The organism is Roseobacter weihaiensis (assembly GCF_020622345.1).
Classification (GTDB): Bacteria; Pseudomonadota; Alphaproteobacteria; order Rhodobacterales; family Rhodobacteraceae; genus Roseobacter; species Roseobacter weihaiensis.
Genome location: NZ_JACNMO010000009.1, coordinates 56,475 through 111,508 on the forward strand (window position 1 = coordinate 56,475; position 55,034 = coordinate 111,508).

Annotated in this window: 57 protein-coding genes and 1 tRNA gene (2 of these 58 cut by a window edge); 32 read left to right on the forward strand and 26 right to left on the reverse strand. The window is 61.0% G+C overall.

Annotated elements, in window-relative coordinates:
* The 4 genes in view from H7847_RS12025 to H7847_RS12040 are tightly spaced (each overlapping or abutting the next) and all read left to right on the forward strand, a layout consistent with a single transcriptional unit that may run on beyond the window.
* Positions 1-5: the final stretch of a BMP family ABC transporter substrate-binding protein gene (locus H7847_RS12025; RefSeq protein WP_227269727.1), read on the forward strand. It extends 1,090 nt beyond the left edge of the window; 5 of the gene's 1,095 nt are visible here — the last part of the coding sequence; its start codon lies beyond the left edge, outside the window; its stop codon occupies positions 3-5.
* Entirely contained in the window at positions 2-1,501 is a 1,500-nt protein-coding gene (locus tag H7847_RS12030) for an ABC transporter ATP-binding protein (protein ID WP_227269728.1), read from the forward strand. The genes H7847_RS12025 and H7847_RS12030 overlap by 4 nt, the downstream gene beginning before the upstream one ends.
* A complete protein-coding gene (locus tag H7847_RS12035) occupies positions 1,498-2,568 on the forward strand; it encodes an ABC transporter permease (protein WP_227269729.1) in 1,071 nt (356 codons plus the stop codon). The genes H7847_RS12030 and H7847_RS12035 overlap by 4 nt, the downstream gene beginning before the upstream one ends.
* Positions 2,565-3,449 carry an ABC transporter permease gene (locus H7847_RS12040; protein WP_227269730.1) on the forward strand — a complete coding sequence of 295 codons (885 nt, stop codon included), beginning with the start codon at positions 2,565-2,567 and terminating at the stop codon, positions 3,447-3,449. Before H7847_RS12035 ends, H7847_RS12040 begins: the two co-directional genes overlap by 4 nt.
* Before the next feature lie 297 nt (positions 3,450-3,746).
* Here the strand turns inward: H7847_RS12040 and H7847_RS12045 are convergent, their stop codons facing one another.
* Both H7847_RS12045 and H7847_RS12050 read right to left on the reverse strand, forming a co-directional pair.
* Positions 3,747-4,358: an antibiotic biosynthesis monooxygenase family protein gene (locus H7847_RS12045; protein ID WP_227269731.1), complete on the reverse strand. Its 612-nt coding sequence runs from the start codon at positions 4,356-4,358 to the stop codon at positions 3,747-3,749.
* Positions 4,359-4,696: 338 nt separating this feature from the next.
* The gene (locus tag H7847_RS12050; protein WP_227269732.1) at positions 4,697-5,341 is read right to left on the reverse strand and encodes a hypothetical protein; all 645 of its coding nucleotides are present in this window, start codon (positions 5,339-5,341) and stop codon (positions 4,697-4,699) included.
* A 358-nt stretch (positions 5,342-5,699) separates the two neighbouring features.
* On the opposite strand from H7847_RS12050, the gene H7847_RS12055 reads away from it, so the two are divergent.
* Positions 5,700-6,125 (forward strand): tyrosine-type recombinase/integrase, encoded by a 426-nt coding sequence (locus H7847_RS12055; RefSeq protein WP_227269733.1) that lies wholly within the window; start codon positions 5,700-5,702, stop codon positions 6,123-6,125.
* A 73-nt stretch (positions 6,126-6,198) separates the two neighbouring features.
* Here H7847_RS12055 and H7847_RS12060 read toward each other — a convergent pair.
* Positions 6,199-6,272 (reverse strand) — tRNA-Cys (locus H7847_RS12060).
* A gap of 146 nt (positions 6,273-6,418) precedes the next feature.
* On the opposite strand from H7847_RS12060, the gene H7847_RS12065 reads away from it, so the two are divergent.
* The 4 genes from H7847_RS12065 (at position 6,419) to H7847_RS12080 (ending at position 10,125) form a co-directional block, all read left to right on the forward strand.
* Positions 6,419-7,072: a protein-L-isoaspartate O-methyltransferase family protein gene (locus H7847_RS12065; RefSeq protein WP_227269734.1), complete on the forward strand. Its 654-nt coding sequence runs from the start codon at positions 6,419-6,421 to the stop codon at positions 7,070-7,072.
* A 36-nt stretch (positions 7,073-7,108) separates the two neighbouring features.
* Positions 7,109-8,560 carry a TolC family outer membrane protein gene (locus tag H7847_RS12070; protein ID WP_406675992.1) on the forward strand — a complete coding sequence of 484 codons (1,452 nt, stop codon included), beginning with the start codon at positions 7,109-7,111 and terminating at the stop codon, positions 8,558-8,560.
* 68 nt (positions 8,561-8,628) lie between these two features.
* A complete protein-coding gene (locus tag H7847_RS12075; protein ID WP_227269735.1) occupies positions 8,629-9,372 on the forward strand; it encodes a hypothetical protein in 744 nt (247 codons plus the stop codon).
* Between the two features lie 174 nt (positions 9,373-9,546).
* Positions 9,547-10,125: a cobalamin biosynthesis protein CobQ gene (locus tag H7847_RS12080; protein WP_227269736.1), complete on the forward strand. Its 579-nt coding sequence runs from the start codon at positions 9,547-9,549 to the stop codon at positions 10,123-10,125.
* A 50-nt stretch (positions 10,126-10,175) separates the two neighbouring features.
* Here H7847_RS12080 and H7847_RS12085 read toward each other — a convergent pair whose 3' ends face one another.
* On the reverse strand, positions 10,176-10,496 hold the full coding sequence (locus H7847_RS12085) for a DUF6280 family protein (protein ID WP_011567985.1): 321 nt from the start codon (positions 10,494-10,496) through the stop codon (positions 10,176-10,178).
* A gap of 222 nt (positions 10,497-10,718) precedes the next feature.
* Between H7847_RS12085 and efp the strand changes: the two genes are divergently transcribed.
* Positions 10,719-11,282, forward strand: a complete 564-nt coding sequence (efp, locus tag H7847_RS12090) for an elongation factor P (protein ID WP_227269737.1) — start codon at positions 10,719-10,721, stop codon at positions 11,280-11,282.
* 70 nt (positions 11,283-11,352) lie between these two features.
* Here the strand turns inward: efp and ygfZ are convergent, their stop codons facing one another.
* A complete protein-coding gene (ygfZ, locus tag H7847_RS12095; protein ID WP_227269738.1) occupies positions 11,353-12,090 on the reverse strand; it encodes a CAF17-like 4Fe-4S cluster assembly/insertion protein YgfZ in 738 nt (245 codons plus the stop codon).
* Between the two features lie 66 nt (positions 12,091-12,156).
* On the opposite strand from ygfZ, the gene H7847_RS12100 reads away from it, so the two are divergent.
* Positions 12,157-12,831: a TIGR04283 family arsenosugar biosynthesis glycosyltransferase gene (locus tag H7847_RS12100; RefSeq protein WP_227269739.1), complete on the forward strand. Its 675-nt coding sequence runs from the start codon at positions 12,157-12,159 to the stop codon at positions 12,829-12,831.
* Positions 12,832-13,118: 287 nt separating this feature from the next.
* On the opposite strand, the gene H7847_RS12105 is transcribed toward H7847_RS12100, so the two are convergent.
* From H7847_RS12105 to H7847_RS12110, 3 genes are read right to left on the reverse strand one after another with little or no spacing between them, the layout of a single operon-like run.
* On the reverse strand, positions 13,119-13,577 hold the full coding sequence (locus H7847_RS12105; RefSeq protein WP_319799767.1) for an ATP-binding cassette domain-containing protein: 459 nt from the start codon (positions 13,575-13,577) through the stop codon (positions 13,119-13,121).
* Positions 13,578-13,700 carry a hypothetical protein gene (locus H7847_RS26740; RefSeq protein WP_264479551.1) on the reverse strand — a complete coding sequence of 41 codons (123 nt, stop codon included), beginning with the start codon at positions 13,698-13,700 and terminating at the stop codon, positions 13,578-13,580.
* Positions 13,697-13,846, reverse strand: a complete 150-nt coding sequence (locus H7847_RS12110; protein WP_227269740.1) for a hypothetical protein — start codon at positions 13,844-13,846, stop codon at positions 13,697-13,699. The genes H7847_RS26740 and H7847_RS12110 overlap by 4 nt, the downstream gene beginning before the upstream one ends.
* A 246-nt stretch (positions 13,847-14,092) precedes the next feature.
* Between H7847_RS12110 and H7847_RS12115 the strand changes: the two genes are divergently transcribed.
* Positions 14,093-15,301 carry a pyridoxal-phosphate-dependent aminotransferase family protein gene (locus H7847_RS12115; RefSeq protein ID WP_227269741.1) on the forward strand — a complete coding sequence of 403 codons (1,209 nt, stop codon included), beginning with the start codon at positions 14,093-14,095 and terminating at the stop codon, positions 15,299-15,301.
* On the opposite strand, the gene H7847_RS12120 is transcribed toward H7847_RS12115, so the two are convergent.
* On the reverse strand, positions 15,298-15,513 hold the full coding sequence (locus H7847_RS12120) for a hypothetical protein (protein ID WP_227269742.1): 216 nt from the start codon (positions 15,511-15,513) through the stop codon (positions 15,298-15,300). The two genes, H7847_RS12115 and H7847_RS12120, sit on opposite strands and share 4 nt — an antisense overlap.
* A 56-nt stretch (positions 15,514-15,569) precedes the next feature.
* The gene (locus H7847_RS12125; RefSeq protein ID WP_227269743.1) at positions 15,570-16,673 is read right to left on the reverse strand and encodes a pyridoxal phosphate-dependent aminotransferase; all 1,104 of its coding nucleotides are present in this window, start codon (positions 16,671-16,673) and stop codon (positions 15,570-15,572) included.
* Between the two features lie 114 nt (positions 16,674-16,787).
* On the opposite strand from H7847_RS12125, the gene H7847_RS12130 reads away from it, so the two are divergent.
* Positions 16,788-17,576: a crotonase/enoyl-CoA hydratase family protein gene (locus H7847_RS12130; RefSeq protein ID WP_227269744.1), complete on the forward strand. Its 789-nt coding sequence runs from the start codon at positions 16,788-16,790 to the stop codon at positions 17,574-17,576.
* A gap of 18 nt (positions 17,577-17,594) precedes the next feature.
* Here H7847_RS12130 and H7847_RS12135 read toward each other — a convergent pair whose 3' ends face one another.
* The 3 genes from H7847_RS12135 to H7847_RS12145 all read right to left on the reverse strand — a co-directional run bounded on the left by H7847_RS12135 (position 17,595) and on the right by H7847_RS12145 (position 21,984).
* On the reverse strand, positions 17,595-17,924 hold the full coding sequence (locus H7847_RS12135) for a DnaJ family domain-containing protein (protein ID WP_227269745.1): 330 nt from the start codon (positions 17,922-17,924) through the stop codon (positions 17,595-17,597).
* 9 nt (positions 17,925-17,933) lie between these two features.
* The gene (locus tag H7847_RS12140) at positions 17,934-20,993 is read right to left on the reverse strand and encodes a valine--tRNA ligase (protein ID WP_227269746.1); all 3,060 of its coding nucleotides are present in this window, start codon (positions 20,991-20,993) and stop codon (positions 17,934-17,936) included.
* Positions 20,994-21,105: 112 nt separating this feature from the next.
* Positions 21,106-21,984 (reverse strand): phytanoyl-CoA dioxygenase family protein, encoded by an 879-nt coding sequence (locus H7847_RS12145; RefSeq protein WP_227269747.1) that lies wholly within the window; start codon positions 21,982-21,984, stop codon positions 21,106-21,108.
* A 203-nt stretch (positions 21,985-22,187) separates the two neighbouring features.
* Between H7847_RS12145 and H7847_RS12150 the strand changes: the two genes are divergently transcribed.
* Both H7847_RS12150 and H7847_RS12155 read left to right on the forward strand, forming a co-directional pair.
* Positions 22,188-24,485: a xanthine dehydrogenase family protein molybdopterin-binding subunit gene (locus H7847_RS12150; protein WP_227269748.1), complete on the forward strand. Its 2,298-nt coding sequence runs from the start codon at positions 22,188-22,190 to the stop codon at positions 24,483-24,485.
* Complete coding sequence (locus H7847_RS12155; protein WP_227269749.1) at positions 24,466-25,542, forward strand: DUF2235 domain-containing protein; 1,077 nt, start codon at positions 24,466-24,468, stop codon at positions 25,540-25,542. Before H7847_RS12150 ends, H7847_RS12155 begins: the two co-directional genes overlap by 20 nt.
* Before the next feature lie 57 nt (positions 25,543-25,599).
* Here the strand turns inward: H7847_RS12155 and H7847_RS12160 are convergent, their stop codons facing one another.
* From H7847_RS12160 to metF, 3 genes are all read right to left on the reverse strand, one after another.
* Entirely contained in the window at positions 25,600-26,352 is a 753-nt protein-coding gene (locus H7847_RS12160) for a YrbL family protein (RefSeq protein ID WP_227269750.1), read from the reverse strand.
* 64 nt (positions 26,353-26,416) lie between these two features.
* Positions 26,417-26,908: a PaaI family thioesterase gene (locus H7847_RS12165; protein ID WP_227269751.1), complete on the reverse strand. Its 492-nt coding sequence runs from the start codon at positions 26,906-26,908 to the stop codon at positions 26,417-26,419.
* A 61-nt stretch (positions 26,909-26,969) separates the two neighbouring features.
* A complete protein-coding gene (gene metF / locus H7847_RS12170; RefSeq protein WP_227269752.1) occupies positions 26,970-27,839 on the reverse strand; it encodes a methylenetetrahydrofolate reductase [NAD(P)H] in 870 nt (289 codons plus the stop codon).
* Positions 27,840-27,926: 87 nt separating this feature from the next.
* Between metF and H7847_RS12175 the strand changes: the two genes are divergently transcribed.
* Positions 27,927-28,832 (forward strand): LysR family transcriptional regulator, encoded by a 906-nt coding sequence (locus H7847_RS12175; RefSeq protein ID WP_227269753.1) that lies wholly within the window; start codon positions 27,927-27,929, stop codon positions 28,830-28,832.
* A 53-nt stretch (positions 28,833-28,885) separates the two neighbouring features.
* Here the strand turns inward: H7847_RS12175 and H7847_RS12180 are convergent, their stop codons facing one another.
* The 4 genes from H7847_RS12180 to H7847_RS12195 are packed head-to-tail and all read right to left on the reverse strand — an operon-like array spanning position 28,886 to position 31,074.
* Positions 28,886-29,116 carry a DUF1289 domain-containing protein gene (locus H7847_RS12180; RefSeq protein ID WP_227269754.1) on the reverse strand — a complete coding sequence of 77 codons (231 nt, stop codon included), beginning with the start codon at positions 29,114-29,116 and terminating at the stop codon, positions 28,886-28,888.
* On the reverse strand, positions 29,117-29,605 hold the full coding sequence (gene ruvX, locus H7847_RS12185; protein WP_227269755.1) for a Holliday junction resolvase RuvX: 489 nt from the start codon (positions 29,603-29,605) through the stop codon (positions 29,117-29,119). It lies immediately after the preceding gene.
* On the reverse strand, positions 29,602-30,843 hold the full coding sequence (ccmI, locus tag H7847_RS12190) for a c-type cytochrome biogenesis protein CcmI (RefSeq protein WP_227269756.1): 1,242 nt from the start codon (positions 30,841-30,843) through the stop codon (positions 29,602-29,604). The genes ruvX and ccmI overlap by 4 nt, the downstream gene beginning before the upstream one ends.
* Before the next feature lie 30 nt (positions 30,844-30,873).
* On the reverse strand, positions 30,874-31,074 hold the full coding sequence (locus H7847_RS12195) for a hypothetical protein (RefSeq protein ID WP_227269757.1): 201 nt from the start codon (positions 31,072-31,074) through the stop codon (positions 30,874-30,876).
* Here H7847_RS12195 and H7847_RS12200 point away from each other — a divergent pair.
* The gene (locus tag H7847_RS12200) at positions 31,073-32,317 is read left to right on the forward strand and encodes a sarcosine oxidase subunit beta family protein (protein WP_227269758.1); all 1,245 of its coding nucleotides are present in this window, start codon (positions 31,073-31,075) and stop codon (positions 32,315-32,317) included. The two genes, H7847_RS12195 and H7847_RS12200, sit on opposite strands and share 2 nt — an antisense overlap.
* A 50-nt stretch (positions 32,318-32,367) precedes the next feature.
* Entirely contained in the window at positions 32,368-32,784 is a 417-nt protein-coding gene (locus H7847_RS12205) for a hypothetical protein (protein ID WP_227269759.1), read from the forward strand.
* Here the strand turns inward: H7847_RS12205 and H7847_RS12210 are convergent.
* Entirely contained in the window at positions 32,753-32,989 is a 237-nt protein-coding gene (locus H7847_RS12210) for a hypothetical protein (protein WP_227269760.1), read from the reverse strand. The two genes, H7847_RS12205 and H7847_RS12210, sit on opposite strands and share 32 nt — an antisense overlap.
* Before the next feature lie 142 nt (positions 32,990-33,131).
* On the opposite strand from H7847_RS12210, the gene H7847_RS12215 reads away from it, so the two are divergent.
* The 7 genes from H7847_RS12215 to H7847_RS12245 all read left to right on the forward strand — a co-directional run bounded on the left by H7847_RS12215 (position 33,132) and on the right by H7847_RS12245 (position 39,006).
* Positions 33,132-33,308: a hypothetical protein gene (locus H7847_RS12215; protein WP_227269761.1), complete on the forward strand. Its 177-nt coding sequence runs from the start codon at positions 33,132-33,134 to the stop codon at positions 33,306-33,308.
* Positions 33,309-33,521: 213 nt separating this feature from the next.
* Positions 33,522-33,716 (forward strand): hypothetical protein, encoded by a 195-nt coding sequence (locus tag H7847_RS12220; protein ID WP_227269762.1) that lies wholly within the window; start codon positions 33,522-33,524, stop codon positions 33,714-33,716.
* 87 nt (positions 33,717-33,803) lie between these two features.
* On the forward strand, positions 33,804-34,133 hold the full coding sequence (locus H7847_RS12225) for a sarcosine oxidase subunit delta (protein WP_227269763.1): 330 nt from the start codon (positions 33,804-33,806) through the stop codon (positions 34,131-34,133).
* Between the two features lie 79 nt (positions 34,134-34,212).
* Positions 34,213-37,227, forward strand: a complete 3,015-nt coding sequence (locus tag H7847_RS12230) for a sarcosine oxidase subunit alpha family protein (RefSeq protein ID WP_227269764.1) — start codon at positions 34,213-34,215, stop codon at positions 37,225-37,227.
* Entirely contained in the window at positions 37,220-37,789 is a 570-nt protein-coding gene (locus H7847_RS12235) for a sarcosine oxidase subunit gamma (RefSeq protein ID WP_227269765.1), read from the forward strand. Before H7847_RS12230 ends, H7847_RS12235 begins: the two co-directional genes overlap by 8 nt.
* Before the next feature lie 140 nt (positions 37,790-37,929).
* Positions 37,930-38,301 (forward strand): hypothetical protein, encoded by a 372-nt coding sequence (locus H7847_RS12240; protein ID WP_227269766.1) that lies wholly within the window; start codon positions 37,930-37,932, stop codon positions 38,299-38,301.
* A gap of 105 nt (positions 38,302-38,406) precedes the next feature.
* Positions 38,407-39,006 carry a superoxide dismutase gene (locus H7847_RS12245; protein WP_227269767.1) on the forward strand — a complete coding sequence of 200 codons (600 nt, stop codon included), beginning with the start codon at positions 38,407-38,409 and terminating at the stop codon, positions 39,004-39,006.
* Between the two features lie 126 nt (positions 39,007-39,132).
* On the opposite strand, the gene H7847_RS12250 is transcribed toward H7847_RS12245, so the two are convergent.
* Positions 39,133-39,684, reverse strand: a complete 552-nt coding sequence (locus H7847_RS12250) for an LOG family protein (protein ID WP_227269768.1) — start codon at positions 39,682-39,684, stop codon at positions 39,133-39,135.
* Between the two features lie 128 nt (positions 39,685-39,812).
* On the opposite strand from H7847_RS12250, the gene H7847_RS12255 reads away from it, so the two are divergent.
* The gene (locus H7847_RS12255; protein WP_227269769.1) at positions 39,813-41,180 is read left to right on the forward strand and encodes a LysM peptidoglycan-binding domain-containing protein; all 1,368 of its coding nucleotides are present in this window, start codon (positions 39,813-39,815) and stop codon (positions 41,178-41,180) included.
* 73 nt (positions 41,181-41,253) lie between these two features.
* Positions 41,254-43,089 carry an ABCB family ABC transporter ATP-binding protein/permease gene (locus H7847_RS12260; RefSeq protein ID WP_227269770.1) on the forward strand — a complete coding sequence of 612 codons (1,836 nt, stop codon included), beginning with the start codon at positions 41,254-41,256 and terminating at the stop codon, positions 43,087-43,089.
* A gap of 108 nt (positions 43,090-43,197) precedes the next feature.
* On the opposite strand, the gene H7847_RS12265 is transcribed toward H7847_RS12260, so the two are convergent.
* From H7847_RS12265 to H7847_RS12275, 3 genes are all read right to left on the reverse strand, one after another.
* Positions 43,198-43,653, reverse strand: a complete 456-nt coding sequence (locus H7847_RS12265) for a DUF302 domain-containing protein (protein WP_227269771.1) — start codon at positions 43,651-43,653, stop codon at positions 43,198-43,200.
* A 79-nt stretch (positions 43,654-43,732) separates the two neighbouring features.
* Positions 43,733-47,536: an efflux RND transporter permease subunit gene (locus H7847_RS12270; protein WP_227269772.1), complete on the reverse strand. Its 3,804-nt coding sequence runs from the start codon at positions 47,534-47,536 to the stop codon at positions 43,733-43,735.
* A complete protein-coding gene (locus H7847_RS12275; protein ID WP_227269773.1) occupies positions 47,533-48,771 on the reverse strand; it encodes an efflux RND transporter periplasmic adaptor subunit in 1,239 nt (412 codons plus the stop codon). The genes H7847_RS12270 and H7847_RS12275 overlap by 4 nt, the downstream gene beginning before the upstream one ends.
* A 215-nt stretch (positions 48,772-48,986) precedes the next feature.
* On the opposite strand from H7847_RS12275, the gene H7847_RS12280 reads away from it, so the two are divergent.
* The 3 genes from H7847_RS12280 to der all read left to right on the forward strand — a co-directional run bounded on the left by H7847_RS12280 (position 48,987) and on the right by der (position 52,608).
* A complete protein-coding gene (locus tag H7847_RS12280; protein ID WP_227269774.1) occupies positions 48,987-49,664 on the forward strand; it encodes a hypothetical protein in 678 nt (225 codons plus the stop codon).
* 61 nt (positions 49,665-49,725) lie between these two features.
* Positions 49,726-51,078, forward strand: a complete 1,353-nt coding sequence (locus H7847_RS12285; protein ID WP_227269775.1) for a PQQ-like beta-propeller repeat protein — start codon at positions 49,726-49,728, stop codon at positions 51,076-51,078.
* Between the two features lie 51 nt (positions 51,079-51,129).
* Positions 51,130-52,608, forward strand: coding sequence for a ribosome biogenesis GTPase Der (gene der / locus H7847_RS12290; protein ID WP_227269776.1), 1,479 nt, complete (start codon positions 51,130-51,132; stop codon positions 52,606-52,608).
* Between the two features lie 8 nt (positions 52,609-52,616).
* Here the strand turns inward: der and H7847_RS12295 are convergent, their stop codons facing one another.
* Entirely contained in the window at positions 52,617-53,321 is a 705-nt protein-coding gene (locus H7847_RS12295) for a hypothetical protein (protein ID WP_227269777.1), read from the reverse strand.
* Positions 53,322-53,437: 116 nt separating this feature from the next.
* On the opposite strand from H7847_RS12295, the gene H7847_RS12300 reads away from it, so the two are divergent.
* Together H7847_RS12300 and H7847_RS12305 are read left to right on the forward strand one after the other, a co-directional pair.
* Positions 53,438-54,568, forward strand: a complete 1,131-nt coding sequence (locus tag H7847_RS12300) for a DUF2235 domain-containing protein (protein WP_227269778.1) — start codon at positions 53,438-53,440, stop codon at positions 54,566-54,568.
* A 69-nt stretch (positions 54,569-54,637) separates the two neighbouring features.
* A protein-coding gene (locus tag H7847_RS12305) for a hypothetical protein (RefSeq protein ID WP_227269779.1) crosses the window boundary here: on the forward strand, positions 54,638-55,034 show its 5' portion. 92 nt of this gene lie beyond the right edge of the window; only the first 397 of its 489 coding nucleotides appear in the window; the start codon lies at positions 54,638-54,640; its stop codon lies beyond the right edge, outside the window.

Here is a 55,034-nt window from a genome sequence, read left to right on the forward strand (position 1 = left end):
CATGAGAAAACAGGCCCTTTTGACCCTGTCGGGCGTCTCCAAACGCTACGGCACGGTTCAGGCCAACCAGGCGATCGACCTTGAGGTGAAATCGGGGTCGATCCACGCCATTCTGGGGGAGAATGGCGCCGGGAAATCCACCTTGATGAAGCTGATCTACGGGGTGGAGCATCCCGACGACGGCAGCATCGCGTGGAACGGTGCACCCGTACAATTGTCCCGCCCCTCCGACGCGCAAGCTTTGGGGATCGGCATGGTGTTTCAGCATTTTTCGTTGTTTGAGACGCTCAGCGTGGTTCAGAACGTGTCATTGATGGTGCCCGGCCGACCGGCTGAGATCGCGACAAAGATTGGCGATCTGGGGCGCAAGTTTGGACTGGTGGTGGACCCAGATGCGATGGTGCACACCCTGTCGGTCGGCGAACGGCAGCGGGTCGAAATCATCCGCTGCCTGCTGCTGAACCCCAAGCTTCTGATCCTCGATGAGCCCACATCGGTCCTGCCGCCGCAAAGTGTCAAACTGCTGTTTGAGACGTTGCGCAAGTTGCAGGCCGAGGGCACGGCGATCCTCTTTATCTCGCACAAGCTCGAAGAGATCCGCGCGCTCTGTGACGAGGCGACCGTCTTGCGCGATGGCAAGGTGACGGGCCGCGTGGACCCGCGGGCCCACAGCGCGCGCGACTTGGCGCAAATGATGATTGGTCGCGACATGCCGCATCTGGCGGTGTCAAACAGCGCGCAGCCTGGCGAGGTCCGATTGCGTTTGCACAATCTGAGCCATCCGCGCGCAACGCAGTTTGGTACGACACTCACAGACGTTAACCTGGACCTGCGCGCGGGTCAGGTCATTGGCATTGCGGGGATCTCTGGCAACGGCCAGCAAGAGCTGGCAGCTCTCATCTCGGGCGAGCTGCGCGCGCGTAAGCCTGAGATGGTCCAGATCATGGGGCAAGCGGTTGGCCGTCGCGGCCCGATGCATCGCCGCGCGCTTGGGTTCACCTTTGTGCCCGAAGAGCGGCTGGGGCGCGGGGCCGTGCCCGAGATGTCGTTGGCCGATAACAGCCTTTTGACGGCGCACGGGCAGGGCATGCTGCGGGGAGGGTTCATCAAGCGGCGGGTGGAGCAGAGCTTTACCCGCCGCTGTATGGAAGACTTCGATGTGCGCACCTCCGGCCCGGACGCGGAGGCCGGAGCGCTTTCTGGCGGCAACCTGCAAAAATTCATCCTGGGCCGCGAGATCATGCTGGCCCCCGACGTGATGCTGGTATCGCAGCCCACATGGGGGGTCGATATCGGGGCCGCCACAGCGATCCGGCGCCGTCTGATCGAGATGCGGGACAACGGCGCCGCGATCCTGGTGATTTCCGAAGAACTCGAAGAACTGTTCGAGATTTGCGACATCCTCCATGTCCTTCACGAAGGGCGGCTGTCCACCGGCCTGCCCGCCGCCGACACCACCGCCGAAGAGGTCGGGGCCTATATGATCGGGGCAAGGCTGTGAAGTTGCGCCTGGTCAGACGCGACGCCGCGTCTCGTCTGGCAATGTTCGGCGCGCCGGTGCTGGCGCTGATCCTCACCTGCCTGACCAGCCTGATCCTCTTTGCCCTCTTGGGCATCCCTGCGGGCAAGGCGCTGCATGCGCTTCTGCTCAAACCGTTCCTCAGTTGGTACAGCTTTTCCGAAGTGCTGCTGAAAATGGCCCCGCTGCTGCTGATTGCGCAGGGGCTGGCCATCGGGTTCCGCGCCAATGTGTTCAACATCGGCGCCGAGGGGCAATTCATCATCGGCGCGATTTGCGCCTCTGCCTTCCCGGTCTTTTACCCGGACGGAAATCTGCCCTTCATGCTGCCTGCCATGATTGTCGCAGGCGGGCTCGGCGGCATGGCCTACGCAGGGATCGCGGCGGGGTTGCGGACGCGGTACGGAGCCTCGGAAATCCTCGTGACGCTGATGCTGAGCCTGATCGCGGTCCAAATCCTGAACTACCTGCTACTGGGGCCGTGGAAAGACCCGCGGGGCTTCAATTTTCCGCAAACGGTGATGTTCCCGGGCAACGCGCTCCTGCCGCTCCTGTTCGAGAATGTCCGGCCGAATATCTCCCTGATCTTTGCGCTGCTTGCGAGCCTCTTTGCCTATCTGATGATGGAGCGGCACTTTCGGGGCTACCAGCTGCGCACAGCAGGCCTCGCGCCGAAAGCCGCGCTTTATGCGGGGTTCAGTGCGCCGCGCATGATCTGGCTCAGCCTGGCGCTCAGTGGGCTGGCAGCCGGGATCGCAGGGGCCAGCGAAGTTGCAGGGCCTTTGGGCCAGTTGCAACGATCTGTCGCCACCGGCTACGGTTATGCGGCAATCATCGTGGCCTATGTCGGCGGTTTGCGTCCCTTTGGTATTGTCGCCTCAAGTTTCCTGATCTCGGTGCTGTACATCGGCGGGGACAGTGCGACTGTCTCTGCAGGTCTGCCCGTCGCGGCGGTCGAGGTGTTCCAAGGTATGCTGCTGTCCTTCTATCTTCTCACCTTCACGTTGATCCGGTTCAGGGTACACCTTGACCGAGAGGCAACGGCATGAGCGCCGTTGAATTCCTGCTGGCCGGGACACTTGCTGCGGCCTTGCCTCTCCTGCTGGCGGCGTTGGGGGAAATGGTGGTGGAGAAGACGGGTCTGCTGAACCTCGGGCTGGAAGGGATGATGGCTGTCGGTGCGGCCATTGCCTTTATCTGTGTCTACCACACGGGTGCGCATGTTCTGGGGTTTATGGCCGCGGCCATCGTTAGCGCGATTCTGGCGATGGTCTTTGCCTTCCTCGTTATCTTGGTCAAGGCAAACCAGGTCGCGGCAGGTCTGGCGATTGGGGTTCTTGGGCTGGGGCTGTCCGCGCTTTTCGGCAAGACTTACGAAAGCCTGACCATTTCCGGGCTGCCGGAATACGGCCTGCCGCTCTTGTCGCATATCCCGCTGATTGGGCCGACCTTGTTGACACAGGATATTGTTGTCTGGTTAGCGGTCATCGGGACGATAGCGTTGTGGTATGTGCTCAACAAAACCAAGTTGGGGCTGATCATCACGGCGGTGGGCGAAAATGCCGAAGCGGCCCGCGCGATCGGCTATCCGGTGGCGGTGATACGGTGTGCTGCGGTGGCCTTTGGCGGCACGATGTGCGGATTGGCGGGGGCGTATGCGTCAACCGTTTACACTCCGCTTTGGGCCGATGGGATGATCGCCGGGCGTGGCTGGATTGCGTTGGCGTTGGTCGTGTTTGGCACCTGGCAAACCGGAAGGGTCGCCTTCGGAGCGCTTCTCTTTGGCATCTTGTCATTGGGAGAACTCACGGCACAGGCCATTGGCGTGGCCATCCCATCGCAGGTGCTTTCAAGCTTGCCGTATCTTGTCACGATCTTGATGCTTGTCGTGATTTCCCGCCATCAGTTCCGGGCCAGTAAGAGGCTTTGATTGCTGGATCACCTGTGCAAGAAGCCGGTTGCAGCAGAGGCCATCCATTCCATCAGCAATGGCCGGATCCAAGGCGACAACTGAGTATTTTTATCCAGGTAAGGGATTTGGAATTCTCGAAAGGAAATCCTGGGCTCTGTCGCTTTGGGGAGTGGCCGTCAGGCCAAGAGCCGCGGTGCGACCCCTTCATTCTGTAAACGGAAGGCGGTTTTCGACCGCCTGGTGTGCCCCTAAGAAACATCGCTGAGACCAGCCGTTTCGAGCCTCGAAAGGCCCTGGACAAGAAATGCATTGTTCTCAAGTGGCCGCTGACGGAAAGACCTGTGGCGCCTCGTCTCGCTGGAACATACCGTAGTCCCGAGAGACCAGGATAGACATCGCGTTTGTGACGTTCGGCGTTCGGCTTGCCTTCAAAACCACCGCGCTGCCTTCAGCCCGGCTGTCTGCCACCCTGACGCTGAGATACATATCCTCGAAATTGACGCTGCCAAATGCCTCACCCCCGTCCGGAAACGGGTCGCCTTTGGTTGCGACAATTGTCACGAAGCGATCAGCGCCAGAGGCGGTATCGCCATTCGCTTCGTCTCCGGAAAATGTCGTGATGGCTTCGTTTTCACGATAGTTCTGCAACACGCGAAAAACCCGAATCCGATAGTCCTTGAAATGCGTGTTCCGGCCTGCGACCTGGGATTTATGATGCTGCGCATCGCACCGCCATTTGGCAATCGACGCCTCATCCTGCCAATGTGAATGAGACAGAATGATGTTGGAACGGACCAAGGACTTGTAACGATCAATGAAAAGCAATCCGGTATGTGCGTCCAGCAAAGGGCGCAAACGGGCAGCATGGTCAAAGTAGTGATCCTCGTGACCGGCGCGCGGCTCGACCTCAAAAAGCAGTGCTTGCATGTTGCTTGCCTAGACGTGGCAGGTGGGGACAGTCAAGGCATTGCGATAGCTGCCCACGACTTGCGGCCCTGTCGCAAACGGCGCCGATTTCTGATTTTCTGAAAGGCTGCCTCTTGCGCGAACGGCCACTTGTCGCTGGGGCAGAAGCCGGGGTCCGGGACAGGACGCCTACACCTTTCTGCTCAGGTTTGGCGCTTTGATGCGGCGCAGGAAGGGTCCTGGCCAGTTTGCGGAGGCCCTCCGGTGAGATTGCGCGCAAGCCGCGGCGGGTCACTTGCCGATGACGTCGGGTAAAACCGTCGTTTTCAGGGGGCTCGAAACGTCTGAAAGATCAAATGTCAGACACGCCGGAAAACAAGCAACGCCCAGACAAGTACAATCGCCGCTGTGAACTCGACTGCTTCCTCCAGCAAAGAGACTTTTCTGGACGGCACGAGATCCAGAAGAACGCCGATCGCCAAGAGAATGATGTGCAGCACAAGGGTGAAGTTGAACCTGTGCTGCAGGAAGCGTTCTATGGGATGGCGTGCTTTGTAGACCGCGGTCAGAAAGCAAATGAAAGCAAACAGCAGAGACAGCGCGACGATAAGGGATGTCACATCGCCTTTCTGCATCATCCTGAGCAGGATGATCGCGATATCATGCCCGCCGTCGAATTCCCCGCCACCTTCCATCGGGGGCATCTCGAAGTCAAAAAGGCGCGCGCCAAAACTGACTTCACTCAGAAAGAGCAGAAGCGAAAACAGCGAAATCCCGAGAATCAGCTTAAAATCGAGCTTGCTTGCCAATGCACGGGTTGCCAAGGTCCAGAAGCCGAGCAGGCTGGCATAGAGGAAAAGGGCTGCCGATGCATTCTCCACCGGCCCGTCTTCGACCATAATCGAGGGTCGGATCAGCCCTGCAAGAAAGAGCAGACAAACGAGGGCTGTTGCTGAAAGCACCAATACAGGGAAAGGGAAGGGGCGTTTAAGCCAAGCGGCCATCCCCCCTCGCCATATTGTCATATAGCTGTTTCGTTCGTGTGCTTTCATGAAATCATCCGAAGTAATGACCATTCGGAAATATAGCTATTTCTGCGCCTTCGTAAGGCGCGGGGCATTCTGGGTGTTGTTTGGGCGGTTAACCGCCCTTTATACGCTCGTTTGATCGTGGCTGATATCCAGTATGAAGATCACGGCGACGGGTGCCTGCAGCATCTCATCACTCCCGACCTTTCGCGGTTTGATTGCGATCCTTTGATCCCAGCTATCTCACCCCGATAACGGCGTATCACCTAGTTGTTTGCCGCAGAACGAGGTGTGCTGTAAGCGGTGCGCCACTCCCACAGTTACGACATGACGCGTGATCTGCGATTCAGAGGCTTCTTTGGTTTTGTGGGGAGTTTCTCGATGGGAGCTACAAGCGCGTTTCAGCACACAAATGGCGAAAGTGGTGGATTCCACGCCAGATGACAGGTTTCTTATCCTGACGAATGCCAGCGGCGGGCAATTAACGGAACACCGCGCCTCTGAGGGCGTGCGCCAGTGGCGCGACAAGGTGGGACTGTCACCGGAAAAGATCGGCTATGACTTGCGACTTTACGATGCCCGGGGCACCGCCGCGACACGTCTCCTACGCGCTGGGCTTTCTTTATCACAGATCGCGGGATGCATGGGCTGGTCGCTGCGCACAGCGGCGGCCATGATTGAACGCTATGCGCAGGTTTCACCCAATGAATCCGATGATGTTTTGACCCTTTTGAACACTGCTAAAAGGGGTAAGTCGTGAACAGAATTGTAAAATGGTTTGTAAAATGCGGCCTCGCAGTCACGCAAAAATCAACTAAGTCATTGAAAATAAATGGAGGCGAGTACCGGAATCGAACCGGTGTACACGGATTTGCAATCCGCTGCGTCACCACTCCGCCAACTCGCCTCTGGTGGTGTGCCGAGACTGCTATCCGATATTCAAGGGTGCCGCAAGTGTCACAGGTCGTCAAAATACTGCTCTCAAGCGTTGCTGGCCGCAGTCAGATGTGCCACACGGGTACAAGAGTTTTCTGGACAGATGAGTTTAGCCGAATGCCCGACTTTTCAGCGCGTCGTACAACTATGGTGGACACTCAGGTGCGCCCGGCAGATGTGACCAAATTTCCGATTATCGAGGCTATGCTGACGATCCAGCGGGAGGACTTCGTGCCCGCTGCCCAACGGGAGGCAGCCTATGTTGGCGAAAATCTGGAACTGGAGGAGGGCCGCGTGATCCTCGAACCCAGAACGCTGGCCAAGATGCTGGACAATCTCGATATTTCGGTCGATGAGCTCGTTTTGGATGTCGGGTCCGCGCTGGGCTATTCAGCTGCGGTAATTGCGCGGATGGCCGAGGCGGTTGTTGCGGTTGAAGAAGACGAGGCGCTGGCAAGTGAAGCACAGGATGCCCTTTCGGCGGCAGGCATCGACAACGTGATCCTGCACAATGGCCCCCTGGTTGAGGGGGCGGCGCAGCATGGCCCCTACGATGTGATCGTGGTTCAGGGGGGAATCGTAAAGCTGCCAGATGCGTTGGTCGCGCAGCTGAAAGACGACGGTCGGATTGCATGCCTCTTCATGGACGGTCCTTTGGGGGAAGTTCGTATTGGCAGAAAGCAAAACGGCCTTATTTCCTGGCGCAGTGCCTTTAATGCAGGTGCGCCGGTATTGCCGGGCTTTGAGAGTGCGCCCGCGTTCCATTTCTGAGATGGAACGATCCAGCACACAGGTGATCTTGGAGAGATGACAAAGATGGCAGTCATGATGGAAGTGCAGAAAGTGAAACGCGTCTTGCGCAGCGGTACGCTTGTGCTGGGTCTGTGGGCGGGCCTGATGGCGACGACGGCGCAGGCCGAGACATTGGCTGACGCTCTGGTCGGGGCCTATCAGAACAGTGGCCTGCTGGATCAAAACCGTGCGTTGCTGCGTGCTGCTGACGAAGATGTCGCAGGCGCAGTGGCGGCGCTCAGGCCCATCATCACCTACACGGCTTCGATCTCACAGGAATATGGCGACAGGCGGACAACGACAAGTAGTGTCGGTTCATCATCGTCGGACATTAACAACACCGATGCCGATCTGGGGCTTGCCGCAAGTCTGTTGCTTTTTGATGGTGGGGCATCGGCGTTGTCGGTGGAGGCGGCAAAGGAAACCGTCCTCTCCACACGTCAGGATCTTATCAGCATCGAGCAGCAGGTGCTTTTGCGTGCCGTAAGCGCCTATCTCAGCGTCTATGCAAACCGTGACGTTGTGCAACTGCGACAAAACAACCTGCGACTTCTGCAAGAGGAATTGCGCGCGGCACAGGATCGTTTTGAGGTTGGTGAAGTGACGCGGACAGATGTGGCACAGGCTGAATCGAGCCTCGCAGAGGCACGGAGCGGTCTGGCGACGGCGCAGGGTGATCTGATGCAAGCTGTAGAGGAATACGTCAATGTGGTCGGACGCGAGCCCGGTCAGATTGCCACGCCCCCCAGATTGCCGCAGCTTGAAGCCGACAGTGAAGTGGCCCGCGCACGTGCGCTGCAAACGCATCCTGACTTATTGTCGGCAAAGCACGCCGTTGCGGCATCAGAGTTGAATATTCTGCGCGCCGAAGCCGCCTTGAACCCCACCGTCTCGGCCTTTGGCTCTTTGACAGTGAATGATGATCTGGACGGCAGCGATTACTCCAACGTCGGACGGTTTGGCGTTGAACTGAGCGGTCCGATCTATCAGGGCGGTGCGATCAGCGCCAGCATACGCCGCGCAATTGCGTTGCGCGATCTGGAGCTGGGCAGCCTCTACGAGGTGCAGAAAACCGTGTCTCAGGATGTTGGCAATGCCTATGCGGCCTTGGCGGCACAGCGGGCCAGTCTCGCGGCGAGTGAGGAGCGTATTCGCGCGTCACGGATCGCATTCCAGGGCGTGCGGGAAGAGGCAACGCTGGGGGCGCGAACGACGCTGGACGTGCTTGATGCAGAGCAGGATCTGCTTGATGCGGAAACCGCCCGGATTTCGGATGAGGCCAACCTCTACATCGCGGCCTACACGGTTCTGGAGGCGACGGGCCGGCTGACTGCGCGCGATCTGAACCTGGGCGTGCAAATCTATGACCCCGTTGCCTATTATGATTTGGTGGATGACGCGCCGACGGCCCGGTCACGACAGGGCAGACAGCTTGATCGCGTGATAAAATCGATCCAGCGGAACTGATTTCCCCGGCCATTGAATGATGAAACCCTGCGCGCTAAGATGCCTGTGGGGTTTTAAATGGTGTGGTTATGACAGAACCGGTTATTCGTTCGGAAGCAGAGGATGTTCTGGCATCCGTTCGCCGCTTTGTTGGTGAACAGACCCATCCCGTCAGTTTCAAGGAGCACGCAACGCCGATGGACAGGTTCGTTTTAACACCGAAATTGCGGGTGCCTGATCAGGATGTACTCCGCTTGATGCCCGAAGACGCGGTGCCGCCCGCAGAGCACTGGCATGAATTCGAAGAACCACCGTTGTCAGTACCGGGCGGGACCAAAGAGCCGGCCGATACCGCCCGTGAAAAAGACCCGCAGCAGGCTGTGCCGTCCCATTCTGTGTCGGTTCAGGCAAAGGCCACCGATCTCAAACATGGTGATTTTTCCGACCTCAGCGCAAAGATCGCCGCGCTGGAAACGGCGATTGCCAAGACCGCGGATCAGTGGGAGCCTGATGGCGACGTGCAAGACGCCTATGCCGGTACGCAATCCCCCGCCATGAAATGGCGGGACGATATCGAACTGGATGCTACCGGCAAACCTCTGAACCAGAGCGATGCGCCCTCTGCCTCCCTGGTTGAGACGGCCGCCAACGATTTGGCAATGGAAAAGGCGCGCATCGGGGGGGGCGTCGACGAAGACGCTTTGCGTGCAATTGTTGCTGAAATCGTTCGATCCGAGCTTCAGGGAGAATTGGGGCAGCGGATTACGCGAAACGTCCGTAAACTGGTTCGCCGCGAGATCCACAGGGCCCTTACAGCACAGTCTCTCGAGTAGGCGGCGTGGCAAAGGGCAGGGTCCAAGGGCAGTGAAGCGCGCTTTTTCACCGACATGGGCCACTCGAGTGTCACAAGGTGCCACGTGCCCAGATAGGGATAGTACTGGCTCGTCCCGAAATCTGCAGATAGGGAGTGTTACAGATGTGTCTGCGGTGGACCGGTTGACGGTTTCGTGAACACACCTGCGCATGTGTTGATCGGTGCCGCGGTTCTGGGCCGAGGCCCGGGCCGAGGTGTCTTCGTGGCGGCCCTTATCGGCGCACTACTGCCGGATTTGTCGCTCTATCTGATGGCGGGCACAGCGCTTTTCCTGCTGGACATTCCGCCGCAGGTCGTTTTCGACGAGCTTTATTTTTCGGATACTTGGCAGACGATCTTTGCCATCGATAATTCGTTTTTCGTGTGGGGCGGTCTGCTGGCCGTGGCGCTTTGGCGCAGATCTGGCTGGGGCATTGCGCTGACCGGGGCGGCGCTGTTGCATCTCTGCCTCGATTTTCCGCTGCACCATGATGACGGCCGACCGCATTTCTGGCCGCTTTCGGGATGGGTGTTCGAAAGCCCGGTAAGCTATTGGGACAGAACCCGTGGTGCGATGGTGATCGCCCCCATAGAGGCTGCTGCCGCAACAATCGCCGCCATTTCCTTGTGGGGCCAACGCTTGCGCTGGCCAACGGTCCTGTTGGTCGCCGCCTTGCTGGCGGCAGAAATCTGGGTCATCCGCCAGTGGTTATTCTTCTTTATCGACGGATAAAAAAAACGCGCCCGCAAAGGGGGGCGCGCCTTGATAAACTCAACGTGGTTTTATGCCGCTTCGGCCTGTTGTGCTGCATTGCGACGTTCGGATTCTTCGCGGGAAAGCGCGACAGATGTCCGGACGCCCTTGCCAACGAAATCCATCAGTCCTTCGACCACACGTTCGTTGGGGTCGATCCCGGCACAGCTCAGAACTTCGCGCCCGTCGCGCGACCGTGCCCAGCGGGCGATCTGCTCAGGGCCGTTGCCGTATTTCTTGTCATCCGCAATAGCGTCGTCCAAAGCAGCCAGTACAACGGCTGCAAAAAGTTTACGCGCACGATTGCCTTGTTCGTTATTGAAGGCGGTGCCGTCAACGAAATCTTTCATCTCGTCGTCCTTTCCATTATTCTTGCTCTTGTCTTTTTCGGCGTGAAGTTCCTTATGGAACAGTTTAGTCGATTCGGATACCCTCTATTCGCATAGCTCATATGCAGTATCCGCATGGCTTTCTGCGGGTGCAGCACGATATATCGTTGTCTTGTCACGCCTCATGCACCCAGATATAGGGGCGCGTAACCTATCATCAACCTTTTGCCATGGTTTTGTCATATGCCTAAAGTCAACGGAAACGAGATCCGGCCCGGGAACGTTCTGGAACATAACGGCGGTCTTTGGGCCGCGGTCAAAGTCGATCACGTAAAGCCCGGAAAAGGCGGCGCTTTCGCGCAGGTTGAGCTGCGCAACCTTCGAAACGGGTCCAAGCTGAACGAGCGTTTTCGTTCCGCGGACAAGGTTGAGCGCGTCCGGTTGGAGCAGAAAGACCAGACGTTTCTCTATGAAGATGCGGGCATGCTGGTGGTCATGGACACTGAAACCTACGAGCAAATCCAGCTTCCCGCAGAGCTCCTGGGAGAGCGTCGGCCCTTCCTTCAGGACGGCATGACAATCGTTGTGGAGTTCTATGAAGAGGAAGCGCTTAACGCAACGTTACCCCAGAAGGTGACCTGCAAAATCGTCGAGACCGAGCCGGTGGTCAAAGGTCAGACGGCTGCCAATTCCTTCAAACCGGCGATTCTGGAGAACGGTGTCAAGGTTATGGTGCCGCCGTTCGTGGGGCAGGACGAGGATATCATCGTCAATACAGAGACAATGGAATATGCCGAGCGGGCATAGGCACAGCCGCGGCTGGCAGGGCCCGCGCCCCACGGGCTGAACGGGGAGCCAGACCGCGGCGCTGTTTCTGTCAGGTCAGGCGGGTGATCACCGCATCGCCGGCCTGCATGGGGCCCGTGGCACGGTCAAAGCGCAGATAGGCGAGCGCCTTGTCATCGGCGCGGCTCAGCAGGGTGCCGGCGGGTTTGCCATTTGCCACAATTTCCGCCCCCTGATCCGCCGGACCTTCAACGGAGACCTGAGCCAACCCCTTGCGCAGTTCGGTCTTGTGTTGCATCCGCGCGGTGACTTCCTGGCCGACATAGCAGCCTTTGCGAAAATCGACGCCGGACAGACGCTCAAAGCCGACCTCCAGGATAAAGGTGTCGGGGGTCAGCTCGATCCCTGTTTCGGGGATCTGATGCGCCACCCGCAGGGCTGTCCAATCGGTATCATCGTCCTCCTGTGGCGTTTCGCGATAGGCGCGCCAGCCAAGGGCGGCATGCCGGGGGTCGGGCAGGGCGTCCTCCGGGGCATCTCCCAGACCGCGGTGCAGATGCAGGTCGGCAGGTGCGATGGAGACATCGGCGCGCAGCTTGTACATCGACAGCCGTTGGAAGAGCATATCGCCATGGCTCTCGGCCACGTCGAGCAACATCCCGCCGTCTGTCTTGGCGATGAAAAAATCAGCGATATATTTACCTTGTGGGGTCAACATCGCCGCATAGACCAGACCGTTTTCGATCCGGTTCACGTCGTTCGTCACGAGGCCCTGCAGGAATTCGGTCTTATCGTTGCCCGTAAGCTTCAGAATGCGACGTTTGGTCATGGGGGCTCCTCAACGCTGTTTGGGAGGGATATAACCACGTGGCCGCCAGTTGGAAGGGGTAGCACAATGCGCGCACCGATTTCGGTGATAATTCCGACCCTGAATGCGCAAGAGCATTTGGGGCCCTGTTTGATGTCTCTCATGCCCGGGCTTGAGGTGGGTCTCATTCGTGAGGTGATCGTCAGCGACGGCGGCTCGCGGGATGACACGGTCGAACTTGCCAAGGCCTGGGGAGCGGAGGTTGTCGACGGCACGGCGTCTCGCGGGGCGCAGCTTGCGCGCGGCTGTGCGGTCGCTCAGGGGCGCTGGTTTCTGGTGCTGCATGCGGATACACAACTGCGCGACGGTTGGGTCGGTCCGGTCATCAAGCATCTTGAGCATCACAAGGCGGGCTGGTTCAACCTGGCCTTTGATGATGGCGGTCTGGCCGGACGGGTCGTTGCGTGCTGGGCCAACCTGCGCAGCCATTGTGGTCTGCCTTACGGCGATCAGGGGCTTTTGCTGCCTGCTGCGCTTTATGACCGGGTTGGCGGATACCCATCCCAGCCCCTGATGGAAGATGTGGCCATCGCGCGGGCGCTGAGGGGCCAGCTGACCTGCATCGATGCGGTCGCGGTGACAAGTGCGGTGCGCTACAAGAAACAAGGCTGGCTGCGCCGTGGGACGCGCAATCTCTGGACCCTTGCACGCTATTTCGGCGGGGTCTGTCCGAAACAACTGGCTGACACCTACCGCAGCTAACCGGTGAAAAGCGCACTGATCTGCTGCAGAGAGCCACGCGTTGCCTCTCGGGACGGGATCGGGCTTTTGCCTTGGGCTGATGGTGGGGGTATCGGCTACTATCTTGCCATCCTGAAACCGCAGCCTGTAGAGATCCACGGAAACCCCATCACGTGCCCACGGTCCTGACGACGATCCTGTCGACCCCGGCATACGGTTGAGAGGCGGGGCGCGATCACCAATGCGGTCCTGCCCGCAGAGAGCGTGTCGAGCGCCTGCCGCACCACATGCCGAAGGCTGGTTTTGCCTCATTCATTAGCAGGATCGGCGTGCTGCGCAAAAAGCGCCCGCGCGATCACCGCGCGCTGGCGCTGCCCGCCGGAGAGCCCGGAGCCACGGGGCCCGACCTTTGTGTCCAGCCCCTCTGGCAACTTGTCGAGAAAATCGCTGACATTTGCGGCATCAGGCGCAGCCGTCAGCTCTGCCTTGGTGACATCGGTGCGCCCCGTCAGCGTCTGCTCCCGCAAGGTCCCGTCAAAGAGCAGCGCTTCTTGCGTCACCACAGAGCACAGGCTGCGCAGGTCTTGCAGCGCCATCTCATTGGTTGCCACACCGCCGATGCGCACCGGACCCTTTGCGGGATCAATCAGACCGGTCAGCGGATTGAAGATTATGGATTTACCGGCCCCGGACGCTTCGGCCCCGGTGATGATCGCCCGCCAGACGTTATTGATTTGCGTGACGTCTGTCTGGACCCGCTGGATCAGCTAGCCCGGCGATTGGGTCTGGTGAAACGCCCCGTCCTGCTGCATCATCCGGGCCAGCAGGTCATTGCGCACCTCGGCCGTTGTTCGCTCTGAGATCCGCGTCAGCACCACCTTCTGGATCACCCGGAAAAGGCCCGCACGACAAAAACGCCAAAGAGCATGAGGCTGACCACAAACAGGATGGATTTCTCGCCTGTGATAAATACCTGATCGAACACCGGCTGCATGAGATAAGCCAGCGCTCTCAGCACGGAGCTTTCGAGGATCATGAACACGATCGCGATCGAGAGCAGGCCAATGTGCTTGCGCAGATCGCCGAGCTAGAGCCATCGGAGCAGAGTTGCAGAGGGTTGACCGTTGTCGCGCATCGGGAGGCTTTGTCAGGGCGGGCGTGGCGCCGGTTCGCGGACAGGGTCTCTGATCTCTGCTGTGGGGCGGTGTGATGCCAAGCGTCGCGGCAATTGACCGTGGGTATCAAAACGCTACTGTTGCCGAGAAACAAAAGGACAGCCCCTATGACCCAAAAGCCCAACCTGTCGGCGGGACGTGATTATCTCGCGATCCCCGGGCCTTCCGTGATGCCGGATGCGGTGTTGCAAGCGATGCATCGGGCTGCACCGAACATCTACGCGGGTGAGCTGCCCGACATGATGCCCGACCTGATCGCTGATCTGAAACGGGTCGCTCGCACCAAGCACGATGTGGCGATCTACATTGGCAACGGTCATGCCACCTGGGAGGCGGCACTGGCCAACACGGTCGCCCCCGGCGAGACGGTTCTGGTCCCGGCCACTGGCCGCTTTGCCCATGGGTGGGCCGATATGGCAACCGGGCTGGGTATCAAGACGGAGATGCTGGATTTTGGTCAATCCGCGCCGATGGACATGGCGCGCATCGGCGACCGGCTCAGAGCGGATACGGACCACAAGATCAAGGCGGTTTTGGCCGTGCATGTCGATACCTCCACCTCGGTGCGCAACGATATCGCGGCCCTGCGGGCGGTGATGGACGAGGCCGGTCACCCTGCCTTGCTGATGGCTGACTGTATCGCCTCGCTGGGGTGTGACGTCTTTGAAATGGATGGCTGGGGTGTCGACGTCATGATCACCGGCTGCCAGAAGGGGCTGATGGTGCCGCCGGGTGTGGGATTTGTCTTTTTCAACGACAAGGCTGCCGGGGCGCGCGCGAGGATGTCCCGGGTGAGCCGCTATTGGGATTGGGTGCCGCGCGCCGCACCGGAGGAGTTCTTTCAATACTGGAACGGAACAGCGCCCACGCATCACGTCTATGGATTGCGCAAGGCGCTTGACCTGATCCACGCGGAAGGGATGGAGGCCGTCTGGCAGCGCCATGGCGTTCTGGCGCGGGCAATCTGGGCGGCCTGCGAGGCCTGGGGCGGGCAGGGCAAGCTTGCTCTGAACGTGGCGGACCCGGCGCACCGCAGTCATGCGGTGACCTCCCTTCGATTGGAGAGCCCGCAAGCCACGGCCCTGCGCGACTGGACCCAAAAGGAGTTGGGGCTCACGCTCGGGATCGGGCTTGGCATGGCGCCGCCCGGCGACCCGGCCTGGCACGGGTTTTTCCGGCTTGGCCACATGGGACATGTCAACGGCCATATGATTATGGGGTTGCTCGGCGGGATAGAGGCGGGGCTGACGGCGCTTGACATAGACCACGGCAAGGGAGCGCTGGAGGCCGCAGCACAGGCGATTGCCGGTCGCTAGCCGGCGGGCGGTCGGGCATGGGCCTGCTCGGCCATCCGGCGGCGATGCTCCACCCAGGTGACCCAGTGATTGACCACAAGGCCCAGAAAGACAGCCGCCACCAGCCCGTAAACGGCAAACAGGAACAGTAAAACCCAGGCCAGATTGACCCCGAACATCACGATACAGGCCCCGGTGAAATTCGGTGCGCGTCCAAGTTTGTGATTTTCCATATCACACCTCGCCGATCCATCACTGCGAAAGGAGTATAGACCGGCGTGCCGCAACGTCAGCTGTTTTCTGCCTGCCGCAGCGCCGCCGGCAGGGCTTCGGCCAGAATGTCGAGGTCCGCGGGCGTGCCGCAGCTGACCCGGATGCAGCGGTTTTGCGGTGCCGCGAAGGGCATGCGGACAAAAACGCCGTAGGAGATCAGCTCTTCGAGAACCCTGGCTGCAAAGCCGCCACCGCCACCGCAATCAATGGCCACGAAGTTCGTCGCGGAGGGAAGGGGGGTCAACCCGCAGTCGCGCGATATTTTCCCGATCCGCAGCCGCGAGGAGGCGATCCGCGCCAGCACCGACCGGAGCCACGTCTGGTCGGCAAGCGCTGCCAGCGCGCCTTCCTGCGCGGATCGGTTCATGCCGAAGTGGTTGCGTACCTTGTTGAAGGCAGCGATCAGCTCCGGGGCCCCGATGGCATATCCGATACGCGCGCCTGCCAGCCCGTAGGCCTTTGAAAAGGTGCGCAACCGGATCACTCTGGGATCGTCAAACGCCAGATCCGGCGATGTCCCCTTCGGGGCGCATTCGATATAGGCCTCATCCAGCACCAGAAGGGAGCCCAGCGGCAGATCGTCCAGGGCGCTGCACAGATCTTCGCCCTTGTGGGCACTGCCCATCGGATTGTCCGGATTGGCCAGATACACAAGCTTTGCGTCGACCTCTCCGGCCTTGGCGAACAGCGCCTGCGGGTCTTCGAAGTCGTTGTTGTAGGGCACCTTGTGCACGATGCCGCCAAAGCCTGTCGCGTGGTAATTGAAGGTGGGATAGGCCCCGTCCGAGGTCACAACCGGATCGCCTGGGGCCACAAAAAGGCGCACCAGGTAAGACAGCAACCCGTCGATACCTTCCCCGACCATGATACACTCCGGGCGGGTTTTCAGGTGCCGGGCAATGGCGTGCCGCAAATCATGATTCTCAGGATCGCCGTACATCCACTGCGGCGTCTCCGCCATGGCGCGAATCGCACTGGGTGAGGGGCCAAAGACGTTTTCATTAGCGCCCAAACGTGCGTCAAACCTCTGTTGGCGCTCTCTTTCCTGCGTTTCCGGGCCGACAAAAGGTACGTTCGCGGGAAGGGCATCTGCAATATGAGTAAGTCTGAAATGAGTCATGCCGCGTAATAAATCAACGCCCGGGTTCTCGGCAAGACCCCCGTGCCGCGACGTTTCTGTGGTAATTCGATCTGTGTCAGGTTTCCTACACCCGGCCCAAAAGGAGAATGTCAAATGCCGCGCGTCGATTTCAGTGAACAAGACCACATCGCCCATGTCATCCTGAATCGGCCTGAAAAGAAAAACGCCATGGATGATGAGATGATCGACGCGTTGATTGATGCGGGTCGCGCGGTCTCGGAAAGCAGCGCTCGTGTGGTGGTTCTCTCTGCTGCGGGCGATGATTTCTGCGCCGGGATCGATATCTCGGGCCTGACAAAGATGATCGGACAGGACATGCAGGCGTTGATTTGCCCGCGCACCCATGGTGCCGGCACAACCAACCGCTGGCAGGAGGTCGCAATGGTCTGGCACCGGCTGGATCTGCCCGTCATCGCCGCGTTGCAGGGGGCGGTCTATGGCGCAGGCCTGCAACTGGCGCTAGGGGCCGACATCCGCATCGCCGCGCCGCAGGCCAAGCTCGCTGTGATGGAGATGAAATGGGGGCTGATCCCGGATATGGGCGGCATGGTGCTTTTGCCGCGTCTGGTGCGCGATGACGTCATGAAACGTCTGATCTACACCGCTGAACCGGTGGAGGCGGCGCAGGCCGAACGTTGGGGGCTGGTCACCGAGGTTGCGGCGGACCCGCTGGCTGCCGCGCAAGCGCTGGCGCAAACCATTGCGGCCAAGGGGCCCAATGCGATCCGCGCGGCCAAGCGGCTCTGCGCGCAGGCGCACCTGGCCTCACCGCATGAGGTGCTCGTGGCGGAGGCCGAGGCGCAAGCCGCCCTCTTGGGCCAGCCCGAGCAGATGGAGGTGATCGCCGCGCAATTCGGCAAACGGGCCGCCGTCTTCAAATAGCCTGCCGGTCGCCGCGGCTCAGCTGATGAACTTTTTGCGCGCTTCCCGCGCGATCTCGTAGCGCAGTTCCAGGTCGGCGATCCGGGCCATCAGAGCCTTGCGCTCAGCCTCTGACGTGCAGTCCGTGTAAGCCTTTCGCGTTTCATCAAGTTGCTTTTTGAGGGTGAACTCCTCTGGCACCACACCCGCCTCGGCCATGATGCGCATGCCGGCAGAGAGGGCCGCCGCCTCACTGGTCTCAATCGGACGCTCGGGCAGCGGCTTGCCTTCGCCCGTCAAGCCGCTGAGTTTTCCGCTGGCCCGTGCCTTGGCAATCTGGCGTTCCACAAGGGTCCTGAAGCTGCGCATGGCCGCAGTCTACCCCAGTTCGGCCAGCCGCGCGAGCGCCTCTTGCAGCTTGGCCTCTTCCTCTTCGCGCAGGGCCAGATTGGCGCGGGTTTCCTCGACCACCTCCGGCGGGGCGGAGGCTGCGAATTTCGGGTTATTCAACCGCCCCCGCAGCCCGCCCAGTTCCTTGGCGAGCTTGCCCAGCGATTTTTCCAGCCGCGCTTTCTCCTCGCCGATGTCGATGATGTCGGCGAGCGGCAGGCCGAAGCTGGCCCCGGGCACGGCCAGCGAAACGGTCCCCTTTGGAAAGCTCTCCGCCCGGTCCAGCGCCTCGACGCGGGCCAGCCGCTTTATCATCACCTCATTGCGGGTCCAGGCGGTCTCTCCCTTGGGGCTGATGTCGGTGACCAGCAGCGGCACGTAAAGCCCTGCGGGGACATGCATCTGCGCGCGGGCGGAGCGGATCGCCTCGATGAGCGTGATGACCCAGTTGAGCTCCATATCCGCGTCGGTGTCCACCAGATCGGCCGCGCTGTAGGTTGGCCAATCGGCATGGACGAGCATCTTGGCGCGCGTGCCCGTGGCAGCCCAGAGCTCTTCGGTGATAAAGGGCATGATCGGGTGCAGCAGGATCATGCATTGATCCAGCACCCAGGCCATGGTGGCGCGGGTCTCGGGGGCAAAGGCGGTGTTGGCCTCATCCTGCAAGAGCGGTTTGGAAAGCTCCACATACCAGTCGCAGACCTTGCCCCAGACGAAACCGTAGGCGGCACTAGCGGCATCGTTGAAGCGGTAGTTCGCCAGACTTGCATCGATTTCTTCGCGCACCTTGGCGGTCTCGCCGATGATCCACTTGTTGACCGCCGCCTCGGGTGCCGGGATGCCGTCGCTGCGGGCGGCAAAGACGTCATTCATCTCCGCAAAGCGGCAGGCGTTCCAGAGTTTGGTGCCAAAATTACGATAGCCCGCAATACGTTGTGTGGAGAGTTTAAGGTCGCGCCCCATCGCAGCCATAGCGGTGAGCGTAAAGCGCACCGCATCCGCGCCGTACTCATCGATCAGCTCCAGCGGGTCGAGCACGTTGCCCAGGGATTTCGACATCTTCTTGCCGGTCTCGTCACGCACCAGCGCGTGGACATAGACGGTGTCGAAGGGTTTCTGGCCGACAACGGCGTATTGCATCATCATCATCCGTGCGACCCAGAAGAAGATGATGTCAAACCCGGTGATCAGCACGGAGGTGGGGAAGTATTTTTGCAGCGCTTCGTTCTGGGCATCTGTCTCGGCGTCGCCCGTCCAGCCCAGCGTCCCGATGGGCCAGAGGCCGGAGGAGAACCAGGTGTCGAGCACGTCGGGGTCGCGCCACAACGCGATCCCGCCAGCGCGATTTGATGTATGTTCAAAAGCAGCGCTCTCATTTTCAACGACTACAAATCTCAGATCGCCAAGTTCATCTTTGAGTTTGGTAATCGCATCAACCTCAGTTGCTGCGCAGATTGAAACAATAGCTGTCAAGTCCTGCTCGAACTCTAAGCCATATCTATCTGTTCTGGCTTTAGTTTTGTAAAAATACCACACCGGAATCTGATGCCCCCACCAGAGCTGGCGCGAGATGCACCAGGGTTCGATGTTTTCCAGCCAGTTGAAATAGACCTTTTTGTCCTGCTCGGGGAAAATCTCCACCTCGCCCGAGCGCACCGCGTCAATGGCGGGCCGAACGATCTTCTCCGCATCGACGAACCACTGATCCGTTAGCATCGGCTCAATAACCACCTTGGAGCGGTCGCCGAAGGGTTGCATGATCTTTTTCGCTTCGACCAGCGGCTCAAGAAAAGGCTCGTCGACCGGCAAAAACGCGTCTTCGGGGTCCGGGTCCGTGACAGGCACCATGACCGCCAGCCCTTCGGCGGTGATCTGTTTGACGACCGCCTTGCGTGCCACGAAACGGTCAAGCCCGCGTAGATCATCCGGCACGAGGTTGACCGCATCGGCCTCGGCCTCGGTCAAGGTCCGCTCCCCCTTTGCCACGGCCATGGCGATGGCGGCGGCCTCCGCATAGGGGGCACCGTCCTCCCGCATGGAGGCCTTGGTGTCCATCAGCCGGTAGAGCGGGATGCCGCCGCGCTTGGCAACGGCATAGTCGTTGAAATCATGCGCGCCGGTGATCTTGACCGCGCCAGAGCCAAACTCCGGGTCCGGGTATTCATCGGTGATGATCGGGATCAGGCGGCGATGCTCTTTGGGGCCAACAGGAATTTCACATAGCTTTCCGATAATTGGCGCATAGCGTTCATCCGATGGGTGAACAGCAACAGCCCCGTCGCCCAGCATGGTCTCGGGCCGCGTGGTCGCAATGGAGATGTAATCGCGGGTCTCGCGTAGCACCTCGTTGCCGTCCGCGTCCTTCTCCACGTACTCGTAGGTCTGACCCTCCGCCAGCGGGTACTTGAAGTGCCACATATGGCCATCGACTTCGATGTTCTCGACCTCCAGATCGGAGATCGCGGTCTCGAAATGCGGGTCCCAGTTCACCAGCCGCTTACCACGGTAGATCAGGCCCTTGTTGTACATGTCCACGAAGACCTTGATGACCGCATCGTGGAAGTTCGGCCCCTGGCCCGCGTCCGGATCGCCCGGCGCGCCGCCCATGGTAAAGGCCTCGCGGGACCAGTCACAGGACGCGCCGAGACGCTTCAATTGCCCGATGATCGTGCCGCGCGAGGCGACCTTCTGCTGCCAGACGCGTTCCACGAACTTCTCGCGGCCCATGGTTTGGCGGTTGGGTTCCTGGTTCAGCATCATCTCGCGTTCGGTGACCATCTGCGTGGCGATCCCGGCGTGATCGGTCCCCGGTTGCCAGAGCGTGTCAAACCCGCGCATGCGATGCCAGCGGACCAGAATGTCCTGCAGCGTGTTGTTGAAGGCGTGGCCCATGTGCAGGCTGCCCGTCACATTGGGCGGCGGGATCATGATGGAGAACGTCTCGTCGCGTGTCGCATTGACCCCGGCCTTGAACGCCCCGGCTTTCTCCCAGGCGGCATAGAGGCGTGCTTCCGCCTCTTTTGCGTCAAATGTCTTGTCCAGCGCCATGTTCCGCGTCCTCTGTTGCGTTGCGCGTTCATCTAGCCGACGCCGCAGCAAAGGAAAAGGTGGCGCGTGCGGATTGTTTGCGTCGGCTGTCCGCGTCCGCTTGTCCTCCGGATCAGTTGTACAGGCTGCCTTGTTTCTGTGCGCCCGACATCATGGCCTTGGCCTGTGCCGCGCGGATTTCGTCATATTGCGCGAGCGCCTCTGACGTAAAATTGCGCGTGGGCGCAGGAAAGCTGGAAAAGTGACCAAAGCGGTCCTGTCCGCGGGCAAGCAGGGCGAAATCCACATCCGCCACCTGCTGTGTGACATCCGGGGTGCAGTATCGGATGACGGCAGCAATCCTGCGGTCATCGGTGGTGTTGGGCCCGGATCCGTGAATGGTCAGCCCGTGGTGCAGCGAAATCTGCCCGGGATGAATCTCGATCGGGATCTTGTCTGCGGCGTCGACCTCGACCTTCACCTCCTGACCGCGAGACAGCAGATTGTCTTCGGCAAAGGTGTCTTCATGCGGCAGGATCGCATTTTTATGCGAGCCCCGGACAAAATCCATACAGCCGGAGGCCGGTGTCGCGGGCGACAGGGAAAGCCAGGCCGTGACCAGCCCGTCGATGGCGCCAAGCCCCCAGTAGGTCAGGTCCTGATGCATCGACACCTTATGGCGGGTGTTTGGTTCTTTGATAAAGAATTCAACGGCGTAGATCATGATGTCGGGGCCCAATATACCCTCCACCACATCCAGGATGCGCGGGTCGGAGCCGATCCGGTGGGCCAGCGGCATCACGCAATGCGCATTGACCCGTTTGTAGGTGCTGAGCGGCAGGGGCAGATCGCGATCAAGCCACTCGGCCTCCAGCGCTTCCAGTTCCGCGCGCATCCGGCGGGCCTCTGCCGCGGGCATGACCTCGATGGGAAAGAGATAGCCGTCCTGCCAGTAGGCGGCCTTTTGCGTCTCGGTCAACCGACCGTTTTCCAGGGGCAGCGGGGATGGCATGAGAGGCTCCTCTTTGTTCGTCATCATCGGGTGCAGGTCTGGTCAATGCGGCTCTGTTGGCGATCTCACTCCCGGAGGCGTTGAGTGTGCCGCAACCGGATCGACGACCGATGCGGCGCGGCCATTCTGCACACGGGCTGGACACCGCTGGTTCTGCCGCTAGTGTCCGGCCTGTCAGCGTCTATAACACAAGGAAGCCTGCCATGGAAAAGTTCGGAAAATCACAGCCGGTCAAACGGGTTGAAGACATTCGCTTCCTGACGGGTGAAGGGCGCTATGTCGACGACATAGCGCCGGATACGGCCCTCTTTGCCGTTGTGTTCCGGGCACCGGTTGCCCATGCAACGATCACCGCGCTTGATGTGAGTGCTGCGCGCGCGGCCGAAGGTGTGCGGGCCGTGCTGACGGCGGATGACCTCAAGGCCGCAGGCATCGACCATTCGATGTCCTCCTCCATCATCAAGAATCGCGATGGCAGCATGGGGGCCGCTCCGCGTCGTCCCGTTCTGGCAGAAGACAGGATGCGTTTTGTGGGGGAGCCGGTCGCGTTCATCGTGGCCCAGACGCTGGAGCAGGCCCGCGATGCAGCAGAGCTTATCGAGCTGGATTATGACGACATGCCCGCCAAGATGGACCTCAAGCCGGGCGGCCCCGCGATCCATGACGAAGCACCTGACAATCTTGCGTTTGATTGGGGGATGGGGGACGAGGCCGCGACCGAGGCTGCTTTTCAAAAGGCCGCCCGTACCGTCAGTCTGGAGGTCCCGGACAACCGCATCATCGTGAACTCGCTTGAGCCGCGCGGCTGTTTTGCCGAATGGCAGGACGGGCGCGTGCATGTGTCCTTGGGCGGGCAAGGCGTCTGGGATCACAAGGCCGAGATTTCCAAGGCCCTCAATATCGACCCCGAGCAGGTTCGCGTGACCAACCCCGACATCGGGGGTGGTTTCGGGATGAAGGGATTTCCTTATCCCGAATACATCCTGACAGCCTATGCCGCCCAGGTTGTGGGCCAGCCTGTGCGGTGGATGTCGGAGCGGACGGAAGCAATGCTGACCGATAACGCCGGGCGCGATCTGACCAGCCTGGCCGAGTTTGCCTTTGACGAGAGCAACAAGATCACCGCCTACCGTGTGCATACCCGTTGCAATCTGGGGGCCTACAACAGCCAATTCGGCCAGTTCATCCAGAGCCAGCTTTTCAGCCGCGTGCTGATGGGGGTTTATGATGTGCAGACGACTTGGCTGCACGTGGAAGGTATCTATACCAATACCACCTATGTCGATGCCTACCGGGGGGCCGGACGGCCGGAGGCGATTTATGTGCTGGAGCGGCTGATGGATCGCGCGGCGCGGGAACTGGAGGTCGACCCGCTGGAATTGCGGCGGATCAATTTCATCAGGCCCGATCAGTTTCCCTATAAGAACTCGACCGGCGAGACCTATGATGTAGGCGATTTCGATAAAGTCCTGCGCCGCGCCGAGGAGGAATCCGATCTTGCGGGTTTTGTCGCACGTAAATCTGATGATGCTGCCCGCGGATTGCTGCGCGGGATGGGACTTTGTTACTATATAGAAAGTATTTTAGGCGATCCTTCGGAAAGCGCCAAAGTGGCGTTCAACGAGGATGGCACGGTGAATATATACGTCGGGACACAAAGCACGGGGCAGGGGCATGAGACTGTCTATGCCCAGTTTCTGAGCGACCAGACGGGTATTCCGGCGGACCGCGTCTTTGTCATCCAAGGCGACAGCGACCAGATCAAACAGGGTGGCGGCACCGGCGGGTCACGCTCTGTCACGGTGCAGAACACGGCGACGCTGGCCACGGTGGCGACGATGAAGACCGCCTTCACGGATTTTCTGGCCGATGAAATGGGCGTGCCCGCGTCAGAGATCAGCTTTGATGATGAGCGGTTCCGCGCTGAAGGCTCCAACCTGACACCGACCATGCTGGAGGTGGCGGAGATGGCCCGCGACAAGGGGCGCGACGATCTGCTGGTGCATGAGGAACGCACGACTCTGCCCGCCCGCAGCTTTCCCAATGGGTGCCATGTTTCAGAGGTGGTGATTGATCCCGAAACGGGTGTCGTGACGGTGGACCGCTATACTGTCGTTGACGATTTTGGAAACCTTATCAATCCGTTGCTGGCTGAAGGTCAGGTGCACGGCGGTGTCGCTCAGGGTATTGGACAGGCCATCACAGAGCATGTGGTTTTCGACAGGGATGGCCAGTTGCTCACAGCATCGTTCATGGACTACGCCATGCCGCGGGCCGATGGTATTCCCATGATAAGCTTTACGTCAGAGCCGGTGCCATCGACTGCCAACATCATGGGTATGAAGGGCTGTGGCGAGGCCGGTACCGTTGGTGCGCTGGCGGCCGTTTCCAATGCGGTCCAGGATGCGCTCTGGGCGCAGGGGGTGCGTCAGGCAGATATGCCCTTCACCCCGCTCAAGGTTTGGGAGTTGCTGAACGGTCATGCTATCGCGGCGGAGTAAAAAGGCGCTTCTCTGGCTGCGGCGCAAGGTCTGGCGGCGCCCGGCGCGCGATTTTGGCCCGCGTCGCGGGCCCGTGACCCATGTGGTGATCCTCGATGGTACGATGTCCTCGCTCGATCCGGGATGTGAGACAAACGCCGGTCAGATGTATCGGCTGTGCCGCGAGATGGGCACACAGTTGTCGATTTATTACGAGCCAGGTTTGCAGTGGAACGATTGGCGGTCCGCCCGAGACGTGATGCTGGGGCGGGGCATCAACCGGCAAATCCGACGGGCTTATGGGTATCTCGCCTCGCGGTATCGGCCGGGGGACCGGATTTTTCTGATCGGCTATTCGCGAGGGGCCTATGCCGTGCGCAGCCTTGCCGGGGTCATCGACCGAATGGGGCTCTTGCGCGCACAGCGCGCGACCGAGCGGAATATCCGCGATGTCTACCGGCACTATGAATGCAACCCCGAAAGCGAAGCGGCGCAGGCCTTCAGCCACGCGAAATGCCTGCACGACGTTGAGATCGAGATGATCGGCGTCTGGGACACGGTCAAGGCGCTGGGGCTGAACATGCCGGTGCTCTGGCGTCTGAGCGAAAAGAGCCATGCGTTCCACAACCACGAGCTCAGCCATAACGTCAAGGCAGGCTTTCACGCGCTCGCTCTGGACGAGACCCGTGTCGCCTACAAGCCGATCATGTGGTCGTCACCCGAAGGCTATACAGGTCGGGTGGAGCAGGTGTGGTTTCCCGGCACCCATGGTGACATCGGTGGCCAACTTGGCGGATATGACGCGGCGCGACCGCTCGCAAACATTCCGCTTGTCTGGATGTTGGAACGGGCGTGGCTTGCCGGTCTTCCGCTGCCCGAAGACTGGTCGGGCCGTTTTCCCCGCGATGTGACCGCCCCCATGCTGGGGACATTCAGGGGCAAGGGAAAGTGGTTTATCACAAGGCGCGCGCGTGTCGCGCCGCAGGACCCGTCAGAGCGATTGCATGAAAGTGTCACGCTGCGCCAAAATGCCCAGCCCGCGCCGCGCGGATGGTTCGGTTTTGGCAAAACCGTGTAAGCATTACAGGGCCATATGCCCATGGTTCGGCTCTTTGGGGCTTTCAGCGTGACCGGATCAAATGCTGCTTTGACGCCCGTTCTCAGGTCCCGGTAGAAAGAAACGCCGGCGCGCCACATCGTAGGACAGCCCGGTGGTCCGCGTGATGCTCAGAAACCGTTTCTGCAGGCCAGCTGCGTTTTTACGGGCTGACAGGGACCGGGTTGAAAATATCCGGTGGTCCGCAAATCCGTCGATCAGCATGACCCGGTGCCGGCCCTGATCTGTTGCCAGCACGAGGTTGCCTTTGTGAACGTCCGGCGCCACGATGTGATGCGCATAGAGCAGATCGACGCATTCGTTGAGCGGGTCAATCACGTCGGCAAGCAGTCCCGCATCGTCGATCTGAGCCAGGGTCGGTGCCAGGTTCCCCTCCCCATCGCAGGCGGCCTCCCAGAGCGAGCCCTGACCAACGGTTGTTTCAACGAACCCGTAAAACGCGGGGATCGGCAGTTTTATGTTCGTCTTGCTCTCGATCCGCGAAAGTTTCCGCCGGTAACGTGCCTCCTTGCGGTAGATGCGCACGTCGATGTAAGGGGCAACCGCGCGCACCAGCCGCTTCATGAAGGGCCGGTTCCGGCTGTACTCTGCATAGCGCGGGACCTTTAGAATCAAGGGCTTGTTGGCATGTCCTTTCGGGGCCATATGCGCGGGGACCCTGTAGACATCACGCCGCATCCCCTCAGCGACCTTTTTCAAGTGCGCCACGTCAAAGACACCGTTGGTCTCAGGTCCGCCCGGAACCTCGTTATGATGATTTATTGTGGTCACTCTGGATGATCTGCGTCGCAGGATCGTAACACTTGTTGGCAGGTGCTGCGAGCAGCTTTTTCCGCTATCCGGTCGGCCGGAGATTCATGATGATACAGGTGGTCGAGCCCGTCGCATAGACCTTGCCATCCTGCACGCCGCGAATGTCGGCATGGGCTACCGCTGTGGAGCGTCCGCTGTGATCAACCACGGCCTCACAATGGACAGACATGCCCATGGGGATCGCGCGGGTGATGTTCACCTTGTACTCGAGCGTCGTATAGACCGACCCTTGCGGCACCCTGGTCATCACCGCACAGCCCAAGGCGGAATCAAGCAGGCTGCCGTACCAACCGCCATGCACGGCCCCGCTGGGGTTGAGCGCGTTGAAGGTCGGTTCGCCCCAGAACAGCACGCGCCCCTCATCGACCTCCAGCAGGTTGAGGTTCAGGGTTTCGGCAATCGGTGCCCCCGCGATTTCCCCTGCAAGAAGGCCCTTCATGAAGGCCAGTCCTGACATCGACAGAATTTTCGCAGGGGGTGTCAGATCGGCCTGAGATTGCGCGGCATAGGGCATGAGCGTCTCCGAAACAGCTTTGATTTCAGAAAGCTAACCGTTCAATCGGGGGCTGCAAGGGTTACGCGACGTCTTGCACACCGGTGATGGCTTGCGTCACACCAAGGGCATGGCAAATCTCGCGTGTAAGGTCGGGGCGGTTCAGGGTGTAGAAATGCAGGCTGTCGACCCCTTCGTCCACCAGATCCGAGCAAAGCTCGGTGCAGAGCGCCCGGGCCAGCAGATCATGACGATCATCGCGCAGGGCCGCATCAAAGGCCTGGTCGAGCCAGAGCGGCACGGAAGTGCCACAGCGCAGGGCAAACTTGCGGGCGTTTTTCCAGTTTGTGATGGGGAGGATACCGGGTGTGATCGGGGCGTCGATCCCGGCCTTGACGCAATCGTCCCGGAACCTCAGAAAGGTCTCCGCCTCAAAGAAGAACTGCGTAATCGCCTCGGAGGCGCCGGCGTCAATCTTGGCTTTGAGCCAGTCGATATTGGCCTGCTGGCTCGCGGCCTCGGGGTGTTTTTCAGGATAGGCCCCGACGCGGAGGGTGAATTGCCCGGTGCGCGCCAACGCGTCAACCAAGGCGATGGCGTCGGCGAAGCCTTCGGGGTGCGGCGTAAATCCATCGCTGCCCTCAGGCGCATCGCCGCGCAGAGCCACCAGATCGGTGACCCCGGCCTTGGCAAAGCGTTGGGCGATGGCCATCGTTTCGGTCTTTGAGGCCCCGACGCAGGTCAGATGGGCCGCCACGGGCAGGCCGGAGGTTTTGTGCAGGGTATAGGCCGCATCATGGGTCAGGTCGCGCGTGCTGCCGCCCGCCCCATAGGTCACCGAGAAAAACCGTGGCTCAAGAGGGGCCAGCGCCTGTGCGGTATCCCAAAGCTTGAAGGAGGCGTCGATGGAGCGCGGCGGGAAAACTTCGAATGAGACGGCGGGCGTGGTCATGATAACCTCCTTGAGGGTTCGACACCTTGTGTCACAAATCGAAAAGTGAGACAAATTCATAACATTCATCTTTAATATGAGCTCCCCATGCATATCGAGTTTCGCCACCTGCGCACGATCCAGGCCATCCACGAGGCTGGCGGGCTTGCACGGGCGGCCGATCAGCTTCACATCACGCAATCCGCCTTGAGCCATCAGATCAAAGGGTTGGAGGATCAGGCCGGGGTCGAGCTCTTTGTGCGCCGGTCCAAGCCATTGAAGCTGTCCCCGGCAGGTATGCGGCTGTTAAAGCTGGCCCAGCAGGTGTTGCCGCAGATACAGGCTTTGCAAAATGAATTCAGTGGCTTGCGCGAGGGCAGTACCGGTCGGATGCATATCGCCATCGAATGTCATGCCTGTTTCGAATGGCTGTTTCCGGTATTGGAGCAGTTTCGCAAGGCCTGGGGCGAAGTGGACGTCGACATCCGCCCCGGGTTGGCCTTTGACGCGCTGCCAGCTCTCTTGAAAGAGGACGTCGATCTGGTGGTGTCCTCTGATCCCGAGGAGCTGTCGGGGGTCGAATTTGTTGAGCTTTTTGACTACGCCCCTGTTTTTGTCGCGGCAAAGTCGCATCCCCTGGCGCAGAAACCTTTCGTCGAGGCGGCGGATTTCCGCGGTGAAACCCTGATTACCTACCCGGTGGAACGCACCCGGCTGGATGTGTTCAGCCAGTTGCTGATTCCCGCCAAGGTGGAGCCCGCCGCGATCCGGCAGGTGGAATTGACCGCAGTGATCCTGCTGCTCGTGGCCTCCAACAGGGGGGTTGCGGTGCTGCCCGATTGGGTGGTGCGGGAGGTCAAGTACTCCTCCGATTACGTGACCCGGCCGCTCACCGCGCAAGGCATTACCCGGCGTCTCTATGCGGCGGTGCGCAAGGATGATCTTGGCAAACCGTTTATGGAGGATCTGCTGCGGCTGGCGGGCGAAGAGGCGCGCAAGCTGCAAGCCCAGTAGCAGATGCGATCAGACCTGCCCGTCCTCTGGCCAAAGGTCGCGGAAAAACGGCGTCAGCGCGCGAGTCGTGCGGCCCGCCCGCCGCGGCGTTTCGTCAACTGGCCCTGACGGCTCGGCAGCACCTCGATGACCGCACGGCGCGCTTCCGGCGTCATCTTGGACCACATGGTGATTTCATCGATCGAGCGCAGGCAGCCGGTACACAACCGCGATTCGGCATGGATCACACAGACCTTGATGCAGGGGCTTTCGATCTCGGCGCGTTTCCAGATGTCATCGCTCATTCATCTATCCTGTTCTGCCCGTATCACGCGGAGCCGATCCAGCGCACCTTGCAAGATATACCCAGCGGCCACGTGATCAATGACCTCGGCGCGACGTTTCCGTGACGTATCCGCCTCAAGCAGGGCGCGCTCCGCGGCCACTGTGCTGAGCCGCTCATCCCAGAAAGTGATGGGCAAGTCCAGACCGTCGATCTTTTCAAGGTTGCGGGCAAAGGCGCGGGTGGACTGGCAGCGCGGCCCTTCGGAACCATCCATGTTCCGCGGCAACCCAAGGACCAGGCCGCCAATCTGCCGGGTGGCGACAATCTCGGCCAGACGCGCCGCATCCAAGGTGAATTTGCGCCGTTTTATGGTCTCAAGCGGGGTTGCGACTGACAGAAACGTATCGCTGACAGCCACGCCAATCGTCTGGGTTCCAAGATCGAGGCCCGCAAGGCCTTGCGCCTTTGGGAGGGCTGTAAGAAAGGACGGTGGATCCTCAAAGATCATTCGACGACCTGTGCCCGCTGGCCCGCGCGCAACAGCAGATCCAGCGCCCGTGTGTCATCGGCAAAAACGATCACCGCATTGTCGTAGACCGCGCGTGCCTGACCCGTCTGGCCCAGGACACCAAGCGCCGTGATAAGCTGCGCCCAATCCTGCACGGGGCCTCCTTCGGTCGCAAGCCTGCTGGAAAGGCCCTCCACCATGCTGCTGATCATTTCCATGCGCTCTGCGGGGCTGAGATCGCTGGCAGCTTCGATGTCGGCGGAGGACGGGCCGCGCTGGCTCCCGATCCCGCCGCCAATTTCCGGCAACTGATAATTCACGCCGGCGCGCAACGACATGTCCTCGATCTGAGCGAGGATCGGCTGAATCCAGGGGGCGTCTTCGGGGCCCTCGCGCAAAAGCTGGTCCCAGAGCCGGAAGGCACTGTCGGGACGGCCGGTTTGCGCCAGCATCAACCCCATGTAATAGCGTGCGGTGCCATTGGTCTGATCCCGCGACAGCACGTCCAGCAGGACGGCCTCCGCTTCGGGGGAGACGTAGCCGCCCGCGGCCAGTACCAGCATGTCGGCAAAGTTCGTGTAGTCGTCCGCCGTGGCCTCTTCACCAAGGATGCGGATCACCTCGCGCTGGGCTTGGGCTGCGGCGCGGAAGTTGCCCAGGTTTGCCTCGTTCTGCGCAAGAAGGATGTGTCCTTGCAGATCGTCAGGCCGGGTCTCGACGGTTTCGCGCAGACGTTCGACCAGGGCGACATAGTCCGGGCTGATGTTGGGCGGGGCGACATAGGCGGGCAGGCTGTCTTCGGCCTCTTGCTGGCTGGGGCGCGTTTCGCGCGCCTGCTGGGCCATTTCGATCCGGTCCTGCAGGGCCAGATCTCCGTAGCCCGGCGCGCCGAGGTTGAGATATGTCCAAAGGCTGCCCCCGACGATGACAAGCGTCAGCACCACCGCCATCGCCATGGGCGCGCCTTTTTTGGCATCCGCCTCCACCACGTCCTCGCGCAGGGCTGCGTCGGCCGCCAGAATACGGCGGGAGATTTCGGCGCGCACACGGTCAGCATCGGCTTCATCAACGACGCCCCGGACCAGATCTTTGTCCACTTCGCGCAGCTGGTCGCGGTAGACCCGCAGATCATAGGCTGCCGCAGGCTCCGCCCCGGCGCGGCGCGGTGCCCGCAACGCAAGCGTCAACAGCACAGCCACCGCGACCGCTAAGCCAGCAGAAATGATCCAAAAAGTCATTACACCCCCCTTGTCCTCTGACTTCTTCATTTAGCGATCAATGCGGTCGTAAAAAAGGGCCAAACGACCAAGCATGCCAGCAAGTTGTGCGCAATGATGTCGCGTGTCGCAAATCCACATGAAAGTGACGCGCTCGGTCTTCCCTTTTTTCAGGACTGGCGCAGAAGGGTAGAGGCAGATGCGCCGGTGCGATTCCAGCGCGTCTTGAGTGTACGCTGGGGTCAGAGCCATGAAACGATACTCCGTCTTTGCAGTCGCGCGGGAAGCGGCCCGGTACCATTCGGGCTGGGAGCGGGCGTGGCGCAACCCCGAGCCGAAAGCGAAATATGACGTGGTCATAATCGGGGCAGGGGGGCACGGGCTTGCGACGGCCTACCACCTTGGCAAGCGCTTCGGGGTGAAACGGGTCGCCATTGTGGAAAAGGGCTGGCTGGGGGGCGGCAACACGGGTCGCAATACCACGATTATCCGATCTAACTACCTCCAGGACCCTTCCGCTGCCCTTTATGAGAAGTCCCGGGCCCTCTACGAGACCATGAGCCAGGACCTGAACTACAATGTGATGTTCAGCCCTCGCGGCGTTATCATGCTGGCGCAGACCCATCACGAGGTGCGGGGCTATCAGCGCACGGCGCATGCCAATGCGCTGCAGGGGGTGAGCACCGAATTCATCACGCCTACCCGAGTGAAGGAGCTGGTGCCGATCATCAACATCAAGGGTCCGCGGTATCCGGTGCTGGGCGGGTTGTGGCAGGCGCGGGGGGGCACGGCCCGGCACGACGCGGTGGCCTGGGGCTATGCGCGGGCCTGCTCGGACATGGGCATGGACGTCATCCAGCAATGTGAGGTGACCGCCATCCGCCGCAAGGATGGCAAGGTTGTGGGCGTCGACACTACCAGAGGTGCCATCGATTGCGAAAAGCTCGGGATCGTGGTCGCGGGCAACTCTGGTCATGTGGCGGGACTTGCGGGTTTCCGGCTGCCGATTGAAAGTGTTGCCCTGCAGGCGCTTGTGTCAGAGCCGATCAAACCCTGCATGGATGTGGTTGTGATGGCCAACACGGTGCATGGCTACATGAGCCAGTCCGACAAGGGTGAGATGGTGATCGGCGGCGGCACCGACGGATACAACAATTACACGCAGCGCGGGTCGTTTCACCACATCGAGGAAACCGTGCGCGCATTGATCGAGACCTTTCCCATGGTCAGTCGGCTCAAGATGCTGCGGCAGTGGGGCGGGATCGTCGATGTCACGGGCGACCGCTCGCCCATCCTCAGTAAAACGCCGGTCGAGAATGTCTTTATAAACTGCGGCTGGGGCACCGGCGGGTTCAAGGCCACGCCGGGGTCGGGCTGGGCCATGGCCGAGCTGATCCACAAAGGCCACGGGCCCTTGACGGATGATTTTGGCCTCAATCGCTTTCGCGAGGGACGGTTCATTGACGAAAGCGTCGCCGCCGGGGTGGCGCACTGATGGCCGGTCTACGATACGATCAGGTGTTTTTCGGCGCCAAAAGAGCTGTAATGTCCACCTGGCGGGGCGGTGGATATGCCGTCCTCGCGGCTTTTTTGACCAGCCCTGTGCACGCATTTGGTCAGGACGGATTCGTCTGCAACGCGGGCGCGACGGGCACACCCTTGATCTTACTGGTCGAGACCTTGCCGACGGTCATTTTACAGCCCTCTGACGAGGTTGCTTTCGATGTGCGCGAATTTGGCTATGCCGTATTTGTCGAAAGACGTCAGAATCGTGTGGTTTTCACCATCCGGCACCCCCGCAGAGACGAGGGCGTGACAACCATTCGCATCTTTACTTCTGCCACGCAGAGTGCCGAACCGCTGGCGCTTGAGGGCCCGCCGCCGCAGGTGCCCGGATTTGCCGAGCCATGGGAGAAGTCGTTCCGATGTCTCAGCGCTGAGAAGGTTTGGTATGGGCTTTAGCCGTCTCATCAGTGCCGTCGGGCCCATCCTCTTTCTGAAGCGCGCCAGCCGCGCTGCCAAAGGCGATCAGATTGCTGATGTCGACTTCGCGTCCGCCACGCGCGGCTTTGCGGGCGGCGATCCCGCGCCGCTCCAGCACCAGCATCACGATCGCGATCAGGGCGATTGCGCCAAAGACCAGTACGGCTATCATTTCCTTGCTCAAAGAACTGTCCTCCGTTCAGGAATAGCGGCATGTTAGCGGCTATTTTCCGTTTTGGCGACGTTTCGGCCGATAAATTTCTGCGGAACTTTTTCGGGGGGTGGCCTGTTGTTTTTCCAATTGGAACACCGAAAGGAGAACGACCATGGCCAATCAGACAAACAGAACAGGTGGTGGCAACACCGGCATGGCCTTTATCGTTGGCATCCTCGTGGTTGTCGTGGCGATCCTGGCCTACTTCATGCTGTCGGGCGGCGAAGTTGCGGTTGAGGGTCCGGACACAGCCCTTGAAGGGGCCGCAGAGGCAATCAGCGGCGATTGATAACTGTCTTTCGAAACCTGTAGCCGCTGGTGGGGATAACCCTGTCGGCGGCCCTGCGTGTTCAACCCCACGGATGGTGCAATCGGCATCTTTCGGCTGCCCGACCCCCGCACACACGGCTTGTGCTTGCCGAAACCTTCCGGGGATTCCCGCTTATGTTGCCCGCCCATTTGTGTGCCTCATGGTGAATATCTCACAAAAGGAGATAAAACCATGTCAGACTACTCACAGCACAACCAAGGGATCGGTGGCAAAGGGATTGTCGTCGGATTGGTTATCATCGTTCTCTTTGTCACGGCGCTTGCATTCCTGGGGGCCGGTGGCTCCGAGGTCGAACCGGGCACCGCAGCGATTGACCCAGGCGCGGTTCCTGTCGAATCCGAAACAGCACCTGCTGTCATCGAATAACGTTACATCCTCCCTGAAGACCAAGAAGGGCGTGCGCCACCCGGCGCGCGCCCTTCTTGTGTTGCCGCCCCGGATCGGAGCCAGCCCATGCTTATCCTGACCTGCCCCGTTTGCAGCGTGACCGCAGAAGAAACCGAATTCCATGGCGGCGGGGAAGCGCACCTCACCCGTTTCGGGCCGGGTGCGTCAGAGGAGGAGTTCGAAAACTACCTGTTTATGCGCGAGAACCCCCGGGGTGTGCATTTCGAACGCTGGCGGCATGTCTATGGCTGCGGCAAATGGTTCCATGCGGCGCGCTGCACCACGACGCTCGAGGTTTTTGGCACCTACCCGGCACAGACACTGGAGCCGCCCAAAACGCTCCGTGCGCAGATCAGCAAAAAACGCCCCGGATGGTTCTGGAGGGGGTTTGAATGAACAGCCTCCGGAACCCAGATCTCCAAGGTCCACCGTCGCGATCCGAGCCACAGCCAATCACTGCACCGAGGTCTTTCGCATGAGTAAACGTCACAGCACCGGCGGTCGGCTGCTGAACAGGGAGAAGGCGCTGCACTTCACCTTCAACGGTCAGAAATTCAGCGGCTATGAGGGGGATACGCTCGCCTCATCGCTGCTGGCCAACGATCAGATGCTGGTGGGTCGGTCCTTTAAGTATCACCGCCCGCGGGGCGTTGTCGCGGCAGGGGCGGAAGAGCCCAACGGCCTTGTTAACATGGGCGAAGGTGGCCGGTTTGAACCTAACCAGCGTGTCACCACGACCGAGCTTTTCGACGGTCTGACGGCCCGCTCTCAGAACCACTGGCCCAGCCTCGAATTCGATATCGGAGTTGTCAACAGCAGGCTCGCGCGCTTTTTGCCTGCCGGGTTCTATTACAAGATGTTCATTCATCCGCGACCCTTCTGGAAGTACATTTATGAGCCTTTCATTCGCCAGTCTGCGGGTCTGGGCCAGGCTCCGAAAGAGCCGGATGCCGATACCTACGAACACTTCTACCATTTCTGCGACCTGCTCATCATCGGCGGTGGCATCGCGGGGCTGCAAGCGGCGAAAACGGCTGCGAAATCCGGGGCCAGGGTGATGCTGATCGAGCAGACGGGTCATTGGGGTGGGCGTGCCGTGGTCGATGGGGGCATGGTAGACGGCGATCCTGTGGATAACTATGTGGAGCAAACCGTCGCGGAACTGGCTGCACTGGACAATGTGACCCTGCGCACCCGGATGATGGGTGCGGGCGTCTACGATCATGGCTATGTGTTGGGATACGAGCAGCTGCGCGACCACCTGCCCGGTTCGATGGGCCCACGGCACCGCTTGTGGCGCATCCGCGCGGGCCATATCGTGACCGCTACCGGCGCGATTGAGCGGCCTTTGTCTTTTGCGGGCAATGATGTGCCGGGCGTGACGCTGGCCGCTGCAGTGCGCGATTATCTGGTCAATTATGGCGTGTCGATTGGGCAGCGCACGGTTGTTGTGACCAATAACGATGACGCCTACCGGACGGCTTTCGCGCTCCATGACGCAGGTCTGAGCGTGCCTGCGATCCTCGATGCGCGCACAGGTTTGGGCAAGACGGACATGAGGGAGCGCGCCGAGGCACGGGGCATCACCGTGATGGCGGGCCATGCGGTGGCTTCGGTCAAGGGCGGCAAGCGGGTCACGGGGATTGCGGTCTGCAAACAGGAGGGCGCGGGGGCCGTGGTCCAGGAGATTGCCTGCGATGCCGTTGCCATGTCCGGCGGCTGGTCGCCTGTTGTGCATCTCTGGTCCCATTGCGGGGGCAAGTTGCAGTGGGATGCGGATCACGCGTTCTTTCGCCCGGATGCAGACAAGGCGCCCACCGGGGACGCAGGTCAGCCTTTTGTCACAGTCGCGGGGGCGGCGAATGGCGCGCTGAAACTGGCAGATATTCTCGAAGATGCGGATGCGGGCGCGCGGGCGGCAGCCGCTCAGATCGGTCACAAGATCCGCAAAAGCAAAAGCCCGGTCGCACAGCGCGAAGAGGAAGCGCCGCTGGAACCGGTCTGGCTGATGCCGGCAGAGGCTGAGGTCAAACTGCGCAGCAAGGCCTGGCTCGACTATCAGAACGACGTCAAAGTTTCTGACGTGCAACTTGCCGCTCAGGAAGGCTTTGAAAGCGTCGAACATGCCAAACGCTACACCACGCTGGGCATGGCAACGGATCAGGGGAAGCTCAGCAATATCAACGGGCTGGCGATCCTTTCGGATGCATTGGGTCGTCCGATCCCGCAGACGGGCACGACCACCTTTCGCCCGCCCTACACGCCAATTTCGATGGGCGCGATCGGAGGCGAGGCCCGCGGTGAGGTGTTTCAGCCGCTGCGGCGGACGCCGATGCATGACTGGCATGCGGCTCACGGGGCCGATTGGGAGCCGGTGGGCCATTGGCGGCGGCCCTATGCCTTTGTACGTGATGGCGAGCGGCTCAAGGATTCGGTCAACCGCGAGGTGCTAAACACCCGCCGGAACCTCGGTCTGCTCGATGCATCAACGCTGGGCAAGATCATCGTCAAGGGGCCAGATGCGCCCAAGTTCCTCGACATGATGTACACCAACATGATGTCGACGCTGAAGCCCGGCAAGTGCCGCTACGGTCTGATGTGTTCAGAAAACGGGTTTTTGATCGACGATGGCGTGGTCGCGCGCCTCGATGAGCAGACCTATCTGTGCCACACCACCACCGGCGGGGCGGAGCGGATCCACCAGCATATGGAAGAATGGCTGCAGACCGAATGGTGGGACTGGCAGGTCTATGTGGCCAATGTCACCGAGCAATACGCGCAGGTTGCGGTGGTGGGCCCGAACGCCCGCAGGGCGCTGGAAAAGCTTGGGGGCATGGATGTCTCCAAGGAGGCATTGGGCTTTATGGAGTGGGCCGATGGCACTCTGGGCGGCTTCAAGGTGCGCGCCTACCGCATCTCCTTCTCGGGGGAACTGAGTTACGAGATTGCCGTCGATGCCAGCCACGGTCTGGCCCTTTGGGAAAAACTGATGGAGGCGGGCGCGGCCTTCGGCGTGATGCCCTACGGCACCGAGGCCTTGCACATCCTGCGGGCGGAGAAAGGCTTCATCATGATTGGGGATGAGACCGATGGCACCGTGATCCCGCAGGATCTGGGGCTCGACTGGGCGATTTCGAAGAAGAAAGAGGATTTCCTTGGCAAACGCGCGCAGGCCCGCCGCCATATGACCGATCCGAAGCGTTGGAAGCTCGTGGGGCTTGAGACACTCTCGGGCGCGGTGATCCCTGACGGGGCCTATGCCATCGGGGAAGGGACAAACGCCAATGGCCAGCGCAATGTCATCGGGCGGGTCACTTCGACCTATTACTCGCCAACGCTGGACCGGGGCATTGCCATGGGGCTGGTGCTGTATGGTCCGGACAGGATGGGGGAGGTGATCTCCTTCCCCGGTACCGAAGGCGCGACATTCAAGGCGCGTATTGTCGACCCGGTCTTTTACGACAAGGAAGGGGAGAAGCAGAATGTCTGAACCCGTTGCCGCTTTGAACGGCGCGATTTTTGCCGGTGGGATTGCCGATGTCTGGGAGGTGCCTCTGCAGGGCATGATCACCCTGCGGGGCGATCTGGCGAATGCCAGGCTCACCAAAGCAGTCGCATCCGTCCTGTCGGGCAAGGTGCCGCAACCGGGCCGGACCACAATCACCGCAGATCGCGGCGCGGCCTGGATGAGCCCGGACGAGATTCTGATCCTCTGCGCCTATGATGAGGCCTCATCAACCCTCGCTGCGCTGGAAAAGGCGTTGGACGGTTTTCATGCGCTGGTGGTCAATGTCTCTGATGCACGGGCCTCTTTCCGGGTGAGCGGTCCCCCTGCCCGTGAGGTGATGGGCAAGCTCTGCCCCGTCGATCTGTCGCCTGCTGCCTTTACCAGTGGCATGTTCCGCCGGACCCGCATGGCGCAGGTGCCCGCCGCCTTTTGGCTCTGCGATGACGATACATTTCAAGTCATCTGCTTTCGCAGTCATGCGCAATATGTCTTTGATCTTCTGAGTGTTGCGTCGCAAGGCGGCTCGGGAGTCGGTGTGTACTAGACTTACCGCTCTCTGCATTGCCCGAGATTGACTAGCGAGATGGCAGCCCATAAGGTTGGGGTCGTTGCGTGTCAGGCGGAGAAAATGTCGTGTGTTTAAGGCTATGGGTCGTCCTTTTTCTGATGGTATCGGGCCCTGCCTTGGCGACCGGACCCGGCGGCGTGCTTTATGACTGCGATATGACCGAAAAGCGCCAGGGCGTTGGCTGGATTTCAGACAAGATCGGCATCGTCATTACCAATACCGCCAAGGTCGTCGTCTCCGACGCGGTGATCCTGCAATTCTACCAGAGGCCGCTGGAAGGGCGCCTCAGCCGCAATAATGATCGTAAACTCGTGGTGCGCTGGCGGCTCAAGAATATCGTGAACGGGGCGAACCAGACAACGACAGCCTTCGATTACACGGCAACGATCACCAAAGCCACGAACCGGATCACCGTTTATGCAAACCCCGATGGCTATCCGAACCGCTTTTCGGGCCGGGGCACCTGCGTTCTGAAAACCGCGAATTAGGTTAATTTTACCTTTTTGGAACTTTTGAGCATGTTGGCACTTGAAGTCCTGAGGCCTAGGGCTTCATTTCATCTTGTACCCACAGACTAACCAAAGGGGGCCCAAATGGCTTTTGAATTACCTGATCTTCCCTATGCGCATGATGCGTTGGCGACAAAAGGTATGTCCGCGGAAACGTTGGAATACCATCACGATCTGCACCACAACGCCTATGTCACCAACGGCAACAAAGCCATCGAAGGCACGGAATGGGCCGACAAGTCCCTCGAAGAGATCATCAAGGGTACCTATGATGCCTCTGCGGTGGCGCAGAATGGCATCTTCAACAACATCAGCCAGCTGTGGAACCACAATCAGTTCTGGGAGATGATGGGGCCGGGCCAAAGCAAGATGCCGGGCGAGCTGGAAAGCGCGCTGGTGGAAAGTTTCGGCTCCGTCGACAAGTTCAAGGAAGAATTCTCTGCCGCGGGCGCAGGTCAGTTCGGGTCGGGTTGGGCCTGGCTGGTGAAGAAAGCGGATGGTTCTCTGGCCGTGACCAAAACCGAAAATGGGGTCAACCCTCTGTGTTTTGACCAGACGGCCCTGCTGGGCTGCGATGTATGGGAGCATTCCTACTACATCGATTTCCGCAACAAGCGGCCCGCCTATCTGACCAATTTCCTCGATAACCTGGTCAATTGGGAAAATGTCGCCTCCCGCATGTAAGGCAAAACCCTTTGGGAATACCGCCCGGTGCAGGTTCCCTGTGCCGGGTTTTTTATTGCTTGTTAGCGCCGCGCCAAGACGTGGTGCTGCGCTCAGGGCGTCAGATAGCAAGCGTTTGTGGCGGGATCAGCCGAAGGCGCGCCGCAAGGCGGCCTGACAGGCTGCCGTATCCGCCAGGACGGTGTAGAAATCATGCAGGCTGTCCTCGGCAAATCCCTGCGCCGTCACATGTTGCAGAAGGGCCACGAGAGGGTCCCAGTAGCCTTCTGTGTTCAAAAGGAAAACCGGCTTTTTGTGCAGGCCGAGCTGCCGCCATGTCAAAGCTTCGAAGAACTCATCCAAGGATCCCGCACCGCCGGGCAGCACCACCACCGCATCGCAATTCATGAACATGACTTTTTTCCGCTCATGCATGGTTTCTGTGACCACATAGGTGGTCAGATCCGTCTTGCCGACCTCCCAATTGACAAGGTGTTGAGGAATGACACCAAAGGTCTCTGCCCCTGCTGCCTGTGCGCTGCGCGCCACCGCCCCCATCAGCCCGACATCCCCCGCGCCGTAGATCAGCCGCCAGCCTTCCTGCGCCAGCGCTTTGCCCAGCCTGTCCGCCTCGGCCATATAGGCGGGATCACGCCCCGCCCGTGAACCACAGTAAACGCAGACGGATTTTGGATGCATAAGAGGGGCTTTCTTGTTGAGAATAATGGTTTTGTGACGTAACGGGTTTTGACCAGTGATAGGCCAGTTGCTATGTAGGCTCAACGGTTGTGCACCAGCTTTGTGATGCACTTGGGGAAGAAGAGAAAATGATGAGCGACAAAGGGGCTGCTCCCGCGTCCGGGGGCACAGGTCTGCTGGCGGCTGGGATCGTCATTGCCGTTGTGATTGCAGCAGGTATATACATGGGTCTTCGCGACGATGCGCAGCCCGATCAGCAAGACCTGACAGCGCTGGTTGCGCCATCAGAGCAGGGCGCGGGGCAAACCGCATCACCAACCGCTGATCCGGCACCCCCCGAAGCGACAGCAGCACCGGCCGCTTCTGAAACCGCGCCCGCGGAGGAAGAATCAACCGAGCAAGCCGCCCCGACAGAGGGTTCTTCAGAATCTGCCGCGCCAGAGACTGTTGCGGCGACGACGTCGCCGACCATTGACGAAGTGCGTGTCGACGATGCCGGGGTCGCGGTGATCGCCGGGCGTGCTGCCCCCGGCAGCCAGGTTGATATTCTGGTGGATGGGGATGTTGTGGCCACCGTCGAGGCGGACGATAGCGGTGCCTTTGCCACCGTTGGGACAGTCTCCGGCGACAGTCAGGCGCGGGTTTTGTCCCTGCGCGCGACCGAAGAAGGGGGGGCCGTGGGTCTTTCCGAAGAAGACGTCATACTCGCGCCGGTCATCCCGGCGGCAGAGCCCGCCGCCTTGGCCGATGCCCCGGCAGAGACACCCGATGTGCTTGCAAACGTGGCCCCGACGCCGGGCGTCGAACCAAGCGATGAAACGACAGCGGCAATCGTCCCGGAGACCGAGGAGGCCCCCGCGCCAGGCGTGGTCGAGGACGCCGCGGTGCCCGCAACGCAACAGGCCGATGCCTCCAGCAGCGGCGCGGAAGACGCCTCGTCCGCCGAAACAGCCTCAAGCGGATCGCAGATTGCCGTTCTAAGATCGAATGAGGAGGGCGTGTCGCTTTTGCAAAGCACCCCCGTACCTGCAGGCAGCGTCGTTCTGGATACAATCGGTTATTCGGAGGACGGTGCGGTGCAGTTGAGCGGGCGGGCCAGCGTCGGGGCGGTTGAGGTGCGCGCCTATCTTGATAACCGTGCCGTTGCGCGCTTGCCGGTTGGCGCGGATGGAACATGGCGCGGCGACGTTACGGGTATCGAGGCCGGCGTCTACACCCTGCGGGTAGATGCGCTTGCGGCAGATGGGAGCGTAACCAGCCGCATTGAGACGCCCTTCAAACGCGAGGCCCCCGCGGCGCTGGCGGCGGCAACGGACGGTCGGACCGGCCCGGTTACAGCAGTGACTGTGCAGGCCGGGGATACGCTGTGGGCCATTGCGCGGGACCGTTACGGAGAGGGCCCGCTTTTTGTACGTGTTTTTGAAGCAAATCGCAGCGCGATCCGTGACCCTGACCTGATTTATCCGGGGCAGGTGTTTGATCTGCCTGGCGACTAATTGCAGCCAAGCGCTGGCAAAGTCGCACCGGGTGACTTAGGTACTAAATCCTGACACGACAGCAGGAAACCCCATGCCATCCGATAGCGCCGCTGACCAATCAACAGGTCAGATCACGAGGAACATCGAAGAAGAAGAGCGCCAGTCCGGCTGGCGCACGATCCGCAAGGTGGCGCCTTACCTCTGGCCGCAGGACAAGCCCTGGGTCCGGCACCGGGTGCTCTGGGCGCTTGGCTTGCTCATCTTTGCCAAGTTCATCTCGGTCGCGACGCCTTTCTTTTACAAAGGGGCCGTGGATGCGCTTGCAGAAGAGGGCGTGCCGATGCTGGCCCTGGGGGCGGTCGGCCTGACGGTGGCCTACGGTGGCGCGCGGCTGATGACCGTCGCCTTTCAGCAGCTGCGCGATGCGGTCTTCGCCAAGGTCGGCCAGCGCGCGCTGCGCAGTCTGGCGCTTGAGACCTTCGATCACATTCATCGCCTTTCCATGCGGTATCACATCACGCGCAAGACCGGCGGCCTCAGCCGGATCATTGAGAGGGGGGTCAAGGGCGTCGATTTTCTGCTGCGGTTCTTGCTGTTCTCCATTGGCCCGCTGATCCTCGAACTGGTGTTGGTCGGCATCATCTTTGCGCTTTACTTCGACTTTTATTACCTGCTGATCGTTGCGGTCACGATCCTGCTCTATGTCTGGTTCACCTTTGCGGTCACGGAATGGCGGGTGAAGCTGCGCCGTGAAATGAACGATCAGGACACCGATGCCAACCAGAAGGCCATCGACAGTCTGCTGAACTTCGAGACGGTGAAGTACTTTGGCGCAGAGCGGCGCGAGGCGCAGCGCTACGACAGGGCGATGGAGAAATACGAGGATGCCGCGATCAAGACAGCGCTCAGCCTCTCATTTCTGAATTTTGGCCAGTCCTTCCTGATCACCATCGGGTTGATCGGGGTGATGGTCATGGCGGCACTGGGGGTTCAGAACGGGACGCTCACGGTGGGTGATTTCGTGATGGTGAATGCGTATATGCTGCAGATCACGATCCCGCTGAATTTCCTCGGGACCGTCTACCGCGAGATCAGGCAGGCGCTTGTGGACATGGGCGAGATGTTCAACCTGCTTGAACAGCCCGCCGAAGTTGTTGATGCCCCCGACGCCAAGCCTTTGCAGGTGGCGGGCGGCCGGATCGAGCTTGACGACGTGCATTTCGGCTACAGCGCGGATCGCGCGATCCTGCGGGGGGTGTCGATCACCGCCGAGTCCGGCCAGATGGTCGCGATTGTGGGGTCGACCGGATCCGGGAAATCCACTATCGGGCGGCTGCTCTTTCGGTTTTACGATGTCGGTCAGGGGGCTTTGCGGATTGACGGGCAGGATGTGCGGCAGATTACGCAGGACAGCCTGCATGCGGCCATCGGCGTGGTGCCGCAGGATACGGTGCTGTTCAACGACACCATCCGCTACAACATTGCCTACGGCAAAGAGGGCGCCACCGCACAGGAGATCGAGGCGGCAGCCAGGGCCGCCCAGATCCACGAGTTCATCCAGTCGCTGCCTGACGGCTATGACACCACGGTGGGGGAGCGCGGGTTGAAACTCTCGGGGGGTGAAAAGCAGCGGGTAGGCATTGCCCGCACCCTGTTGAAGGATCCGCCCATCCTGCTGCTGGATGAGGCAACCTCCGCGCTCGATTCCGAGACGGAAGCCGACATTCAGGATGCCCTGATGCATGCCGGGCGCGGGCGCACCGTGCTGACCATTGCGCATCGCCTCAGTACCATCTCGGAGGCGGATCAGATCATCGTGCTGGAGCAGGGTCAGATCAGCGAACAGGGTACGCATGAGGCTTTGCTTGCCCGTGAAGGCCGCTATGCGCAGCTTTGGCGGCGCCAGCAATCCGAAGAGGCTGCGTGAGCCGAAAGGATAATCCAAGAACGCCGGACGGTCGGTACTTTGTGGCCAAGGGGCGGCTTTGCCGTTGCACGGACCCTTTGTTGGATGACACCACAAGACGCGCGGAGATTAGTCCTCCGCCACCGCTTTCGACGTGAGCTTGTCGAGCGCGCCGGTCATCATCTGGATGTAGTTGGCATCGGTGGGCACGCCATGGGTCGCCGCAAGGCTTGCCGGGTCGTGATAGAGGACACGCACGACGCCTTCATTGTCGGCATAGGCCAGAACCCGCAAAGGCAGATCAAGCCCGGCGCTGGCTGCGTCCTGCATCGCGGGGGTACCCAGTTTCGGGTTGCCGAAGATCAGCAATTCCGACGCTCCAAGTTCCATCTCAACCGAAGCGGCCCCGGCACCGTGGTCGACCCGGGCAAAGACAGTGGCCCCCGCCCCGGTCACCGCCTCGGCAAGCCGGTCAATCGTGACAGAGACTGGATGCGGGCTGACTTTTTCGATCATGTCAGCGGCAAAAGCTGCGGTTGCGGAGGCGGCAGAAAGTGCACCGGCAAGCATGAGAGGACGAAACATGAGAAGGCTCCTTTATAATATTTTTGCACGCCTAACACAGAAAGGATGCCCGGCGCCCGTCACAGTCCTGTGAACCGCGTTATTCCGCTGCTTTCAGGGAGGTGTCAGCGGGGGCCGGTGCTGTCTCGTCCTCCCAGATGAGTTCTGTACCGGCCAGACGGCGGGCGTCTCGGGTCAGGGCCCAGTCGCGGGCCGCGCGGGAGGCCCGCCCCATGGACATCTTGGCCATCAGGGTTGCGATCCAGCGCACATAGGTTGTGGCCCAGACGCGGATCGCCAGCATCGAGGGCGTGACCACCAGTGTCAGCACGGTGGCGATGCCAAGCCCAAAGACCACTGCGGTGGCGAGCTGCTTCCACCACAGCGCCGTCGGGCTGTCGATGGTGTAGCCACCCTCTGCGAAATTGATGCTCAGCCCGAACATCATCGGGGCAAGCCCGGCCATTGTTGTGATGGTGGTCAGCAGAACGGGGCGAATACGGGCCTGTGCGGTGCGGATGATCGCCTCGACGCGGGGCATGTACTGGCTGTATTCCTGATAGGTATCGATCAGAATGATATTGTTGTTCACCACAATCCCGGCGAGTGCCACAATCCCCGTCCCGGTCATGATGATGGAGAACGTCTGATCCATCACCAGCATGCCGATCAGCACACCTGTGGTCGAGAGGACCACGGCCATCAGCACCAGGATCGCGTTGTAAAAGCTGTTGAACTGCGCCAGCAGGATGATGAACATCAGACCCAAGGCCGCGGAAAAGGCGGTCTGCAGAAAGGCCTGGCTTTCTTCCTGCTCTTCCTGATCGCCCGTCCATTCCCATTCGATGTCGTCGGGCAGGGGTTGGGTGTCCAGCCAGTTGGTCAGCAGGGCGATGCGCTCATTCGAGTTAACAGGAATAAGCCGCAACGCGCCGCGTGCCACATCCGCCTGCAGGTCACGGTCTGTCTCCGCAAGTCGGTCGGTGATCTTGTAGCGGGTCTCGTCCGAGCCGACGAAATCCGCATCCGTGCCCGCAGGCCGCAGCAGCGCCAGCGTCCGGTTGACATCCTGACCGTCCTCGCGCGTGGTCTCGACCACTTTCATCAAACCGGGTGCCACATCCGCCTTCACGTCATAGTAGCGCATCTGGTCAATGCGGTTGATCTCGGCCAGCTTGGGTACGGGCGTGCGGGTGATGAAGTTACTCAGCGGCACAAGGCCGTCGGTGGTGCGGACCTTCAGCGTGTCGAGGGTCGACAGGACCCGGTCTTCGGCGGGCAGGCGCACCCTGATGTCGATTTCTTCATCGGAGCTGTCGATGCGCATCGTGTCCAGCAGCAGCCCGCGTGTCACAAGCTGCACCATCGCCCCCACGATCTGCACATCTGCCCCGTATCGCCCCGCCTTTTCCACGTCGACGTCGATCTGCCAGTCGATGCCGGGCAGGGGGCGGGTGTCTTCGATCAGGGTCAGCCCGGGCGTGGCCTCAAACTGCGCACGAACCGCTGCGGCGGCCTCGGTGAGGGAGTTAAAGCTATCTCCCTTCAGCCGCAGGTGGATGGGTTTGCCGGAGCCCGGACCTTGCGCCACTTCGAGAATTTCAGTTCTGATGCCGGGCAATACCGCGAGCTGCTCTGTGAGCTCCGAGATGACAATATCCCCGTCAAGCTCCGGCCGGTCCGTGCGATCCTCCCACGGGATGGTCTCGAACTGCACCTGTCCGATCATATCATTGGGAGAGGCCGCGCCCGAGGTATCGGTGTTCAGGCCGCCCGAGCCCGCAAAGGAAAAGGCGTTGCTGATACCAGGGTGGGCGAGCACGATCTCTTCGGCTTGCTGGACAACCGCGTCTTTTTCCTCAAGCGACAGGTTACCACGGGCCAGAACATAGACGATGCCCTGCTCGGGCTCGGATTCTACAAAGAATTCGACGCCATTGTTGTTGTTGGTGAAGTAAATCAGGATCGTACCGACAAAGACAAAGACGATTCCGGCCATTGCCAAAGGCATCACGGGATTGCCTGCGATGGCTGCCATCACATGACCAAAGGGCGAGCGCCGGTACCCGGCCGTGATGCGCTGCGGCTCCGCCTGAAAGAGTCTGCTGGCAAGCCAGCGCCCCCTGCGGCCCATCCGGGCCAGCAACCCGAAACCGGCGATAATCCCCAGCAGGATGCCGCCAATCCCGATGGCAATGCAGAAAACGGCGGCAACCACGCAGAAAAAGACCAAAGCGAACGTTGGCAGGACAGACCCCAGAAGGTTCAGCCCGTCCATGGCGGCAAATCGCGCCCCGATCACGGCAAACAAGGGCCCCAGCAGCAGGGTCATGGCCGCCATCAGCGCGGCAATCGGAAAGAGTGCCAGATGCAGATACCAAACGAGGTTGGCTGCTGTCTGCATATACTCCGAAATCCAACGCTCCAGCCGTCCGGTCACGCCGCCGAGCACCGGCAGATAGATCAACGCCACAACCAGAGAGGCCGACAGCACGAAGATCAGCGTGACGGGCAACATGCCCATGAATTCGCCCGGCACACCTGGCCAGAACAGCATCGGCAGAAAGGCACAGAGCGTTGTCGCGGTGGAGGAGATGATCGGCCAGAACATCCGTTTGGCAGCCTCCACATAGGCCTGCATCGGACCGACGCCTTCGCGTTGGCGACGGTCGGCATATTCCACCACCACAATAGCCCCATCGACCAGCATTCCCACCGCGAGGATCAATCCGAACATCACGATGTTCGAGATCGAGATACCCATCAGCGCAAGGAAGGCGAAACAGAGCAGAAAGGAGGTCGGGATCGCGAAACCCACCAGCAACGCGGCCCGGATGCCCAGGGCGGCCAGGGCCACGATCATCACCAGCGCAATCGCGGTAAAGACCGAGCCCAGAAGCTGCTGTACCATGCTGTCCACGATGCGCGACTGGTCGTTGGAGGTGCCAACCTCCACCGCGGCGCGCAGCCCCTCGGGCCAGCGCGCGCTTTGCTCCTCGACGGTCTGTTTGACGAGCGCCGCGGTATCGATGAGGTTGAAGCCCTTGCGTTTGACAATCTGCAAGGCCACCGTGTTTTCGCCATTGAACCGTGCGGTCCCGGCGCGATCCTCAAAGGTCAGGTTGATCTGCGCCAGATCGCCCAGCGTGACCACGCGGTCCCCGTTGGTTTTGACGGGCAGGTCATAGATATCGCGCGGCTCATCGAAAGAAGACGGGATTTTCACCGCAAAGGTGCCTTGCGCGGTTTCAACCTCACCGGCTGCGATAAGCTGGTTGTTGTTCTGGACCGTGTTGATGAGATCGCTTGCCGTGACGTTGTAGGCCTCCAGCCGCAGCGGATCGATAAGAACCTCGACCATCTCGTCGCGGGACCCGGCGATGCCAGCCTCCAGGACGGCATCCAAGGCTTCAAGGTCGTCCTGCAGGTCCTTGGCAACGCGCACCATTGTGCGCTCCGGCACGGGCCCGGTCAGGTTGACGATCACGATCGGAAACTCGGAGAAATTGATTTCGTTAATCGAATACTGCTCGGCCCCTTCGGGAAAGTCCGCTTCGGCTTTGCCCATGGCATCCCGGACATCGGCAAGGATCTTGGTCTTGTCCCAGCCAAACTCAAACTCAAGCGCCACACCGGCGTAGTTTTCAGCCGCCGTACCGGACATGGATTTTAACCCGTCCAGATCGGCAAGCTCGGTCTCCATCGGCTTGACCAACAGGGTTTCACTGTCGGCCGCGGAAATGCCGGGGAAAGCGACCGACACAAACAGGGCGGGGATCTCGATGTCCGGTTCACCTTCCTTGGGCAGGGTGGTGTAAGAGTATCCGCCCACAACAAGACTGAGCAGGATAAAGGCCACGATCATTCGTGCGCGGCCTGCAGCCCAATCGACCAGACCGGTCACTGGCTGAGATCCCGGTAGGTCGGGTCAACCTTGACGCCAGCGATAACGTATTCCTGCCCCAGGACGATCACGTCAATCACCTCATCCAGCCCCCCGAGCCAAACCCCTGTCGGGGTGTCGCGCAACAGCTGTACCGGGTGGAACTCGACCACGGCGTCTTCGTCAATCGTCCGCAGGCCCAGCACGCCATCATCGTTCAGTGTCAAGGCCGACTGCGGCAAGAGATGCGCTGTCACGCCTTCGCCGGAAATCAGCACATCCGCTGTCTGCCCATCCGAAATTGTCTGATTGGAATTCTCCACATCGATCTCGACGCGGAAGGTGCGGGTTGTTTCATCCGCAGAGCGGGACAGGAAGGACACGCGGCCCCGAACATCGCTTTGCCCGGTGGCCAGGGTTGCGGTGGCGGGCGCGCCGACCCTGACGCGAGCAACTTCCGTTTCGGGCACAAAGGCCACCAGCTTGATCGGGTCAAGCTGGATCACGGTGGCACACAGATCACCGGGTTGCAGCAAAGCCCCCAGTTCAGCGGTATCGCTTTCCAGCAGGCCTGCAAAGGGGGCTGTAATGGTCAGGCGGTCGACCTCCCGTTCCGCGGAATCCACCGCTGCCTGGGCCGCTTCGATGCCGGCTTGCGCGCCCTCAAGCCCCGCGCGTGCGGACTGAACCGAGGCCAGTGCCGTGGCCACATTCGCTTCGGAGTTTGCGACCCGCGTGGTTGAGGCAAAGCCACTTTCGCTGAGCCTCGATGACGCGTTCTGGTTGATCTCAGCTTCGACCAGCAGCGCCCTGGCCTGATCCAACTGCGCCTGCGCTTCCGGAGCCCGGGCCCGTGCTTCTCTCAACTGCGCGCGGGCCTGTGCCAGCGCCGTGCCGCGCGCGCCTGCGTCCAGACGGCAAAGCTGCTGGCCCGCGTCGACCGAAGCACCCTTGCGCAGGGGCTCTGACACGACAACGGCAGAAGTTTCTGATTTCACGTCAACAACGCGCGCGGCGCGGGTTTCGCCGCGCAGGGAGACAGCGGTGTCAATCATTTGGGCGGTTGAGGTCTGCACCACGACTTTGACGAGGGCTTCGCGCTCCCCATCTGTCGGCGCGGCGGCAGCGTCCTGCCCCGCCTCCTGCTGGTCGTCGGCCCCGCGTCCCATCAAAGACAGAACCGCGTCTCGATCCACGATCACAAAATACAAAGCCGCCGCCACTGCAGCCGCTGCAATGAAGGAAAAAATACGCATCACGTGTGCCCCATCGTAAATCGCCAGTTCGACCCCTGCGCCAGATACCCGCTCTCACGCCGCTGTCTTTACATATGGATACGCTAAACTGACCTGTTCAGATTAATGATTTTTTCGCGTTGGCACAATCGGTTTTATGGTAAGCGCCGACAAGCTCTTGGCTTGACCGGCCCGGCGCTGTAAGAGAGGCAACGGGCGCGTTTTGGCAGGGTACTATGAGCGATAGAGACAGTTTTATCGATGAAGTGAATGATGAGGTCCGGCGCGACCGGTTCTACTTCATGCTGCGCCGGTACGGGTGGATTGCGGCCCTGGCGGTGGTTCTGATCGTCGGGGGCGCCGCCTGGAACGAGTTTCGCAAGGCGCAGGATCGTGCACAGGCAGAAAATCTGGGTGATGAAATTCTGGCGGCCCTGAGTGCGCGTGACCCCGGCGCGCGGTTCGAGGGGCTGGACAGCATCGAGGCTGAAACCCTTGGGGCGCAAGCGGTCGTGGATCTGTTGGTCGCGGCAGAGGCGCAGCAAGCCGGAAACATCACCGCTGCCGTGGCCGCGCTGGATGGCGTTGCACTGAACCTGGAAGCCCCTCCGATCTATCGTCAGGTCGCGGCCTTCAAATCCCTGGTCTTGCAGGGCGATACGCTGGACAGCGCAACCCGTCGTCAGCAGTTCGAAGCACTGGCCTCTCCCGGCGCGCCGCTGTCGCTCATGGCGCAGGAACAGCTGGCGCTGATCGACATCGAAGAAGGCCAGACACAGGCGGCGATCGCCAAGTATCAGGCCATTTTGCAGGACGCCGGGGTGAGCGCGGACTTGCAACAGCGTGCCTTACAGGTGATTGTGGCGCTCGGGGGATCACCCGAGATTTCAAATCTGCCGGGTATCGGGAACTGATCCGGTGGCAGACCATGCGGGTGAGCACTGAGCGAACAAGACCTTGAGTGAGCGGGGCAAGATGAAGACTGTAACGAATTCGGCCCGACAGCCCGTGACACGTGGCGTGTTTGCCGCGATTGTGGCAACCGTGGTTTTGGCAGCCTGTGCGCAGGACGATCAGATCCTGCCCGGAAAGCGCGAAAGCATCCGATCCGTGTTGGCGGGGGATGCAGCGACCGAGCAAACGACACCCGGAAATGAAAGCCGTCCGATTCGTCTGCCTGCCGTTCAAACCAACGCGACCTGGCCGCAGGCGCCGGGCTCGCCGGCCTTTCGCACAGACCATCCTGCCCTGTCAGCCCAGCTGACCCGCGTCTGGTCCTCCGACATTGGCGCCGGGGACGGGCGCCGGCAGCGGATTACGGCCGCGCCGGTGGTCGCGGGGGGGCTGATCTACACGCTGGACTCAGAAACGCTTGTAACCGCGACGGCGACCAATGGTCAGACCGTGTGGGAGCAGGATCTCCGGTCACCAAGCGATCCGGGTGGGCAGGCCACGGGCGGCGGGCTGGCCTATGATGACGGGCGGCTCTATGTCTCTGTCGGTTACGGCAATCTGGTGGCGCTTGAGGCCACCACGGGTGCGGAAGTCTGGCGGCAACGTCTGGACGGCACTGCTTCGGGCACGCCGACGGTTTTTGACGGTCTGATCTATCTGACCGCCGGAGATGACAGAGGCTGGGCAATTTATACCGACGATGGACGGATCGCGTGGCAATTGACCGCATCTCCCGATGTCACCAACGTGTTGGGGGCACCTGCCCCTGCGATAGGAAACGGTCTGGCGGTTTTTGCCTTTGGATCTGGCGAAGTGCAGGCCGTGTTTCGCCAAGGCGGGCTGCGCCGCTGGGATGCCTCCGTGCGGGGTGAAAGGCTCGGGGCGGCGCTTGGAAATGTCGGCGATGTGACCGCGGAGCCGGTGATCGACGGCAATCGTGTCTATGTGGGCAATCAGTCCGGTCGGATCGTGGCACTTAATCTGGAATCGGGCGCACGCCTGTGGACCGCCGACGAAGGGGCGGAAGGCAACATCATACCTGCCGGGGACAGCATCTTTGTCGTGTCGGAGTTGAACGAGCTATTGCGGCTGGATGCGTCAGATGGCAGTCGCATCTGGGGCGTGAGCCTGCCGCGGTTCGTCACCGACCGGCCCAACAGGCGGGCTGAGGTGGTCGTGCACCACGGCCCGATCCTCGCCGGGGGGCGGCTGCATGTGGCGTCCAATGACGGGCTGTTGCGCAGCTTTGATCCGGAAAGCGGCGCTCTCTTGTCCAGCGTCGAGATACCGGGGGGGGCCACCTCTGACCCTGTCGTGGCGGGTGGGGTGCTTTATGTTGTGTCGACAAATGGTGATTTGCACGCTTTCCGTTAGCGCGCGTTTGCGGTAAAGCGCGGGCTTGATCCCCGGCTCGGAGCCCGTCACATGTCTTTCACGCTCGCCATCGTAGGGCGGCCCAATGTGGGCAAATCCACGCTGTTCAACCGGTTGGTTGGCAAACGGCTGGCGCTGGTCGATGACCAGCCCGGCGTCACGCGTGACCTGCGCGAAGGCGATGCGCGCCTGGCTGACCTGCGCTTTACGGTGATTGACACCGCGGGCCTCGAAGAGGTGACCGACGACAGCCTTCAGGGCCGCATGCGCCGCCTGACAGAGCGGGCGGTGGATATGGCCGACATCTGCCTCTTCATGGTGGATGCGCGGGTGGGCATCACACCCTCTGATCTGGTCTTTGCCGATATTCTGCGCAAACGGGCCGATCACGTCATTCTGGCCGCCAACAAGGCCGAAGGGGCGGCGGCGGATGCGGGCGTCATCGAAGCCTACAGTCTGGGGCTGGGAGAGCCTATTCGCCTGTCGGCAGAACACGGCGAAGGGCTCAACGATCTCTATACGCACCTGATGCCGCTGGCCGATGCCTACGCGGACCGCGCGGTCGCGGATACTCCCGAGACAGATGTGACCCTTGACGAGGATGACGGGGACATGGACGCTGCGATCCCCATGCCAACGGTCAACAAGCCGCTGCAGGTGGCCGTGGTGGGCCGGCCCAATGCGGGCAAGTCGACGCTCATCAATCAGATCTTGGGCGAGGATCGTTTGCTCACCGGGCCGGAGGCGGGGATCACCCGCGATGCGATCTCGCTGCGCACGGAATGGGCGGGCCCTGACGGCACGACACTGCCGATGCGCATCTTTGACACCGCAGGCATGCGCAAGAAAGCCAAGGTGCAGGAAAAGCTGGAAAAGCTGTCGGTGGGTGACGGGCTGCGCGCGGTCAAGTTTGCCGAGGTTGTGGTGGTGCTGCTGGATGCGGCGACCCCCTTTGAGCAGCAAGACCTGCGCATTGCCGATCTGGCGGAGCGCGAAGGCCGGGCCGTCGTCGTCGCGGTGAACAAATGGGACATTGAGGACAACAAACAGGCCAAGCTCAAGGATCTGCGCGAGAGCTTCGAGCGGCTCTTGCCGCAACTGCGCGGCGCCCCTCTGGTGACCGTTTCAGCGCGCACGGGGCGCGGTCTCGACCGGCTGCATGGTGCGATCCTGCGCGCCTATGAAACCTGGAACCGGCGCGTGACCACAGCGCAGTTGAACCGCTGGTTGTCGGGCATGGTCGAGGCGCATCCGCCGCCCGCCCCACAGGGCAAGCGGATCAAGCTGCGCTACATGACACAGGCCAAGACACGCCCACCCGGCTTTGTGGTGATGTGCTCGCATCCCGACAAGGTGCCCGAGAGCTACAGTCGCTATCTTGTCAACGGCTTGCGGCTCGACTTTGAGATGCCCGGCACGCCGATCCGGCTCTGGATGCGGGGCCAGAACGAGGCCAACCCTTATAAAGGGCGTAAGAAAGCACCGCCGTCGAAGCTGCGCAAACATACCGACGGACGCCGCCGGGATTAGCGCGCACGTCAGGCCGGGCGCGCGGCTTTCCAGACCGGCCGGAGCAGGGCGAGCGCGCCCCCGCCCGCGAGGGCTGCGACCGTCGGATTGCTGTCGATGTTCTGCACCACGATGGCAACAAGGGCCCAGATGGCGGCGAGACCGTAGCTGGGTGCCCGGCCCAGCTGGCTTTGCACCGCAGAAGCTATCACCAGCGCAAGGAACACGAATAGGAAGGCGGCAGCCTCTGCACTGATGTAGCCGTATCCGGCGGCCACCAGCCCGAGGGCCACACAGCTCGCCGCGCTCAGCCAGCCTGCATAAAGGCCAACCGGGGCGAGGGCCCAGCCGGTGTCATGGTTGGGCGCACGAAAGAGCGCGATCAGGGCGGGGATCAGCATCACCCAGATCAGGACCGCGGCCCAGACCGGGCTCAGAACGGCCACCGGCAGCCAGACCGATCCGACCGCGAGCGAGACGCAGAGCGGCAGGCGCATGGCGTGCCAGGCGGGATCCTCCGCCCGGCGCCAAAGGCCATAGATCATACCCAGCAGCAGCCAGCTGTAAATGAGCCCCCAGATCGCAAAGGCGTAGCCCGCGGGCTGCACCGGCGGGTTGTCTTGCGGTATGGGGAACTGCTCGGCGTCAAACCCGCCGAAATCCGGCACCCAGAGGGTTGAGCCCGCAAAGGTCAGGCACAGTAAAACGGTCAAGGCGGCGATTGGCTTTTGCATGGGATGTTCCTTTCAGACCTCGGGCGGATCTGCAACAGATTAAGGGCGCGCACGGTGCGCTAACCGCTTCGCGAGGGTTTGACCTATAGGTCTAAGGCCCAAAACCGGAGAAGCAAATGGCCGTGATTGCGATATTCTGCGATGGCACGTGGAGCAGCCTCGACAGCAAGGATCAGACCCATGTGGCGCGTCTGGCCAGCGCCTGCGCACAGACCAAAACCCAAAAGGTGATCTATGTCGAAGGGGTCGGCACCGACAGTGGCCGGATCAGCGATCTGGGCAGGTGGCTCAGCCGGGTCGGGGGCGGGCTCTTTGGCTGGGGGTTGAATGGCAATATCAGGGCGGCTTATCTTGCGCTCTGCCGCCTCTACCAGCCCGGCGACAAGATCATGATCTTCGGCTTTTCGCGCGGGGCCTATACCGCCCGGTCGCTGGTGGGGATGATCCGAAAATGCGGTATCCTGGCAGACCCGACAGCGCGCAACGCGCGGCGCGCGTTTCGTCTTTACCGTGCGCGCGGGGCCCGTAACGCGCCCGACACACGCCGCATCTGGCGCGCGCGTCGCTGGCTGTCGCCGGACTATGCCACCAGCCCGCAGGACGTCATCTGGCGGGACGATCACAGCTATCTGGTCCGCATCACCTATCTGGGGGTCTGGGACACGGTCGGGGCCCTGGGCATTCCCAAAAGCATCCTGGGGCGCGTCGCCTCGCTGTGGAATGAGCGGTATGCCTTTCACGACACCTCGCTGTCGCGGCTGGTGGAGCAGGCGCGGCACGCGGTGGCCCTGGATGAAAAGCGGGTGCCTTATGCGCCCAGCCTGTGGGACAATCTGGAGCCTGCCGGCGACGATCCGGGCCTGAACCGGGGGGACATCAGCGCGGATCGCTTTTATCAGCAACTCTGGTTTCCGGGCAACCATGCTGTCATCGGCGGATCGGCGACGACACAGGGGTTGGCGGCGATCCCGCTGGTCTGGATCTGGCAAGGGGCCGCCCGCGCGGGCCTTGTGGCGACCGCAGGCAGCCCTATTCCGCCGGTGCCCCCTGACGCCGTCGAACCGGCTGAGGATCTTTATGAGGTCGGTGCGCTCTACCGGCTTTTGCCCTGGCTTGTGCAGTGGCGTCGCGGGCCCAAGGACCCACATGCTCTCCATAATGCCGCACGTCTGCGCATGATGATGCTCCCGGACTATCGTCCGGTTTCTCTGGCCGGGCTGCTGCGCGGGCTTTTTCGGGCCGGCTAGAGGCGTTTGCGCTTGTGAGCGCCCGCCCGGGCGGGGTAGGGAAGGCGTCAATCCCCGATGAGGCGCAGTATGGCAGAGCAACCCCAAGACGAAGTATTGGCCCGCGTGGCCGCCTCTGCCGGGCGGCGCATTCTGGGGATCGGCATGCTCGCGTTTCTTGCGGTGCTGGTGATCTATGTGGCGATTGTCTCGCCACCGACCCTGGGCTGGCAGATCTTTCTGATCGCTCTGGGCGCAATTGCGCTGATGATCGCCAACGCAATGCGCAAATCCACCCGACACACGCTGGAGCTGACCCGCACCGAACTGCGGGATGATGCGGGGACTGTTATCGTGAAGCTGGAGGACGTGACCTCCATTGATCGCGGGGCCTTTGCCTTCAAACCGTCGAACGGGTTTCTGTTGCGGCTTGGCAAGCCGCATGCGCGCGACTGGCGGCCCGGCCTATGGTGGCGCTCTGCCACGC

Excerpts from the sequence above, each read along its gene's own strand:
- H7847_RS12045 (WP_227269731.1), bottom strand. The coding sequence starts at position 4,358 with ATGCAAGCACTGCTTTTTGAGGTCGAGCCGCGCGCCGGTCACGAGGAT.
- H7847_RS12255 (WP_227269769.1), top strand. The coding sequence starts at position 39,813 with ATGATGAGCGACAAAGGGGCTGCTCCCGCGTCCGGGGGCACAGGTCTG.
- ccmI (WP_227269756.1), bottom strand. The coding sequence starts at position 30,843 with ATGACTTTTTGGATCATTTCTGCTGGCTTAGCGGTCGCGGTGGCTGTG.
- H7847_RS12100 (WP_227269739.1), top strand. The coding sequence starts at position 12,157 with ATGCGCGCACCGATTTCGGTGATAATTCCGACCCTGAATGCGCAAGAG.
- H7847_RS12225 (WP_227269763.1), top strand. The coding sequence starts at position 33,804 with ATGCTTATCCTGACCTGCCCCGTTTGCAGCGTGACCGCAGAAGAAACC.
- H7847_RS12215 (WP_227269761.1), top strand. The coding sequence starts at position 33,132 with ATGGCCAATCAGACAAACAGAACAGGTGGTGGCAACACCGGCATGGCC.
- H7847_RS12165 (WP_227269751.1), bottom strand. The coding sequence starts at position 26,908 with ATGCCCTATGCCGCGCAATCTCAGGCCGATCTGACACCCCCTGCGAAA.
- H7847_RS12065 (WP_227269734.1), top strand. The coding sequence starts at position 6,419 with ATGCCCGACTTTTCAGCGCGTCGTACAACTATGGTGGACACTCAGGTG.
- metF (WP_227269752.1), bottom strand. The coding sequence starts at position 27,839 with ATGACCACGCCCGCCGTCTCATTCGAAGTTTTCCCGCCGCGCTCCATC.
- H7847_RS12195 (WP_227269757.1), bottom strand. The coding sequence starts at position 31,074 with ATGGCTCTGACCCCAGCGTACACTCAAGACGCGCTGGAATCGCACCGG.
- H7847_RS12250 (WP_227269768.1), bottom strand. The coding sequence starts at position 39,684 with ATGCATCCAAAATCCGTCTGCGTTTACTGTGGTTCACGGGCGGGGCGT.
- H7847_RS12235 (WP_227269765.1), top strand. The coding sequence starts at position 37,220 with ATGTCTGAACCCGTTGCCGCTTTGAACGGCGCGATTTTTGCCGGTGGG.
- H7847_RS12070 (WP_406675992.1), top strand. The coding sequence starts at position 7,109 with ATGACAAAGATGGCAGTCATGATGGAAGTGCAGAAAGTGAAACGCGTC.
- H7847_RS12205 (WP_227269759.1), top strand. The coding sequence starts at position 32,368 with ATGTCCACCTGGCGGGGCGGTGGATATGCCGTCCTCGCGGCTTTTTTG.
- H7847_RS12030 (WP_227269728.1), top strand. The coding sequence starts at position 2 with ATGAGAAAACAGGCCCTTTTGACCCTGTCGGGCGTCTCCAAACGCTAC.
- H7847_RS12230 (WP_227269764.1), top strand. The coding sequence starts at position 34,213 with ATGAGTAAACGTCACAGCACCGGCGGTCGGCTGCTGAACAGGGAGAAG.
- H7847_RS12180 (WP_227269754.1), bottom strand. The coding sequence starts at position 29,116 with ATGAGCGATGACATCTGGAAACGCGCCGAGATCGAAAGCCCCTGCATC.
- H7847_RS12040 (WP_227269730.1), top strand. The coding sequence starts at position 2,565 with ATGAGCGCCGTTGAATTCCTGCTGGCCGGGACACTTGCTGCGGCCTTG.
- efp (WP_227269737.1), top strand. The coding sequence starts at position 10,719 with ATGCCTAAAGTCAACGGAAACGAGATCCGGCCCGGGAACGTTCTGGAA.
- H7847_RS12275 (WP_227269773.1), bottom strand. The coding sequence starts at position 48,771 with ATGCGTATTTTTTCCTTCATTGCAGCGGCTGCAGTGGCGGCGGCTTTG.
- H7847_RS12110 (WP_227269740.1), bottom strand. The coding sequence starts at position 13,846 with ATGATCCTCGAAAGCTCCGTGCTGAGAGCGCTGGCTTATCTCATGCAG.
- H7847_RS12050 (WP_227269732.1), bottom strand. The coding sequence starts at position 5,341 with ATGGCCGCTTGGCTTAAACGCCCCTTCCCTTTCCCTGTATTGGTGCTT.
- H7847_RS12245 (WP_227269767.1), top strand. The coding sequence starts at position 38,407 with ATGGCTTTTGAATTACCTGATCTTCCCTATGCGCATGATGCGTTGGCG.
- H7847_RS12125 (WP_227269743.1), bottom strand. The coding sequence starts at position 16,673 with ATGACTCATTTCAGACTTACTCATATTGCAGATGCCCTTCCCGCGAAC.
- ruvX (WP_227269755.1), bottom strand. The coding sequence starts at position 29,605 with ATGATCTTTGAGGATCCACCGTCCTTTCTTACAGCCCTCCCAAAGGCG.
- H7847_RS12260 (WP_227269770.1), top strand. The coding sequence starts at position 41,254 with ATGCCATCCGATAGCGCCGCTGACCAATCAACAGGTCAGATCACGAGG.
- ygfZ (WP_227269738.1), bottom strand. The coding sequence starts at position 12,090 with ATGACCAAACGTCGCATTCTGAAGCTTACGGGCAACGATAAGACCGAA.
- H7847_RS12140 (WP_227269746.1), bottom strand. The coding sequence starts at position 20,993 with ATGGCGCTGGACAAGACATTTGACGCAAAAGAGGCGGAAGCACGCCTC.
- H7847_RS12150 (WP_227269748.1), top strand. The coding sequence starts at position 22,188 with ATGGAAAAGTTCGGAAAATCACAGCCGGTCAAACGGGTTGAAGACATT.
- H7847_RS12265 (WP_227269771.1), bottom strand. The coding sequence starts at position 43,653 with ATGTTTCGTCCTCTCATGCTTGCCGGTGCACTTTCTGCCGCCTCCGCA.
- H7847_RS12145 (WP_227269747.1), bottom strand. The coding sequence starts at position 21,984 with ATGCCATCCCCGCTGCCCCTGGAAAACGGTCGGTTGACCGAGACGCAA.
- H7847_RS12295 (WP_227269777.1), bottom strand. The coding sequence starts at position 53,321 with ATGCAAAAGCCAATCGCCGCCTTGACCGTTTTACTGTGCCTGACCTTT.
- H7847_RS12120 (WP_227269742.1), bottom strand. The coding sequence starts at position 15,513 with ATGGAAAATCACAAACTTGGACGCGCACCGAATTTCACCGGGGCCTGT.
- H7847_RS12175 (WP_227269753.1), top strand. The coding sequence starts at position 27,927 with ATGCATATCGAGTTTCGCCACCTGCGCACGATCCAGGCCATCCACGAG.
- H7847_RS12130 (WP_227269744.1), top strand. The coding sequence starts at position 16,788 with ATGCCGCGCGTCGATTTCAGTGAACAAGACCACATCGCCCATGTCATC.
- H7847_RS12085 (WP_011567985.1), bottom strand. The coding sequence starts at position 10,496 with ATGAAAGATTTCGTTGACGGCACCGCCTTCAATAACGAACAAGGCAAT.
- H7847_RS12155 (WP_227269749.1), top strand. The coding sequence starts at position 24,466 with ATGCTATCGCGGCGGAGTAAAAAGGCGCTTCTCTGGCTGCGGCGCAAG.
- H7847_RS12220 (WP_227269762.1), top strand. The coding sequence starts at position 33,522 with ATGTCAGACTACTCACAGCACAACCAAGGGATCGGTGGCAAAGGGATT.
- H7847_RS12285 (WP_227269775.1), top strand. The coding sequence starts at position 49,726 with ATGAAGACTGTAACGAATTCGGCCCGACAGCCCGTGACACGTGGCGTG.
- H7847_RS12135 (WP_227269745.1), bottom strand. The coding sequence starts at position 17,924 with ATGCGCAGCTTCAGGACCCTTGTGGAACGCCAGATTGCCAAGGCACGG.
- H7847_RS12200 (WP_227269758.1), top strand. The coding sequence starts at position 31,073 with ATGAAACGATACTCCGTCTTTGCAGTCGCGCGGGAAGCGGCCCGGTAC.
- H7847_RS12280 (WP_227269774.1), top strand. The coding sequence starts at position 48,987 with ATGAGCGATAGAGACAGTTTTATCGATGAAGTGAATGATGAGGTCCGG.
- H7847_RS12300 (WP_227269778.1), top strand. The coding sequence starts at position 53,438 with ATGGCCGTGATTGCGATATTCTGCGATGGCACGTGGAGCAGCCTCGAC.
- H7847_RS12075 (WP_227269735.1), top strand. The coding sequence starts at position 8,629 with ATGACAGAACCGGTTATTCGTTCGGAAGCAGAGGATGTTCTGGCATCC.
- der (WP_227269776.1), top strand. The coding sequence starts at position 51,130 with ATGTCTTTCACGCTCGCCATCGTAGGGCGGCCCAATGTGGGCAAATCC.
- H7847_RS12115 (WP_227269741.1), top strand. The coding sequence starts at position 14,093 with ATGACCCAAAAGCCCAACCTGTCGGCGGGACGTGATTATCTCGCGATC.